Source organism: Paenibacillus kribbensis, from assembly GCF_001705305.1.
Lineage (GTDB): Bacteria > Bacillota > Bacilli > Paenibacillales > Paenibacillaceae > Paenibacillus > Paenibacillus kribbensis_B.
In genome coordinates, this window is the sequence record NZ_MCBP01000001.1 from 346029 (window position 1) to 403699 (window position 57671).

Consider the following 57671-nt stretch of genomic DNA (forward strand, 5'->3'; position numbering starts at 1 on the left):
TTCCCTTCGTCAAGCCGGCAATAATCCGGTTACGCTGCGGAAACATTCCCGGATGAGACCTCGTGCCTGGTGGGTACTCCGATACGATCAAGCCTCTGCTTGCCATCTCTGCAAATAAAGACGCATTTTGAGGCGGATAAATTTGATCAATCGCTGTTCCGAGCACACCAATTGTGTTTCCTCCCTGGCGCAGAGCTGTTTCATGGCAAATACTGTCGATCCCTCTTGCCAATCCACTAACCACCGTAATCCCAGCACGACACAATCCCTCCGTTAGTATCTCCGCTGCTCTGCGTCCATACGCAGTGGGGACGCGGGTTCCTACCATGGCTACAGCGCATGTATGCAAAAGTGATTTATCCCCTTTTGTATACATTACCCAAGGAGGATCAACTGTTTCCTTCATTAATAGGGGATAATCCTCGTCTACATAAGTTATCGTTCCAATATCACCGGATTGAGCTCGCTGATATCGTTCATGGACCCATTCTTCGTTGTAACACTGTGCCGCTAGGCGAGCCTGAGCAGAACTTAATCCGATCTCCATCCATTTCTGCTCACTAAAATGCAGCAGCTCGTACAGTCGATAATCACTCGACCAAATACGCTGAATGGTCTTCCTTCCGATTCCCTCTAATTCATGTAAACCTAACAAAAGCCATCTTTCTTCCAAACTGCGCTTCCCCCATTCACGGGAAGAGTAAACCCTCCCTTATTTTGTGGCACATTGCATTATTTTGCAAGCGTTTCCCTGACAAGCCTGTCTCAACGCAAAAAAAGCAACCTTTTCATCCCCTGGTTACAGAAGATAAAAAGGTTGCTTACCTTTCTTTCATTATACACTAGAAGGCAGCAAATTTCGATTTAATTTACAGCCTGCATATTAATGAAGAAACACGACTTAATGTGTCGTACACAAATTCAGAATCCCGCGTTCCTCCAGCACACTAACCAGCGTCGATCCCATTTCGGAAGGAGTCGGTGCTACCTTGATCCCGCAGGCTTCAAGCGTAGCAATTTTCTCCTTAGCTGTCCCTTTTCCACCGGAAATAATGGCGCCTGCGTGCCCCATTCGTTTGCCTGCAGGTGCAGTTACACCGCCGATAAAACCAACCACCGGCTTGGTCATATGATCCCGAATCCACTCGGCAGCTTCCTCCTCGGCTGTACCACCGATTTCCCCGATCATAATAACAGCGTGAGTTTTTGGGTCCTCATTAAAGCGCCGCAAAATATCAATGAATTCCGAGCCTTTAACAGGATCACCGCCAATACCGACCGCAGAAGATTGTCCTATCCCCCGGGTTGTCAGCTGATGCACTGCCTCATAGGTCAACGTACCACTACGTGACACAACACCTACATGGCCTGGCAGATGAATGTAACCAGGCATGATACCGATTTTACACTCACCCGGTGTAATAACACCCGGACAGTTCGGACCGATCAGAACAGTCTTTTTACCTTCCATAAAACGTTTGACCTTGATCATATCCAGCACCGGAATACCCTCGGTAATACAAATTACGAGGTCTAACTCCGCATCCACGGCTTCCAAAATGGAATCCGCTGCAAAAGCCGGCGGCACGTAAATCACGCTTGCAGTTGCACCAGTAGCTTCCTTTGCTTCACTCACCGTGTTAAACACTGGCAGCTTAACCTGTTGTCCGTTCTCCAGCGTAATTTCCACCTCGGTGCCGCCTTTGCCCGGAGAGGTGCCTCCTACCATCTGTGTGCCATAGTCAAGCGCACCCTTGGCGTGAAACAACGCCGTTTTTCCCGTAATCCCCTGTGTAATCACCTTTGTATGCTTATCGACCAAAATACTCACGATCTTCACATCCCCTATCGTTTATTCGGCATATCGGAATGCAAACAGGCTATTGAACAAGTTCAACGATTTTTTGGGCACCATCCGCCATGGAATCGGCAGCCACGATATTTAACCCGGATTCCGCTAAAATCTGTTTGCCCAACTCGACATTCGTCCCTTCGAGACGGACAACAAGCGGACGAGTCAGCCCCAACTGCTTGGCAGCCTCCACAACGCCGTTCGCAATGATGTCACACTGCATAATTCCGCCGAAAATGTTCACGAAAATACCTTTTACCTTCGGATCGGCCAAAATGATTTTAAACGCTTCGGTCACCTTTTCCGTCGTCGCACCGCCCCCTACGTCCAGGAAGTTGGCCGGATCGCCACCGTAATATTTGATAATATCCATTGTTGCCATCGCCAAGCCTGCACCATTGACCATACAGCCAATATTTCCGTCGAGGGCAATATAGCTCAGATCGTATTTGGATGCCTCAATTTCCTTCTCGTCCTCTTCATCCAAATCACGCAATTCCAAAATATCTTTGTGGCGGAACAACGCATTAGAATCAAAATTCAGTTTCGCATCCAGCGCCAGTACATTTCCATCACCTGTAACGACTAGGGGATTAATTTCTGCAATCGAACAGTCCTTGTCCACAAAAGCCTCGTACAACGCCAGCATAAATTTGACCGCTTTGTTTACCTGCTCATTAGGAATGTTAATGTCATAAGCCAGCTTGCGAGCCTGATACACCTGAAGCCCAATCGCCGGATCAACGACCGCTTTAAAAATCTTCTCTGGAGTGGCCGCAGCTACCTCTTCGATTTCCGTACCGCCTTCTTCCGAGGCCATGATCACGATACGTCCGGTTGCACGATCTACAACAACGCCGACATAATATTCTTTACGAATATCGCAGCCTTCCTCTATCAAAAGTCGTTTGACTTCTTTACCTTCAGGTCCGGTCTGATGCGTCACCAGCACCTTTCCCAAAATTTCAGAGGCATAAGTTCTCACCTCTTCCAAGCCTTTGGCTACCTTCACGCCACCCGCTTTACCGCGTCCACCAGCATGAATTTGTGCTTTTACCACCGTAACAGCGCTTCCAAGCGATTCTGCCGCAGCAACGGCTTCCTCCACCGTATAGGCAACCTTACCGTTCGGTACAGCCACTCCGTACTGCTTTAATACTTCTTTACCCTGATATTCATGGATATTCATTCTGGAATCCTCCTATCAACATGACTGCAACAAGGGCGGTTCACAAGGAAATCTATACTAAACCTACATCATTGTAACATGTTTTTAAAACGCTTTCCTTATAATTTAACCTCATGAATTACAGTATTTTGATATCATTATCATTCCCAAAATCGAATGCTTGGATATTAATGGGTATTTATTTTTGACACATTTTAATACAACGGTACGCAAAAAAGCACCTCTCAAAATGGAGTTACAATCCACGGGACTGACCCCACCAAAAGAGGCACTTTATTTCATCAGGCATTCTTTTTTTCAGCTAAGAACGACTTAGGCAATCAGATTGTAACGTAACTGAAAGTGCCTATTATGATTTTTCAATCTTCACATTCGCTTGATGGACACGATCCAGCAGATCATTGAACTGCAGCAGAAGCGAACCAAATTGATCGTGGGTCATACTCGTTTTTTCCTGAATACATCCTGGTACAGATAGAGCTTTTTCTCGCAATGCACTTCCCTCTGTCGTCAGAGAAATCAGCACTTTGCGCTCATCCTGAGTCGAACGCTTGCGATCAATCAATCCGGCATTTTGCAATCTCTTTAATAGCGGAGTCAGTGTACCGGAATCCAAGTACAACGCTTCACCCAATTCCTTCACTGTACATTCTTCACGCTCCCAGAGCACGATTAGCACCAGGTATTGTGAATACGTCACACCAAGCTTTTCCAGATAAGGCTGGTACAGCTTCGTAATCTCTCTCGAACACGCATATATGGCAAAACATAACTGGTTATCAAGTTTTAATGCTGCACCTTCGTTATGACTATGGTCCATGTTGTCAGATCACCTACTTTCGTCACTATTTTAGCACATTATATAGCAAAATACATGCTAATTGCACAAAATACTTTACAAGCAATAATTATTTTGTTAAATTAAATTGTGTAAAATATAAATTGAACGAGAGGCAGTGATTGAATTATGATGACCATTCAACAAAAAATGTATGAAACAACAGTAAAAGCGGTTGGTGGACGTAACGGTTATATCGAGTCTTCCTCCCCTGAGCTTCGTTTAAATATTGATACGCCAAAAGAAATGGGTGGCGCAGGTGGTGCAGGAACGAATCCTGAGCAATTGTTCGCTGCAGGATATTCCGCCTGCTTTGACAGTGCTTTAAATATGGTTGCCCGTATGCAACGTGTTAAGCACGAAGGTACTGAAGTAACAGCCACCGTCCAATTAGGTAAAGTGGAAGACGGCGGCTTCGGAATTGGAGTAAATCTGGACGTACTGGTAAAAGGTGTAGATCATGAGACAGCAGTAAAACTGGTGGAAGGTGCACATGAGCAATGTCCATACTCCCGCGCTACCCGCGGAAATATTGAAGTGAAGCTGAACGTCCTGTAAAACTAGTGTACCTTCCAACAACTAACATGGTAGATGATGCATAATCGTATATACGAAAGTGATATACTCATAGTATAATCACATTGTCATAATCTTTTTTTCTTCTCCAGAACTTTGCGTCTGGAGCTTTTTTTTGCCCTTATTTTTCCCCAATCTGACCTGCAGAGTGTTTATATAAAAAAATAATCGCAATAGCCGCTTTTATTTCATATTAGCCCTCGAGAAGATTGGCGCTAGATCTGTCCATATTGCGATATTGAATAGCTTCAGCAACATGCGAAGCCTTGATTTTTTCTGACTCATTTAAGTCTGCAATCGTGCGAGACAGTTTGAGAATTCGATCATATGCGCGCATGCTTAAACCAAGTGTATCCATCGTCTGATTGAGCAACTCAGCCGCGCTTTGTTCCAATACCGCATATTTACGCAGCATCTGCCCGGACAACTCACTATTCCATGAAAAGGGAAGCTTGCCGTATCTATGGATTTGTATCGCTTGTGCAGCCAGCACCTGCCTTCGCATTTCAGCCGACGACAGTGATTCTTTTTCCTCCCGCCAATCCTTTGGCTGCGATACTTCAAGCTGGAGATCAATCCGATCCAGCAGCGGACCGGAAATACGCGAACGGTAGCGGGCTACCGCCGCAGGTGAACAGGTACAGCGCTGATGTTCCATGTCACTTCCGAAAAAGCCACAGTGACATGGATTTAAGGAGGCAGCAAGTAAAAAATGCGCCGGAAATTTAAAAACAGCACGTGAACGGCTGATTGTAACATTGCGGTCCTCCAACGGCTGACGCAGCACCTCCAGCACATGGCGGCTAAACTCAGGCAGCTCATCCAGAAATAAAATTCCCCGGTGGGCAAGGCTGATTTCTCCCGGCTTGGGTATACCTCCCCCTCCTACCAACCCAGCAGCAGAAATCGTATGATGAGGAGAACGGAATGGTCGAATGTTCATCAGATGGGGGGATGACTCCTTCCATTTCCCGGCGGCACTGTATATTTTGGTAACTTCTAGTGCCTCCTTTTCGGTCAAGGGTGGCAGGATGGAAGGCAACCTGCGGATAAGCATCGTTTTTCCGGCACCTGGTGGTCCCATAAGAAGGATATTATGCATTCCAGCCGCGGCAATAACCAACGCACGTTTGGCATGTAGCTGGCCAAGCACATCGCTATAATCCTCCATACTGCTGATAATCTCTTTTTCCTCACGCAGCGGTACATGCTCTGCCTGAGTTAAATGGTCATAGGAATGAATTATGACCTGTTGTCTAGCTGTATTAGAGACAGAATCTATCATCTGATTTGCGACTTCGTTCATGGACTGATCGTAAGCTGGAAGAGGTACAGGATTAGAACTTAGATCGGTCGGTTGCCCCCCACCAGTGTATTGTGCATGATCTTTAACCGGAATGAGATCTGTCAGATGACGAATAGCGTAAATACGTATATTCGTGATCAGACGGGCCTCCCTTGCATTTTCCTCAGGAAGCAGCACCGAATGGAACCCTTCTCGCTTTGCCAGATCCACCATGGACAGCACCCCGTTCACTGGACGAATGCTACCATCCAGCGCCAGCTCGCCAATAAATAACGTCCGTTCCCCCACTGGTAAAATAACCTGTCCACTGGTTGTCAGCAATCCCAGAGCGATAGCAAGGTCAAAAGATGAGCCCTCCTTACGCAAATCAGCAGGGGCTAAATTAATCGTTACACGCTGGGAAGGATATTTGAAGCCACAGTTCTTGATTGCTGCTCGCACGCGCTCCACGGCTTCCCGAATCGCTGAATCAGGCAATCCGATAATTGCAGTCTGAGGCAGGCCATTGGACAAATCCGTCTCCACCTCAATCAGGACACCATCTATTCCATACAGACAAGCTCCGTGTAATTTTCCATACATAACAAAAAAGCACCTCTCCTCATACTGAAATGTCTCCCAACAGGGATCATTGCATATATGAAAAAAGGTGCTTCCAAATTTTCATAAGCCTTAATTAAGATTATCTGACCACAGATTATTTGTCAAACAAGGTCAGCTTATCAGCTGCCGATGTACGTGGCCTTGGTTCAGGAATGACCTCAGGATAGCCTGCATATATCATCCCAATTACCTTTTCACCCGGTTGAATTCCCAGGGGTTCACGGAATTTAGGCGAGTACAAAAACGGTTTTGTCACCCAAAACGTTCCGATTCCCTTACTCCATGCAGCAAGCATAAAGTTTTGCACAAGAGCGCTGACTGCTGCAAAATCCTCATCCCAAACCGCCTGACGCGGATCTTCTTCCAGTACAACTAAAAGCTGAATGGGGTTGTGCAAAATACTGCTCTCAAACTTGTTATCCTTGCCCACATCAGCTGCGATGGCTTTTGCAAGCTTTTTCCGTCCTTCACCAGCAAACAACAAAAAACGCCACGGTTCACGCATTTTATGATTAGGGGCCCATACAGCGACGTCCAGCAGTTCTTTGATCGTGTCCACCGGAATGACATCAGCTTTGAATTTTTTAATTGTGCGGCGTTCCTGAATTACATCTATGACATGTTCACTAAAGGTTTGCTTTGTCACGTATATCCTCCTTCATAGTTACAGCTTTCAGATGTCCATTATATGATGAAAATGATAACCATTATCAATAAAATATACCTTTAGCTTTCCTTCCTGTCAACCTGTACATATAGAAATTCAGTTCACTTGCTTCCCTTCCAAAAGGTTCTGGCTCTTTTTAAAACGCATCGATGAAATGGTCTGTAACAACAGCCGCTTCATCGGTTAATCGTACAGCGAGCATATCAAAACGGATTGGAGCATCTCCAATCCCGTTCATATGCAAATATACGGAGGCTGTTTGGCGAACCTGGGCTATTTTACGCGCGGTGACCGATTCTGCTGGCGTTCCATACTTGGAGCTGCTTCGACTACGCACTTCAATAAACACGAATGTGTCCTCCTGCTTGGCAATCAAATCCAGTTCACCGCTGCGGCAACGCCAATTACGCGCTATGATTTGATAACCCAGATCCTCCAAAAATAAAGCCGCCGCCTGTTCGCCCATCGTCCCTTTAGCTTTCCGTCGATCCTTGCCTCCGGTCCTCATTTCATTTCCCATCACCTGTCATCCATCGGAGCAAGCCTATCCATTTGATAAATATAGGTAAGCACCTCTGCTACCAAATGATAGAGCTCCGCAGGAATTTGCTCGTCCAAATCCAGCTTGGACAATACCTCAACCAGCGCGGCATCCTCCTGTACAGGAACACCATGCTCTTTGGCCTTTTCTAAAATGCTATCCGCAACGCGGCCGCTCCCCTTGGCAACGACAATCGGGGCTTCGTTCTCACCGGGCGTATATTTGAGGGCGACTGCCTTCTTCCTGGAAGGAGAGGGAGCTTCCAACGGCTCTTTCATATTTTAAGATCGACTCCTTTATACGGCTGAGGTACATAGCTTTGTACCTCGGAAGAAACGGTGCTGTCCGGTTCAGTCCTAATCGGCATAGACTCGGTACGAAGCGATAGAAGCTGGTATCCTAATGACTCCAGCGCCGTATTTAGGGATTCACGTCCGCTGGTTAATAGCGAAGCGGCCCACTCCTGATCATTATGGAGCTTGAGACTCACAATCCGGTCTACGACTTGTACATCCACTAACGTCGGCCCAAGCCCCTTCATGTCCAAATCAAACCAAAGACGACAATTGGATGAATCCAGCTCCCCCCGTTTGCCGCGACGAGACTGAATCTGGATCGTAGCTGTTTCACGACCGTCCGGTCCGACAAACGGAATAAACATGTGTACTTGTGCAAAAGGAGCCGTCCGATCGGTATTTAGCAGCAACTGCTGACCCGTCAGGTGCTGTACGACCTGCTGGGCCGCCTCTTTCAAAGCGGGCGGCAGGTCATCGCTGCTCATCAGCTGGAGCAGCGCCCCTTTTACGGTGTCTGCATCTGCTGACACCGTGCCGCCTGCCGCAGCTGCTAACCCCGGCAGCGGCTGCGGCGCTCCCTCCGGCGGCTTCGAAGCTGCCGCCGCCCCTTGCGCGGGATGCGCAGCCGCGCGGTGTACCTGCTGCTCGTGCTCTGCACCGAGCAGCTTTAGCACGCGGCCCACCCACGCATCCTCCGTGGGGGTGAGCTGCGTGCTGGACGCTACAGACGCCGCTGGCTGCGAAGCAGCGGTGTCTGTAGCCCGCGGAGCGCTCGCGGCCAGCTGCGACGCTTCCGCCGCGGGCTGCTCCGGCGCAGCCGTGCCCAGCGCGGGAGGCACGGCTGCGCGCAGCTCTTGCAGCAGCGTGCGCAGCCGCTGGAGCGGTGCCTCCGGCGCAGCCGCGTTGCCCGCCGCGAATTGCGGCACAGGGCCACCAGCTAGCTGTGCAGCTGCGCGTTCAGCTGTAGCAGCAGTTGCCGCTGGCCTCGCACCGGCAGGCTCTGTCGTTGCCGCCGCTGAAGCGCCATCAGCATCCTTAAGCTGCGTGCTTGCCGTGGCAGCTTGCTGCGACTGCTCCACTTTGGCACGGGAGCCGCTTAATGCGTCAGCGCCCGATTCAGGCGCATTTGCGCCAGCGTTCGAAGCGACTGTCGCTCCACGCCCCTTAGCTGCCTCGGCATCTTCTGGAGCAGTCCCTGGCGCCCCAGTTGCAGCCCTGGTCGGAGCATCCGGCTCTGTAGCCAAAGCATTCGCTTCATTCCCCGCAGCAGCAACAAGGTTGGCTGCTTGAGTCCCTTTCAGCATTTCCTTGCCTCCTGCTGCTTGTCCAGCCTCTGTCTGCTTTGCAGCAGCAGAGGCATCCTTGGACAATACAGGCGCCTGGTCTTCCGGTGCATCTACTGCCCCTGTGGTGGAAGCACCTGCTGAGGCTGGGTTAGGTGATACTCGGTCAGCTTCCTTAACGGCTGTTGCTTCTCCCATTGTCTGAGCTGTAGAAGCTGCTCCTTGTCCTAGCTGCTTTAATACCGTTTCGAGCTCCTGCTCCAGCGATGAGAGCAGATCATTTAAAAGAGGACCAAACATCGCTTGCCGCAAGCCGTTAATGCTTTCAGCCGTCAATGGAAGTCCCCGCTGAAAAGCAACGGCCGCCGCCTGTACAAACGTTCCTATTTCTACATTGCCAGATTGCTTTGCCAAGGCATTTTGCAAAGAAGAGGCATTTTCCGATGTCAACGGCACACCATTTTTTTGCATGGCCTGGATAAGCGCTCTGTTCTGAGCTGTATCCGGCAGTCCCACCGATTCCAATACATCTGCGAGAGCTACGGTTTGCTGAGGTGCATTAGCTGCATCGTTCAAAGGCTTAAGTACCGTCATACCACTGGGCGAAGCCGGTTGTACCTGAAATGTTGTAGTCTGTCCAGGCTGAAGAGGGGTTTCCAGCTTTGCCCTGACTTGAGAGCCTTGTATTTGTAGCACAGCCTCACCGCCGTCCTCAGACACCTTTAATACGACGCCCCTTACGACTTGGCCTGGCTGCATATCGAGCTTTTTGACCTCTCCCGCCTTCACATCACCAAGTAATCCACGAAATACTGATCCGATGTTCATATCGCCCCTCCTCTCCTTCATCCCTCTATCAAAAGGGCCTATTTTATTGGGTATACATTATATCGGCATAGTCCCGTTTCATAATAAGGCTTTACAGATCAAACAGCGTCGGCTGCTCTGTCAGCAAATTGCCCAAAAAACTGCGTCTATGCATCTCTGTAGGTCCTAGCGCCAAAATCTGTTCCCTATGCAGCTTGGTAGCGTAGCCTTTATGTATACCGATTCCGTATTCAGGATACTTTGCATCCCATTCGCCTTTGCACAGCCGATCACGGGTAACCTTCGCGATGATAGAAGCGGCCGCAATAGATTGGCTGTTCGCATCTCCCTTAATGATGGACAGCTGGGGAATAGGTACATCCACCTTCTCAGCATCCACAAGCAAATAATCAGGAGATACAGACAGAGCCTCAATCGCCTGCTTCATGGCCAAACGAGCTGCCTGTTTAATATTGATCTCATCAATCGTCCGCGCATCTACATAGCCTACTCCTACTGCAATGGCCTTCTCCATAATCAGTTCGTAGTATGCTTCTCTCTTCTTGTCCGTCAGTTTTTTGGAATCATCCACGCCCTCCAGCAACTCACCTACTGGTAAAATAACGGCCGCAGCCACGACATCCCCGAACAAACAGCCTCGGCCTACCTCGTCAATACCAGCGATTCGCTCACAGGATTGCTCCCAGCACTTTTTTTCATAGTGCAGCATATCCTTCACCACTACCTCTTTGTCTTCCATACTCAATACCTGCCCATCTATATGTAGTTTTACACTTCATTCATGCCACATACCAAAAAACCTTCCACCTCTCCGGAGAGATGGGGAAGGTTCTTCCTTGCCACAATTTGCTATGTTCTGTCTTGGGCACCCGACCACAATCAGTAAGGAGCTTCCAAACTGAAACGTCCCAGCTTCCCTGCACGCAACTCACGCAAAATAATTTTTGACGCCTTTTCGAGATCTACACGTCCGCCACTAACAATACAGCCACGTTTACGTCCGATAGCCTCCATAACGCTGACAACATCATCAGGATTTTCTATATCCTCAGGACGTTCGGTAAGCTCAAAACGCTCTGCCATGGTATCCCAATAATATTGGACAAAATATTTTGTCGCGAAAAAGGCAATATCCTCTACATTCAGAATTTCTTCCTTGATCGCTCCTGTAACTGCCAGACGATAGCCGACGTTCTGATCCTCAAATTTAGGCCACAAAATGCCCGGTGTATCCAGCAACTCAATTTCTCCGGTCTTGATCCACTGCTGTGCCTTCGTTACCCCCGGACGATCACCCGTAGCTGCAATATTACGTCCTGCCATTCGGTTGATCAGTGTCGATTTGCCGACATTCGGAATACCGACAATCAAAGCACGTATAGGACGCGGATTCATTCCTTTGGAAATCTGCCGATCTATTTTTTCCTTAAGCAACAGCTTGGCCTGGACCGGAATTTCCTTCATCCCTGTCCCTGTCGTAGCATCCACCTGAAAGGCGATATGCCCCTGCTCCTTAAAATAGGCAATCCACTGCTGCGATACTATCGGGTCCGCCAAATCTGCCTTATTCAAAATAATCATTCGCGGCTTTCCCTGCAGAATATCATCAATCATTGGATTTCGGCTTGAAAGCGGCAATCGAGCATCAATCAGCTCAATTACCAAATCAATCAGCTTTAATTTTGCTTCAATTTGGCGGCGCGCTCTGGTCATATGACCAGGAAACCATTGAATCGTCACCGTCATCACCTCATTGATCGTAATCCTGCCTAGGATGCTGGCTAAAATTACGGCAGCTATGCTGCATATTAGTTATTTTAGTGGTTAATCCACTGCATATCCTTCGCTGGCCAGAAAATAACGTCAGCCCGGCCCACGACTTCCTTCAAATCAATATAACCAATCATCCGGCTGTCTGTGCTATTGGAACGGTTATCGCCCATAACAAAAATATGCCCTTCTGGAACTTTTCCATCCTTAAACTTCTCATTTGGAAAATTGGTAAATTTGTTGTAAAGCTCGCCATTTTGATGCGCTTCTGCCAAAGGAGCCTTGAGATAAGGTTCCTGAATCGGCTTACCATTCACTGTAATCGTGTCACCTTCTACCTTGACCGTATCACCCGCAACGGCAATGACGCGCTTGATGAAGTCTCTTCCTTCTTCCGGGACATGGAACACAATCACTTCACCTGGTTTAGGGTCACGAAAATCATATAAAATCTCATTTACAATGACGCGTTCTCCGGTATGAAAGTTAGGTTGCATCGACGGTCCATCCACAATAAACGGCTTAAAGAGAAGCCAACGGATTAAAAAGACAAGCACTAACGCAATAATGATGGCCTTTAGCCACTCAAAAATCTCATTTTTTGGTTTACGCTTGGACTTATCATCCTGATCGGTTGGCTGCTGCACAGCTCCTTGTCCTACTTCTTGCTCCATAGCTCACTGTCCTCTCTTTACGGTCAATAATCCACAGTTCCCTATGTACGTAGAAAAAACGAAAGGAGCTTGTAACCAAGCCCCTTTCGTTATTCGTTGTATTAACGACGAATTTCTTTAATTCTCGCTGCTTTACCGCGCAGTTCACGAAGATAATAAAGCTTCGCACGACGCACTTTACCACGGCGAGCCACGTCGATTTTATCGATTTTTGGGGAATGAAGCGGGAAAGTTCTTTCCACACCTACACCGTAAGAAATTTTACGAACTGTAAAAGTCTCACTGATTCCACCACCACGGCGCTTAATTACTACACCTTCAAACAACTGGATACGCTCACGAGTTCCCTCGATAACTTTCACGTGCACTTTCAAAGTGTCACCAGGACGAAAGTTAGGAAGATCTTTACGCAGTTGTTCTTCAGTGATCGCTTGGACGATATTCATCTATGACTCCCTCCTTCCGTACAGGTGTTCATGTTTCTTCTGGAAACACATCCGTTTCCTTCATCATCCACAGAGGACCACCGTATTACACACAACAGAATTATTGTATCATGGAGGTTACCGCATTGCAACAACAAAAAGGGATTTGACCAAACATTTATTTAATTTGACTTCATTATAGAACAGGTCACTACCTGCTTTCAAATCCACTTATGACTAAAGCGCTTTAACGCTTGTTCCCTGAACAGTCCGGTTTGCAATGCTGTTCAATCCACGCGCGCTCCTTGCCTGTCAGTTCAGCCTTCTCCAGCAGGTCAGGTCGGCGTTCCATCGTACGACGCAATGCCTCCTGTCGTCTCCAGGCATCAATATTAACGTGATGCCCCGATAGCAGCACATCAGGTACTTTCCAGCCCCTAAACTCAGCAGGCCGGGTATAATGCGGGTACTCTAACAGCCCCGTGCTAAATGAGTCTGTAATTGCGCTTGTTTCATTGCCCAGCACTCCCGGCAGCAACCGTGTCACACTATCAATAACAACCATTGCTGGCAGCTCTCCACCAGTCAGTACATAATCGCCGATAGAAAGCTCATCCGTCACCAAATGCTCGCGAATCCGCTCATCATAGCCCTCATAATGTCCGCATATAAAAATAAGATGGTCCTCTTGGGCCAGCTCCTCCGCTTTTTTTTGCGTAAAGGTCTCACCTTGTGGACACATCAAAATGATACGCGGAGCTTTCAAATCAGCGTTTCCTTCAATTTTTTCATGATGAACGACTCCATCGGCAACCTCTAATATAGGAAGCTCTGATTCATCCAACAACGCTTCCACCGCGGCAAAAATAGGGTCGGGCTTTAATACCATGCCGCCCCCACCGCCATAGGGCATATCATCTACCTGTCCATGCTTGTTACCGGCATACTGGCGAAAATTAACCGCTTGCAGTGAAACTATTCCCTTATCCCTTGCTTTCCCCAGAATACTTGCATTAAATACGCCATCAAACATTTCAGGAAACAGGGTCAGCACATCCACCCGCATTATAGCAGTCCTTCCATCAACCGTACCGTAGCCCGCTTTTCACGCACGTTTACATTCAAAATAACACTCTCTATAAATGGCAATAGCAGTTCCTTGCCATCAGGCATTTTGACTACCCATACATCATTGGCTCCCGGAGTCAAAATTTCTTTGACCACACCAAGCTTTTTTCCGTCTTCTGTAATGACTTCCAGGCCGATAACTTCGTGAAAATAGAATTCATTTTCTTCTAGCTCGCCTAGACGTTCAGCAGATACCTTCAACAAAGTACCTTTGTATTTCTCAACATCATTGATATTGTGATATTCCTTAAATTTGACGATGACCATATTTTTGTGAAAACGCGCTGTCTCGACAGTTACGGGAACCGGTGCTTTACCGTCCGCCGGAACAATCAATAGCTCGCTGTCTTTGGCAAAACGATCCTCTAGAAAATCAGTTGTCGTTAATATTTTAAGCTCGCCACGAATTCCATGGGTATTCACAATTTTCCCGACATTAAACAATTGCTGCATCGTGTTCCTCCTGCACGTAATCGGTCCGCTCCATATCATCTTCATCATGTACGAAAAAGGGTTAGGACATACATCCTAACCCACTTTCGTATATCTTTAAGATATGATGTCTACGGTAACCCGTTTATCCATCTTAACGGCTGCTGATGCAACCACAGTGCGAAGCGCCTTGGCGATACGACCCTGCTTGCCAATGACTTTACCTACATCCTCAGGATGCACACTAAGCTCATATACAACAAGCCGATCCTTCTCCAAGGTCTTCACGGTTACATCATCCGGATGATCGACTAAAGCCTTAGCAATGATTATCACTAATTCTTCCATGGTTGACCCTCCGTATCAGCACCTTATTTCTGTGTTTTAAGCTCATGAAACTTTTTCATCACGCCCGCTTTGCTAAGCAAGTTGCGAACAGTGTCGGATGCTTGTGCACCATCTTGCAACCATTTCAGCGCTTTATCTTCATCAATTTTTACAACCGCTGGTACTGTAATAGGGTTGTAGTAACCGATTTCTTCGATAAAACGACCGTCACGCGGGGAACGAGAATCAGATACCACGACGCGATAGAAAGGAGCTTTATGTGCACCCATACGTTTCAGACGAATACGAACTGCCACGAAAATTCACCTCCTTCAAAAAGTAGACTGTATATGTTATCCATCATTCCAACGGCCCCAGAGCCTTAACGGAAAGGAAACTTCAAGCCCTTACCCATACCTTTCAACTGCTTCAGAGCCTTGTTTTTGCCGCCTTTAGGCCCCATCATATCTGAGAACTGCTTCATCATACGACGCATTTCGTCAAATTGTTTAATCAGACGATTTACCTCAGCCAGTGATGTTCCACTGCCTACAGCAATCCGTTTGCGCCGACTATGATTAATCATGTCCGGGTTCTGCTTTTCCTGTGTGGTCATTGAATGCACGATAGCCTCAATACGGCCCATCTGCTTATCATCCACTTTGATATCTTTCATTTGCTTCATATTGCCCATGCCGGGAATCATATCAAGAATCTGGTCAATCGGGCCAAGCTTTTTAACCTGATCCATCTGCTCCAGAAAGTCTTCGAAAGTAAACTCGGCATTGCGCATTTTCCGTTCCATTTCCTTCGCCTTGTCAGCGTCGATATTGGACTGCGCTTTTTCAATCAGGGACAGCATATCGCCCATACCCAAAATTCGTGAAGCCATCCGTTCCGGATGAAAAGGCTCCATTGCATCCAGCTTTTCACCCAGTGTAGCAAACTTGATCGGGCATCCTGTCACAGCCTTAACTGACAAGGCCGCACCACCGCGGGTGTCGCCATCCAACTTCGTCAGTACAACCCCCGTTAGCTCCAGGCTACTGTTAAAGTGCTCTGCAACGTTAACCGCGTCCTGCCCCGTCATGCTATCTACAACCAGCAGAACTTCGTCCGGCTTGACGTTAGCATGAATCTGGCGCAGCTCTTCCATGAGCTCTTCATCAACGTGAAGACGACCAGCAGTATCTATAATAACGTAATCGTTACCGTTATCCTTGGCATGCTGCAAACCCTGCTTTGCAATCTCCACCGGGCTTGTCTGATCTCCGAGGGTAAATACAGGTGCATTAATCTGTTCGCCGAGAATCTGGAGCTGCTTGATTGCGGCCGGTCTATAGATATCACCAGCTACGAGCAACGGACGATGATTTTGCTTTTGCAGCAGCTTCGCCAGTTTGCCAGACGTCGTCGTCTTACCTGCACCCTGGAGACCCACCATCATGATGACTGTAGGCGGCTTGTTGGCCTTGGCAAGCTTGGCCTGGCTGCCACCCATCAACTCGGTCAGTTCCTTGTTCACGATGTCGATAATGACCATACCTGGCGTAAAGCTGTCCATTACTTCCTTACCAACGGACTTTTCTTTCACCTTGGCAATAAAGTCCTTTACAACCTTGAAGTTAACGTCCGCCTCAAGCAAAGCCAATCGTACTTCACGCATCGCCTGAGCTACATCATCCTCAGACACTTTCCCTTTGCCGCGCAGTTTACTGAATACATTTTGCAAGCGAGTCGATAATCCTTCAAATGCCATACTTTCGCACCTCCTTGTCTACCAGGGCTGTTTATTACTCATTTATATGACCTACAATTCCTGCAGGCGATTTACAATTTGATGAACATGCTGCAGAGTGCCTTCATGGGGCTCGCCCATCTTACCGAATGCCTCCTGCAACGCCATATTTAGCTCTTTCAGATCTTGGCTTCTGCGTTCATGCTTGCTCAGCAATCCAAGCTTTTCCTCATACATTTCCAGTACCTGTTCAGCACGTTTAATATGTTCATACACTGCCTGACGGCTAATTTCAAATTCCGAAGCAATTTCTCCCAGAGAAAAATCATCATGGAAGTAATATTTCAGAAACATCTGTTGCTTCTCCGTAAGCAGAGGTTCATAGAAGTCAAACAGTCGGTTAATTCGGTTTGTCTTTTCCAGCCGATTCTCCTGACTCATCACTAATACCTCCATTACCTCTATCGTCAAGGAAAAACACTTTACAGTTCTTTTCAACGTTCCTTATCATACATAAAAGAAAAGAAGATGTCAAGCGTTATCCCTTGTCATACAAAAAAAAAGCCGATCCACAACCCTTTAACAGAATTACCGATCGACTTTTTCTCCCTGTTTCTTAAACCCTGACTGGAGTAAGATACAGCAGAACAGCCAGAAAATGAAGTATACTGCCTGCCAAAACAAACAGATGCCAGACCGCATGATGATACGGAAATGCCCGCCACACATAGAATATCGTGCCCAATGTGTACATCAGACCACCTACGAACAATAACGTCATCCCTCCGGCGGGAACTACCGCCACCAGAGGGTTCCAGGCAATGATGATGAGCCAGCCCATCACAATGTAAAACAGGGTAGACATGAACAGAAAACGTTTGGTGAAGAACGCCTTGAACAGCACACCGACCAAAGCGATTCCCCAAACCACTCCAAACAGCGTCCAGCCCAAAGTCCCTCGCAGTGCAACGAGCATAAACGGGGTGTAGCTGCCCGCAATGAACAGGTAAATGCAAGAATGATCGAATATTTCGAACAAATCCTTCAATTTCCCTTCACGGAGGCTATGAAGCAACGTGGAATTGGTGTACAACAGCAGCATGGTTATCCCGTAAATCGTAAAGCTGACGACATGCCAAGCAGTCCCTTTTAGGCTGGCAAAAACAATGAGCAGCACAAGCGCCGCCACACTTAAAACGACTCCAATTCCATGTGTAATCGCGTTGGCTACTTCCTCCCGTCGGGAATAAGTATAGGTGTTCGCCATCGGTTCTTCACCAGGCTTTCTGTAAAATATTTTATACACAAAAATATATATCCGGCATCGACAGACCCGTTGCTCTCATTATATATCTCCATCATCTCGAGCAGCAACAGGACCAGTCCAAGCCCCAACCCTGATAAGCTAGACGATTACAAGGCGTCATCCAAACTTCCAGGCCATCCTGCACGACCTAAATCAGCATTACTCTTCCTCGCCAGCAGCAGTTACTTCACCAGCCTCTTCCTGAATCAAGCCCGCAAACAACGCATGGACGAATTGCTCAGAATCAAACGGTTGAAGATCATCCACTTTTTCACCTAAGCCCACCAGTTTAACAGGCAAATTCAGCTCTTGGCGGATTGCCACAACAATTCCACCCTTCGCTGTACCATCCAACTTCGTCAGCACCAGCCCGGTTACGCCGCTTTTCTCTCCAAACAGCTTGGCCTGGTTCAGTGCATTTTGTCCGGTCGTAGCATCAAGTACCAACAGCACTTCATGAGGAGCGTCCGGGATTTCACGCTGGATAACACGGAAAATTTTGTTTAGCTCCTCCATCAGATTGCTTTTATTCTGGAGACGTCCTGCAGTATCACACAGCAAAACATCTACCTGACGCTGCTTGGCAGCCTGTACAGCATCATACATAACCGCAGCCGGATCGGAACCGGATTGCTGCTTAATGACTTCGACACCTGCCCGTTGCCCCCATACCTCCAGCTGTTCAATCGCACCGGCACGGAACGTATCTCCGGCAGCCAGCAGCACTTTTTTACCCTCTTGTTTAAAACGGTGAGCCAGCTTGCCGATCGTTGTTGTTTTGCCGACACCGTTGACCCCGACGAATAGAATGACTGTAATGCCGTTAGAGCTCATTTGGAGCTGACTGTTGTCATTGCCCCGCAGCAGCTCGGATAGCTTTTCCGACAATACAGGCTGAAGCTCGGATGCATCCTCGATTTTACGTTTTTTCACTTCTACCCGCAGGTCTTCTATGAGGGTCATCACCGTGTTGACACCTACGTCCGCTCCGATCAGAATTTCTTCCAGTTCCTCATAAAACTCCTCATCAATCTTTTTGCGACGAATCATCAAATCCGTCACTTTTTCAACAAAGCCTTTTCTTGTTTTTTCAAGACCGTCCTTGAACTGTTTGGTGACGGATTCCGTTTTGCTTGCAATGCTTTCCTTTAATTTTCTAAAGAAACTCATAGGTTCCCTCCGTTGATTTGAAAGTATGTTATTGGATATCAGGCAATCTCGGCTTCATCACTGTCCAGCTTGACAGATACGAGCTTGGAAACCCCGCCTTCCTCCATCGTAACCCCGTACAGCACGTCGGCTTCTTCCATTGTACCCTTGCGGTGAGTAACTACAATAAACTGTGTCTGCTCTGAGAATTCCCGTAAATACTGTGCAAAACGCACTACGTTGGCTTCATCCAATGCAGCCTCTACTTCATCCAGCACACAGAATGGAACAGGTTTAACATGTAAAATGGCAAACAGCAGCGCCATCGCCGTTAACGCCCGCTCACCGCCCGACAGCAGCTGCAAGTTTTGCAATTTTTTGCCCGGTGGCTGAGCTACAATGTCAATTCCCGTCTCCAGTAGACGTTCCGGGTCAAGCAGAACCAGATCGGCACGTCCGCCTCCGAACAGCTTGGAGAAAACCGTACCAAATTCGCGCCGGATGGCATCGAACGTGAATTTGAAGCGTTTGGACATTTCATCATCCATTTCACGGATAACCTGATAGAGCGTGGTTTTGGCCTCCACCAAATCAGACTTTTGCTCATCGAGAAACGTATAACGCTCATGCACACGCTGATATTCCTCAATCGCACCCAGATTGACCTCGCCCAGCCCGGAAATACCGCGTTTGAGCCTTTGCACTTCAGCCTGTGTGCCTTCAATATCTTCCGGTACCGGATAGCGCTGCTTGGCCAGCTCATAGCTGAGTTCATAATCATCACTTAATTTTTTGAGCACGTTTTCCAGCTCTACATCAAGCCGATTCACTCCAATTTCCGTTTGACGAAGCTGCTCTTCAACCGCTTTAAGCTGGATTCGTTGCTCTTTTGTCTCGTTCTCAGCCAATTCCAGCTTTTTGGACAAGCTGCTGCGTGCAGCCCGCTTGAACTCCAGCTGCTGGGAGGCTTCTTCCTTTTTCAAACGGTATTGATTGAGATTTTCAATTTGCTTTACGCTCTCCTGCTCATTGGTCAGCAGATCAGCTTCGATGGAAGCCAGCAAGGTCTTATTCTGTCTCGAATCCTTGCCAAGAGTATCATAATCTCCACGCAATCTGCGCAGCTGCTCTTCCAATGAAAAACGCTCCTGATCCAGCTTACCTTCTCTAACTTTGAGATTGGTAAGTTCCCCTTGCAGCTGCTCTTTGGCAGATTCGTTGGCTTTACGAGCAAATTCGGCAGCGTGGATGGCTTGATGGGTTTTCTTCTCTTCCTCTTCCAGCGCAGCCAACTTGGCCAACGCTTCTTCACGTGCAGTTTCCAACTCTTTTATCTCCTGGTCGAAGCCCTTTTTCTCCTGACTAGACGCAGCCACCTGTTCCAGCACATGACGCAGTTCATGCTCCAGCTGCTTGAGCTCCATTGCGGTCTGCTGCTCTTCGCCGCGCTTCACATCTCCGGCCTGACGCAGCTCCTCCAAACGGATCTGTGTCTCCTCCAGATGGCGTTTGGTATCTACGGCGCTTTGACGCAACCTCTCAATTTGCTGCTCCGTATCTAAGATGTCTTGATCCAACTGATCCAGCTGACGTTTGCGTCCAAGCAGATTGGCATTTTTCTTAAACTGGCTACCACCCGTCATGGAACCACCTGCATTGACGACGTCACCTTCCAGCGTCACAACACGATATCTATATTGGCAACGGGCGGCAATACGGTTCGCATCTTCCAGCGTACGAGCTATAATCACATTCCCCAAGAGGCTGCCTACAATTCCGGCATACCGCTCATCATACTGAACAAGATCCGCACCGATTCCGACAAAGCCCTCAGCACTTTCCGCAATTTGGCGCTCCCCCGCACCGATTTGGCGCGGTCGAATGACATCCATAGGCAAAAAAGTCGCTCTACCCAATTGACGTTGCTTCAAAAAACTGATCGCCTGTCTGGATACCGATTCATTTTCCATGACGATATGCTGTACGGAAGCTCCCAAAGCAGTTTCCATTGCCTGCTCCAAATGCTCAGGCACCCGAATCAGCTCCGCCACCGCTCCGTGTACACCATGCAAGGTCTCTTTGCGCGCAGCCTTCAAAACTTCCTTGACACCCAGCATAAAGCCGTCAAAGTCATCCTGCATTTCCTTCATCGTATCTCGGCGTGAAATTTGAGCCTCACGTTTTTGTTCCCATTTACGAATGGTGCCTTGACTTTCTTCCAGCAGCTTTTGCAGTGCCTGGTACTTTTCACTTCCCTGAATATATCCACTGCGCAGACTACTGATTTCCTGTCCCAGCTTCTGAATGGCAGCTTCCAATCCCTTTTTGCGTTGATCCAGCTCGACTTTTTGTGCTTCCCATTTACCGGATTCGTCACTTACGCGGTTCACCCGTCGCTCCAGCGCTTCCTTCTGCTGATCGGTATAACGGATTTCGTTGCGAGCCTGTGCCATCTGATTCATCAGTTCCAACAGGTTGCCTTTAAGGCTTTCCTCCTGTTCCTGGCTGATACCGCCTGTGACACCAATCAGCTTGGCCTCTTCATCAGATAGCCTCGCACGCAGCTCTTCAAGCTCTACAATTAACGCAGACAGCTTTTCATTCAGCTGATCCAGTTCATTTCTGCGGTCAGAATGCCTTGCCTCGCTCGTGCTGAGTGATAGAATAAGCTGTTCCCGGTTAGCCTGCAGATTGCGTGTACGCTCTTTCAGCAATTCACCGTAGCCTTCGCTCTTTTCTGTAGCCTCACTGTACTGCAGCAAATCACTTTGCAGGCGCTCGACTTGCTCCTCAAGCTGACGCAATTCATTACGCTCACTCTCCAGCATCGCATCGTGGCGGGATACCACCGTAGACAGCTGAAGCTGCTCCTGTTGCAGCAAAGCCAGCTTGGAAGTCGCATCGCTCCACGAAGTATGAATTTGTTCAATTTGATGGACGTACATCGAAATCTCTTTTGATTTCAGCTCACTACGCAGCTCTTTATAATGAATCGCCTTTTCCGATTGCTCCTTAAGCGGACCGATTTGATCCTCCAGCTCGCTGACCAAATCGTGAATACGCAGCAAATTTTGCTCCGTGTCATCCAGCTTGCGAACCGCCTCTTTTTTACGCGATTTATATTTTACGATACCCGATGCTTCCTCAAAAATACCTCGACGGTCCTCAGATCGGGTACTCAAAATTTCTTCAATACGCCCTTGCCCGATGATCGAGTAAGCCTCTTTACCAATCCCTGTATCCATAAACAGCTCGGTAATATCCCGTAGTCTGCATGACTGTCGGTTAATGAAATATTCACTATCACCACTTCGATGCACACGGCGAGTTACCGTGACTTCGCCAAAATCCAGAGGCAACGCCTGATCTTCATTATCCAGCGTAAGCGATACTTCACCATAATTAACAGCCTTGCGAGCATCACTACCAGCAAAAATAATATCCTCCATTTTGCCGCCACGCAGTGATTTGGCGCTCTGTTCGCCCAACACCCAGCGAATGCCATCGGAAATATTGCTTTTTCCACTTCCGTTGGGTCCGACGACTGCCGTAATGCCGCGAACAAATTCCATTTCCGTTTTATCTGCAAACGATTTGAAGCCCGCCAGCTCAATGCGCTTTAAAAACATGCTCAATCTCACCTCTAACATTTCAAATATGCTTGTACAACACCGATTACCTGATGGGCATGAATTATCCCTATTGTAGCACAAGACTACTTTGGATAAAGCGCACTCTCAACGTTCAACGCACTGCAGCCAAGCCACGAAAAAAGAGCAAAACGCAGTCCATTCGCCTTTGCGGGCCGGGACTCCCCCGCGGACTGCCCTTTGCTCTTACTTTGTGTCCCCTGCTTGCGTAACCCGTCCGGGCCGCACAGGTACCGATTAAGATTCAGCCAGTTTCAAACGGTTTAAAGCTACTGCCGCCGCTTGCTGCTCAGCTTCTTTTTTGGAGCGTCCTGTACCTGCTCCCAGCCGTTCGCTGTCCATATATACCTCGGCTACAAACTCGCGCTCATGGGCAGGTCCGCGCTCCTCCACAATCCTGTATTCAAGCATCCCCATGTTATGATGCTGCGTCAGTTCCTGAAGCTCTGTTTTAAAATCACTCATCTGGAGCTTGCCATTTAACACAATTTGAGGAAAAATATAACGTTCCAGAAACGACCGGACGGCCTCCAGACCCTGATCCAAATAAAGCGCGCCTACGAACGCCTCGAACACGTCAGCGAGCAAAGCCGGACGAGTACGTCCACCCGTTAGCTCTTCACCTTTTCCAAGCAGTACATATTGCCCGAACTCAAGCCCGACAGCAAACTTCACCAGAGAAGGCTCGCAGACAATAGCTGCACGCAGCTTGGTCAGTTCACCTTCGGGTCGGTTAGGGTATTGATTGTACAATTGCTCGGATACAGTCAGCTCCAGCACAGCGTCACCTAAAAATTCAAGGCGCTCATTGTCTGCATGCTGACTGAACCGATGTTCGTTTACGTAGGAAGCGTGCGTAAAGGCCTGCTTCAGAAGCTGCCGATTGTTGAATTGAATATGAAGTTTCTGCTGTAATTGCTTCAAGTCTCCACTCAACGAACTGACCCCTTACGCTTCATATTTTTTTAGAATAACCGTAGCATTGTGACCGCCAAACCCAAAGGAATTGGACATCACCACATTCAGTTCCGCTTTTCTTGGCTTGTTAGGCACATAATCAAGATCACATTCCGGGTCTTGATTATCCAGATTAATCGTAGGCGGAATCGTCTGATGCTGAAGGGCAAGACCACAGATTACGGCTTCAACGCCGCCCGCTGCACCCAAAAGATGCCCTGTCATTGACTTGGTTGAGCTGATTGCTACCTTATAAGCATGCTCTCCAAGCGTTTTCTTGACTGCTTCCGTTTCCGATTTATCACCCACCGGAGTCGACGTACCGTGAGCATTGATATAATCAATCTCTTCCGGCTTCAATCCAGCATCGCGGATCGCCATTCTGATACAGCGCGCCGCACCCTCTGGATCAGGCTCCGTCATATGATGGGCATCGCCGGACAGACCGTAGCCAATCACTTCGCCGTAAATACGTGCACCACGCTCCAAAGCATGATCCAGAGATTCCAGAATCAGAACACCAGAGCCTTCGCCCATCACGAATCCGTCTCTTTCCGTATCAAAAGGACGGCTTGCCTTTTCAGGTTCATCGTTACGTGTGGACATCGCCCGCATGGAACAAAATCCAGCCATACCGATCGGGCGAATCGTCGCCTCAGCACCGCCACAGATCATGACGTCAGCATCACCACGCTGAATCATACGGTAGGAATCACCGATGGCATGACTGCCTGTGGCACAAGCCGTTACTGGCGATGTATTGGGTCCTTTGGCACCGAGTGAAATGGACACTTGGCCAGAGCCCATATTGGCAATCATCATCGGGATAAAGAAAGGGCTTACGCGTTTAGGTCCCTTTTCAATTAATGTATGATGCTGATCCTCCCATGTACCCAATCCGCCAATACCGGAACCTACAGATACACCTACACGCTCGGCTTCCGCATTCTCTCCGATAACAAGTCCGCTATCCTTAAGCGCCAGTTTACTGGCTGCAACCGCGAACTGTACAAAGCGGTCCATTTTGCGTGCGTCCTTGCGTTCAATGTAATCCTCCGGATTAAAATCCTTAACGGAAGCGGCTATTTTCGTAGTGTACTCAGTTGTATCGAAAGCTTCGATTGCGCTGATGCCGGATTTTCCAGCCATCAGATTATCCCACAGTGTGTTCAAATCCTGTCCCAGCGAAGTGATTACACCCATTCCTGTTATGACAACTCGTTGTTTCAAAGATAATCACCTCTATGTCTACTGCAAATTGTATTTTAAGATCGCACGCTTTGTGCGCAGAAATAATATAGAATCAACTAAAGTTAGTAATGCCGCATTATCTTCAGCTTTTACTAAGTTAGGTCAAGCTCAAAACACACGGCAATTCCGTCTTTAGTTCAATCTGTATAATTAGGAGAAAGTCCCGCCTGTAACAGAACGGGACTTTGTTGACATGAATTAGGTATGAGATTGTATGTACTTTACAACTTCACCTACAGTTGTAATTTTCTCTGCATCTTCATCAGAGATTTCCATATCAAACTCATCTTCCAATTCCATAACCAATTCAACTACATCGAGAGAATCAGCGCCTAAATCATCTTTAAAAGATGCTTCAAGTGTAACTTCGGCTTCGTCGGCTCCCAAACGGTCAACGACAATGCGTTTTACGCGCTCCAATACGTCGGACATCCGGCTCACCTCCTCCTTAGGTATTATACGAAAATTACAATTAAAATGCCATAGAAGAGAGTTTTCATTCATTACTCTTCATCGGGGCATGCGGATCGGCAACACATAACTACATGTACATGCCGCCATCCACATGCAAAGTCTGGCCCGTCATGTATGAGGAAGCGTCCGAGGCCAAGAACAGCACCACGTTCGCAATTTCCTCAGGCCGTCCGAGACGGGCCAGCGGAATACTGCCAAGCATACTATCACGCAAATCGTCAGCCAGCACCTGCGTCATCTCCGTATCAATAAATCCGGGAGCTACACAGTTCACTGTAATGCCTCTCGAAGCAAGCTCTCTGGCAGAGGATTTGGTAAGACCAATCACACCTGCTTTAGCAGCTACATAGTTTGCTTGACCTGCATTGCCAAGTACACCGACAACAGAAGAGATATTGATAATTCGACCGGAACGCTGCTTCATCATAGGCCGTGTAGCTGCCTTAAGGCAATTAAACACACCTTTCAGATTCGTTTCGATCACCTGGTCGAACTCTTCTTCCTTCATGCGCATGATTAAATTATCTCTTGTTATTCCGGCATTATTCACCAAGATGTCAATCTTGCCCCAAGCGTCGATGACATCCTTGATTAAACGATCCGCCTCGTCAGCGCGCCCGACATTGGCCTGGACCGTAATAGCCTCCACGCCTTTGGCTCGAATCTGATCTGCAACCTCAGCCGCAGCCGCTTCGCTGCCAGCATAGTTTACCGCCACATTAGCGCCTGCTTCAGCCAGCACCAGCGCGATACTACGGCCAATTCCACGCGACGCTCCCGTAACCAGCGCCGTTTTTCCACTTAATGGCTTAGACATCATAGTACCTCCTTGCAAGTATATAGGCAATCACTAAACCTTTTAGCGGGCCTCCAAGGCCTCTGTTACAGAAGCAAACGACTCCAGGCTGCTTATATTATACAGCTTAACCGTTTTGTCGATCTTTTTAACCAATCCAGTTAAAACACTTCCCGGCCCAAACTCAATAAAGGTGTCAACACCCTGTTCCAGCAGCCATGCCACGCTGTCCTCCCACAGTACCGGGGAATAGACCTGCTCCACCAGCAGCTGGCGAATTTCGTTACCCTCATGCACAGGTTTTGCCGTTACATTAGCCACAACCGGAATTTGAGCTTCGGAGAAAGCTACAGCCTCCAGCTTGCCGGAAAGCTTGGTCGCCGCTTCCTTCATCAATGAAGAGTGGAAAGGACCGCTAACCTCCAAAGCAATAGCACGCTTGCCGCCTGCTTCCTTGACACGTTCAGCGACCGCAGCTACACCTTCCTTCGTGCCAGATACAACAATTTGTCCTGGGCAGTTGAGGTTGGCCAGTTCGACCAGTTGACCAGCCTCCGTAATATCACGGCATAGTGCTGCCAGCGCTTCACGGTCAGCCCCCAGTACAGCAGCCATCCCGCCTTGTCCATCAGGTATGGCCTGTTCCATGAACTCGCCACGTGCACGAACGATTTCAACCGCATCCTCGAATGCGAGGACACCGGCAGCAACAAGCGCGCTGTATTCCCCAAGACTGTGTCCAGCCACATAATCAGGACGAATCCCTTTTTCCTTGAAAACTTCATATAATGCAATGCTTGCTGTTAACAGCGCAGGCTGTGTATTCGATGTCTGTTTCAAAGCTGTGTCTGGCCCTTCAAAAATCAGTGTGCTTAGCGCGAAGCCCAACCGCTCGTCTGCTCGATTGAACACTTCTTGTGCAGCTGGAATTGCTTCATAAGCATCTTTAGCCATTCCTACAGCCTGTGAACCCTGACCGGGAAATATAAATGCCGTTTTGCCCATCTTGTATACACCTCTCTGTATCCAATGCTTGTCCTGTAAAATACCTGACAAATTCAATATTGTATCAAATCCGCCGACTTCTTACCAGACAAGAACCGACGCACCCCAGGTTAAACCGCCGCCGAAGCCCACCATTAATACCCGGTCGCCTTCCTTCATACGGCCTTCCTCAGCTGCTTCTACAAGAGCCAGAGGGATTGATGCTGCCGATGTATTTGCGTATTTATTAACATTAATGACTACCTTTTCTTCTGGTAAATCCAAACGCTGCATTGCCGATTGGATGATGCGAATATTGGCTTGATGCGGAACGAACAGATCGATGTCATCTTTGGTCAATCCTGCTTTTTCCAATACATCAACCGTAGCCGTCCCCATCACACGGACCGCAAACTTGAACACTTCGCGTCCGTTCATGTAGATATAGTGCTGTTTGTTTTCCAGTGTATCCGCACTCGCAGGCAAACGCGAACCGCCAGCTGCCAGGTTCAGCAAGCTGCCTCCTGCACCTTCGGCACCGAGATCAAAGGATTGAAATCCTCTTCCTTCAGGTACTTCGCCAATCACTACAGCTCCTGCACCGTCTCCGAAAAGAACACAGGTATTGCGGTCAGTATAATCTGTAATCCGGGAAAGACAGTCCGCCCCTATGATCAACGCATTATTATAAATCCCTGTCTTAATGAAGCTCGTTGCCGTCGCCAGCCCATACACAAAACCCGAGCATGCTGCCGACAAATCGAAAGCTGCCGCTCCTTTTGCTCCCAACTTGTCCTGAAGAATACAGGCAGTTGACGGAAATGCCATATCCGGTGTGACCGTAGCTACAATGATCAGATCCAAATCTTCTGCCGTCATGCCGGCAGATTTCAAAGCCTTAATCGCTGCTTCATAAGCCAAATCAGATGTAGCCTGCTCCGGGGCCGCAATATGGCGCTCCTGAATCCCTGTACGACTTACAATCCATTCGTCACTTGTTTCTACCATTGCTTCCAAATCTTTATTGGTCAGAATTTTCTCAGGAACGTATTTCCCTGTTCCGATAACACCAACCGGCCGTAATTTATTCATATCGTCACTCACTTCCTGCTAATTTCCTTGGATATACTTTCCACCAAGCGGTTTTGCAAGGCCGTGCGGGCCTGTCTTACCGCATTTTTGACGGCAACGCCGTCAGACGAGCCGTGACTTTTCAAGACGAGTCCGCTCAGCCCCAGCAAGGGAGCTCCGCCATGCTCCTTATAGTCCAGCTTATCCTTTAGACCGCGAAGTTCGGGCATAATCAATGCCGCCGCCAGCTTGGTCTTTAAAGACTTGGTGAACTGCTCTTTCAGGAGAGAAAATATCGCTCCGGCCGTACCCTCCAGTGATTTTAACATGATGTTTCCGGCAAATCCGTCGCACACCAGTACATCACAATTTCCGGTTAACACATCTCTGGATTCCACATTACCCACAAAATGGACAGGCAACTGCTCAATGAGAGGAAATGCCAGTTTCGTCAATTCATTGCCCTTCCCGGCTTCGGTCCCGACATTCAGCAGACCTACCCTTGGAGAAGCCATACCGTGAACTTTCTGACGATACAGGCTCCCCATCAATGCATATTGGGCGAGATGCTCGGGCTTGGCATCCATATTGGCTCCCAAGTCCAGTGCCAACACACCCTGATCATCAATCGTCGGTATCATCGGGGCAAGAGCCGGACGCTCAATCCCTTCCATTCTTCCAACCACCAGCAACCCTGTGGTCATTAGCGCACCGGTATTGCCTGCAGATATCATGGCATCCGCTTCGCCTTCTCTGACCATTCGACCAGCTACGACCATTGAGGCATCCTTTTTGCGCCGTACTGCCTTTACAGGCTCATCCTGTGCATCGATCATTTCAGATGCATGACGAATGCTGAGGTTCGCAGGCAGCGCTCTGCCGTTCAGAACCGATTCAATCCGGTCACGGTCACCAACCAGCGTAATGTCTGTATCCTTCCATTCCGCCGCCGCAGATAGCGCACCCTCTACTGTCGCCTCAGGAGCATTGTCTCCCCCCATGGCATCAATGGCGATCCGCATGCTGACTTCCTCCTTCGCTATACTCTTCCTCCGTGGAGCGATAAATGACAAAGTTTCCTTGGAACACCATTTCTTCTCCTACGTAGGCAAATACCTCCACTTTGGCCTTCCCTTTTTGCTCAGGATTTGAGCGTACATATGCTTTGGCAATGCACTTCTCCCCCAAATGAACCGGGCGGACAAAGCGAATATCCGCCGAAGCGGTCAGTGCTATCTCATCATTAATCACGGCGACGGCCAATGAATTGGCTTGAGCAAAAACATAATGTCCCCGTGCAATGCCGGTGCGTGAAAAGATGTGCTCCTCTTTGATTTCAAAGATGGAAATACCGCTTCGGTCCAATTGGAGATCAACGATATCCCCGATCACTTCATGCAATGGCAAGGAACGAACCTGATCGTAGGAGCGCTCAGCCATCAGCTTTAGCCGCTCCCGCAATTCCGGGATTCCGAGTTCCATTCGGTCCAGCCGAATCGTCTGGATGCTTACCTTCAGTTGTCTCGTCAATTCCTGATCCGTTACGAACGGATTATCATCAATCAATTGAGTCAGCCGCTGCTGTCTCTGTCTTTTCGGCAAACGTTCGATGTCAGTGACGCCTCCTTTCCCTGCAATAAACTGCCGTTCAGCCGACGGTTCGGGTTACTTCACGTTCTAACGGCAAAAGCTTCGAGCCAGTTTGTTATCTCTTGTATGTATAAAGGAACCCCTTCGGCCCTTCTTTCTTAGAACCTGGTACTAAAACAGTATATAGCATGCTGACACAAAAAGAAAGCATGCAAATAAAAAAAGTGACGCCTCACTGGAGTGAAGCGTCACTTTCCCTGCGAAGATTCCAAAGAATCCACTTATCGGACATTATTGAGAGATAATCTCTCTAGCTTTGTACGTTCCGCAAACTTTGCACACATGGTGAGCAAGTTTCAATTCGCCGCATTCGGAGCATTTCACCATACCTGGTACTGCCAGTTTAAAGTGAGTACGACGTTTGTCGCGACGAGTTTTGGATGTTCTCCGTTGAGGTACTGCCATTATTCCCACCTCCTTAACCAAATCGACCCCGCAAAAGCGGGTATGACTTCTTATCTCATTCAAGACTGAAGGTAACTAGCGGAAGCAGTTACTTTACAGCCGGTGAATCAAGCCTGCAACATCCGTGCACGGGTTCTGTAACTCTCCAGCACAAGCGGATGATGATTTTTTCAGAATTGAACTCAATTCTCATTTAAAAAAATCCTTAAGCCCTGCCAGACGCGGATCAATCTTGTCCGTACTGCCATCATCACTGTCATCGGAGCCGATGCTCCAGTTTTGTCCGGCCGCTGGTGCGATCCCCTGACAATTCTCACTGCACACAGGCGCAAACGGCACGTTCAGTACAAACAGTTCTTTGCAATACGGTGCAATGTCGAAGGAATCCTCCGTCACTGCGATAAATTCGCCATCTTCATCCTCCTCTTCACTACCTGAAGAGGTTTGCTTGAACCGTTCACGGAATTCAATCTTCAAATCCTCGTGCATCGGGCTCAAACAGCGTGAACACAGCATGTCCAGACCTGCGGTCAGCGTACCTTCCACGCTCATCAAGCCTTGACCCAGACTAACGGCGACCAGATCGGTCTCCAGCGGGGAAACGGCCGTAACATCAGCACGATCATCCACCAATTCACTCACATTAAGAGATTCACGGATAGGAAAAGGACCGTCACTTGTTGCTACTTTGCGAAAAAATAGTTGCATCACTATCACTCCAAACAAACAAAAATTATTATACCGACTGATCGAGTCGTTTGTCAACACCTTTCACTTTACACCACATACAAACCCATTGGTCTTCCAATGGTATAGCACGTTTTATGAGGAAGCGAAAATACGTTGCACGGATCATGTACCTGAGCGTATTCGTACCTCCGCCACTCTTCGTGTACAATAATGCGAGTATAAAGCTTTTTCAGCTATAAAGAAAGGAGCCGACATACCGCCTTGAAAACACTCGGAGTTATTGTAGAGTATAACCCGCTGCACAACGGACATGTTCATCACTGGAAGGAGTCTCTTCGCATCACTGGCGCAGAGCGCACGGTGGCTGTGATGAGCGGTCCTTTCCTCCAGCGGGGGGAACCCGCGATTACGGATAAATGGTCCCGCACCGAAATGGCACTCGCCATGGGCGTGGACCTGGTTGTGGAGCTGCCTGTGGCCTATGCCATTCAGCCCGCAGAATGGTTTGCCCACGGGACGGTCGCCCTGCTCCGCGCCACGGGCGTCGTCGACGCGCTCTGCTTCGGCAGCGAGAGCGGAGACATCGCGCCGCTGCGCGCGCTGGCCCGCGTGCTGACGGCAGAGCCGGCCGAGCTGAAGGCCGGCATCGCGCAGCGCCTGCGCAGCGGCGCGAGCTATCCCGCCGCCTACGCGGGAGCCGCAGCCGCGCTCGCGGCCGAAGGGGCGGACGGCGCTGCGCTGGCCGCCCTCATGCAGCAGCCCAACAATACGCTCGGGCTGCATTACTTGATTGCGCTGGAACGGCTGGGCAGCACAATCAAGCCCTTCACCGTAGCCCGCACCGGATCGGGCTACCATGAAGCCGTGGCGCCCGCGGACGGAGTCATCGCCAGCGCTACGGCCATCCGCCGTCTCCTGCTGGACGGCGGGCCGGAGGCCGCGTCGCCGTATGTACCAGCGGCGACACTGGAGATTTTGCGGCGCGAGTGGCAAGCCGGACGCGCGCCGCTGCAATGGGAAGCGTTCAGCCAGCCGCTGCTGAACGCCCTGATCACGCGCAGCCCGCAGCAGCTGGCGGAGCTGCACGAGGTCACCGAAGGGCTGGAGCATCGCCTGCGGCAATCGCTGTACACGCTGTCCCAGCCTTCGGTGGAAGCATTACTCGCTGCCGTCAAGACAAGGCGATATACTCGTACGAAGCTTCAGCGTATGCTTGCACATATTTTGCTGAATCATGCCAAAACCGATATGACTCCCGCTGAGCTGGCGAAAGGCCCCGGTTATATCCGTGTGCTCGGCTTTAATGCGGCTGGACGCGAGCTGCTGGCCCGGATGAAGCAGACAGCTACTCTTCCTGTATGGGTCAAGCCGTCTGTAGGCTCACATCCCCATCTGGACTGGGATACGGCCGCTGCCGCCATACACGCAACCGGGATGCCGCGTCCCGCCATCCGCGATATGTATGCCGATTACTTGCGACCGCCGATTATGGTTTAATGGGCAGCTTTTCCATATAATTCAGCGCATCGTCAAGCGTACGCACCGGAATGAGCTTCATCCGGGTTCCGATTTGCTCAGCTTTGGCCTTGGCTTCTTTATAATTATCCGCCGGGACAAAAAACAATTCTGCTCCCTGACGGTCAGCGGCGACAATTTTATATTTTGCACCACCGATCGCTCCCACCTGACCGTCCTTATCAATAGTTCCCGTACCAGCTACACGATATCCCTTGCTCAGATCACCGGGCGTCAACTGATTATAAATTTCCATCGTAAACATTAAACCTGCCGAAGGTCCACCAACATCTGTGGATGTAAAATGAATCGTTTTACGTCCATCCTTCGGCTCTACCTTTTGCACCGTGGCAATGCTGACACCAAAGCCGGGACGTTGTTTGCCCGTCTCGCTGTCCGTGATGGTCGTTAACGGAGCCTGCACCGTCAGCAAGGTGCCATTGCGCTTGAGCTTTACCTGGACTTTGGTCCCCGCCTTCTCATTTTCCAAGGCAATCCGAATAGAGCGATTATCCGTTACCCTCGTGCCGTTCAACTCCAATATTTTATCTCCGGGCTCAAACACGCTGTTTGATCGGGGCACCTTAAACACATACACATAATCCGGCACAATCCGGTATGGGATATGGGCGTGGCTGTAGGCAGCCTCCATGGCGGAAGATTGGGAATCCCCCATATACCATACCTGCTCTGCTGTGTATTCGTCCTCACTTCTTCCATGCAGACGATCCTCCTTGCGCTGAATCTCCGAATTGCTATCCAGCTTGGACATGCCCAGCATGACAAGATTGGCATAACGTGCCGATACTGTCGTCATCATAAAGGTGCCACGTTCGTTGCGATCACCTTCCCGGACTGTAACCATCGGTTTGATTTCGTTTGCCCCACCTGGCCCATAGATCAGATAAGGGGTTGGCATATAGACCAGCACATAGACCATTGCGGTCAGCATCAAAATATAGCCGATTGAAAAAAAAGCACTTTTGCGGCTGATTCGCTTCATCGCTTCTCCCCCTTTCAGCCCGACTTTCCTATACTACGCCAATCAATCCTGCGCACCTGCTTGTTCTCAAGCCTTTCGAATAAGCATACATTGTTTACGACAAGACAAAGTATATGAACAACCCATACCGACAACATCGTGAATAGTACGCTGACGATAGCATCCGACTTTCTTAGTATATGGATGAGAGGTGAACCCTTTGACACAAAAGGAAGCCCATACCGCCCCTTACTGGACAACCCTGCTGCTTGGCTTCGGAGCCATCCTGCTTGTATTGGCTGTTGTTACCTCACCAGAAGAGGTATTTCAAGCCTCTGCCCAAGGACTTAAGCTATGGTGGAGTATTATTTTCCCGGCTATGCTCCCTTTTTTGATGTTATCCGAAATGCTCATCGCCTTCGGTCTCGTCCATGGGCTGGGTGTCCTGCTGGAGCCGTTCATGCGCTTCTGGTTCCGGCTGCCTGGACGAAGCGGCTGGGTGCTGGCCCTCGGCCTGACCGCTGGCTTCCCGGCTGCTGCGGAGGCGGTGCGCCAATGGGCGCAGCAAGAGGACATGACCGAGCCCCAGCTCAGGCGGCTGACCGCCATCGCTCACTTCTGCAATCCGATCACCATCCTGCTCGTCATCGGAACAGGATTGCTGCACAATGCTACTGTAGGCGGGATGTTACTGGCTATTCACTGGATCTCCGGGCTGCTGGCAGGCTGGATTACAGCCAGACTGCCTGCTACGTCAAAGGAATTGCAAAAACGGGAAACGCCAGCTGCCCTTCGGCGCACTTCTGTTTCCCGTACTTCCGCCCCCCTGATCCAATCCGCATGGGATGCTACACGCTCTGCCAGAGAGCGGGACGGCCGCAGCTTCGGAAAGCTGCTGGGCGAAACCGTGTCTCATGCTGTACAGACGCTTATGGTAACAGGTGGATTTATTATTTTCTTTTCCGTACTGATTCGACTCATATCCATATACTTAGGCCAAGGAGCATATTCATTTGTATGGCCTGCCTGGATGGAAATCCATCTGGGTTCCTATGAAATCAGCCGCTTGTCTTACGATCTCCGCACCCAAACGGCGCTAATCAGCGCCGTGCTGGGCTGGGGCGGTCTATGCGGCTGGCTCCAAATTACCGCAGTCACCAAACCGTCCGACAAAGGCATCACCTTCACCTTGTCGCGAGTGCTTCATGGACTTATCGCCTTTGGGCTTACGCTGGTGGCATGGACACCTCTTACTCGCATCTCCAACAATACAATTCCAGCTTACATCAGTGGCAGTTCGGCTTCTTCCTTTGCAGAAGGCGGATATGACAGGGTCGCACACTCCGTCATGACGGAATCCACCAATCTTCTCACACAATTGGAAGGTGCATCCATGTATCCCTGGCAGCTGACCGTGCTGTCCGTCACCCTCTTGATTACGATTGTGCTTATATTACTGGTCATTTCCTTTATGACTTCATGGTGGAGCCGCCACGCTTCGCGTTGACCTTGGAACGCAGCGCGTCCTCGACCTCAGGAGCTACCAAATCTACGACCTTGCCGTCAAAATGGGCAATTTCCTTCACCATACTGGAACTCAGATATGAATAGGCTGGATTCGTCATCATAAAGATCGTTTCCGCATCCGGGTTCAGCTTATGATTCGTAGAGGCTAATTGCAACTCGTATTCAAAATCAGTCACCGACCGTATTCCTCTAACAATAACCTGAGCCCCTTTTTGACGTACATAATTGGCTGTCAGATCACGGAAGCTGTCCACCTCAATATTTGGAATATCACGGGTTACGGTCCGCAATAGCTCCATTCGCTCCTCCAGCGAGAATAGCGGATTTTTACTAATATTGTTAAGAACCGCGACAATCAGTATATCAAACTGTCTGGCTGCTCTTTGAATGATATCCTGATGCCCCATCGTCACGGGATCAAAGGTTCCCGGATATACGGCAATACGTGGTTTGTGCTCAATCATGATGGTCCTCCCCGTCTGATTCGGTGATGCCGGATTTAGTCACTCCGGCTTCTGTATGCTCTTCGGCGTCCGACAAAGCATCGGCTGCAAATTGATAGATGGATAGCGCTGTTTCACCATAGACTGCTTTTTTGACCTGCTCGAACGGCCCGAAGCTTTCCGGGTATTCATGTCCGGATTCATACTCCAGCACGATGATTGCCTCTGAACGAAGCAAGTCCAATTCAGCCATACGGCTCATCAATTCATCTCCGTGTTTGAGACGATAGGGCGGGTCCAGAAAAACAGCATCAAAAAGAGCTCCACGTTTTGCGAGCGCCTTGAGCGCTCTTCCGGCATCGTTACGGAACACTTCAGCCTGTCCTTCCAATCCGGTTTTTCGTAAATTTTCTTTAATGACCTCAATGCTTTTCGATTCCATATCAATAAAAACCGCCTTGTCCATCCCCCGGCTAAGCGCCTCTATGCCCAGGCCACCACTGCCAGCGAACAGATCAAGTGCGACTCCCCCATCAAAATAAGGACCTATCATGCTAAATAGCGCTTCCTTGACCTTATCCGTGGTCGGCCGCGTCCCTGTGCCGGGAACTGCCTTTAACGGCCTTCCTTTGGCACTACCCGATACCACTCTCACGCTGAAACTCACCTATTTTCTATATGTGTTCATAACCATATAAGATTATGACGTTATCGTACCACATGCACCGCCGTTTGAAAAACGTAGGATCGTGCAGGTATAAAAAATCCTTCCCTGGGCATCCTTAGGATATCGGCATTCAACCAATGTCGTAGACAACCGCGGAGAAGACTTACGTTTCCCCATAAGCTCTTCGTCCGGTTTCTCCTCTCCCATTCGGGCGCTTCTTTCATGGAGCGCCTGATTTTTTTGCATAAAAAGAAGCTGCCGAATAGCAGCTTTATGTATCATTTCATTTCTTCTATTCTCGGATCTTGCTCATTTAAGCAGCTCCTCGGGTGTATCGCCCTGATAAACATACACATAGCTCGCTACCGATACAGCAAATGCTGCAAACATAGACAAGGATGTCGCTAAACCATATACTATTTTTCTCACCATTCCTCTCACCTCCTTCCCCGAATCAATGTCAGGCTTTGGACCATAAAAGCAACAGCCACTACAGAAGAACCGATTACAAAATTAGTACATACAAGTATGGAGGATAACAGTCGCAGGAGAGGGTAAAACCGAGCTGGAATACGCGACTGCTTTTCAATTCTGGATGGGGCAAAACATAAAACAAGCATAAGAGCTATTCCGGTAAACAGGTTTGTCCACCAGCTGTCCAAAGAGATGCAGGATATGGATGTAAAAGCGACAGAGGTCGCCACCACACATGCCATTCCTGTTTTCAAATGAATGCCTCCTGATATTTGGCGCAACAGGGCAAAAGCGATGAGAATCGTTGCAGCTTCTGCCATCCGCCCCGTGAATAGAGAAGCGAATAGAGTCAGAATAATAATCATGGATGCATTTATAATGAGAGCAAGTGCATATTGAAGCACCGGAACGGAGGCCGGATGGTCCGGCACCGTGCCTTTGATCTGGTTAGCAAGCTTGGAAGCCATCGTTTCAATCATCCTGGTATCCTTTCCGATCGCATAATAGATGAAGAAGCCAGAAACCAGTGCAAAAAACATCATATTTAACCATACCTCGTTATAGTACAGCACAATAGAAGTTGAAATGAGAGACAGGATAATCAGCGTGATGACAATACCGTATTCCTCTTTAAATTTAAGCTTTTTGAAACTAGGCGAGAAGCCGATCCTTTTTCGATACAACATAAATGAGATGAGCAGCCCGGCAATTGCGCTTATCGATTGCAGCAGATAGCCCTTCAAGGAACCATCCTGCAGCTCAGAAATCGGCAAACTGCCGAACAGCATCTTTAGAAACACCGACTGAATAACAGCATACGCAAAATAGCCTGTTACTGTCATCATGCCTGACCACACAATCGGGATTTTCACCACGGTAGCGAGTAAAAAAATAAAAAGCAGCATATTGATGACAGGCACCAAATACGAGAGGGACCATCCCTCTCGTAGCAAATAGCTTTGTATGTTCATAATCAGATTTACACAAATGGCCTGCCACAGATAAGGGGTCAATCTGACTTGAAAAACACTAAGAATCAGTGCAAAAACAGCCACTCCCTCAAGCGTTGAAAAAAGCAAAAAGCTGATCGGCTTCACAAGCATGCACGCATCTCCTTTACAATTCCAACAAACCTCATCGGTATATTTAAAAACTTGGCTGTACCTCGAATATAAAGGGCTGGGAACTACTTTTCAAGAGATCTTTTCAAGGATTCCATAAATTTCTTCAAGCACTTCAACGAAATGTTATCAGATGTAATCTTCAAGTAAGCTTAAGCAACGCTTTCCTTGACCGAATCTCCCTGTGAACGTATAGGCTTCATACGTGATATGAGCTTTTTCCCAAAGCGGATACCGGGCTGTTCAATCCACGAATAGGTGAGCCAGGACAGTCCAGTGGTGAACAGCAACGTCATCGTAAACATTATAATGAGGTTGACCATCGGGGCAAAGGGGAATTTGATCTGAATGATCAGACTCAGAACCAGCATATGCGTTAAATACATGCTGTAGCTGAGACGACCAATCCATGACCATACCCGATTAAGCAGCCACATCGGCTGCCAATGATACAAGGCATACGCTCCCAGCAGCAGCCCGGCACCTATGAGGTAATCCGTCATACCTCCAAAAAACGCAAATAGTACAGATCCAAGCAGCAAGCCCCCACTGACCCGGTCTATGCTTTTCCAATGCCGCTCGTGCTTCCAGATCAAAAACAACAATATTCCGAGCCCAAAGACAGGCAATTGATTCGGAAACCATAAATACAGATAATGCCCCCATAAGGAATGGTCACTAATCCATGGATATTGGGCAAACCACGTATTTAGCCCGTAGCTTAGCACAAGCACAATCATGACAAACCAGGCAGCATGGCGGACTGATCGGATCAGCTTAAATAATAAGGGGACAAACAGATAAAACATAAATTCCACCGCTATAGACCATTCCACACCGATAATGCTGTTGATCCAATATGGGTTCAGGCCATTCAAAAACAGGACATGCGCTGCAATATTGGCGACCGTGACCCCCTCCTGATCCCCAAGCCAAAATCGAGGACCTGTCCCGTTCACCATTAAATAGATCACGAGCATTACGTAATATAAAGGAGCAATTCGAAAAAAACGACGTATCAGATAAGCCGAAATACCTTCCCTCCTGTCCCCCGAACGTCTGCTCAGAGACAGAAACAGCGTAAAAGCGCTGGCCAGATAAAATAAAGCGACTCCTTTCGCCCCCATACTCAAGCCTTTTTGTATCCATTCGTTGATTCCGTCCACGTGCTGGCTGACATGCACCAGCAAAACCCCAATAATGGCCACCGCTCTCAGCGTATCTACAAATTGCAACTTGTCATGTTCCACTTCACCCTTGGCTTCGAGCATCGTATCCCTCCATAACGATTCTTTTCGATACATTTTGTATCTATAATACACAAAACGTATCATCAAAGTAAATAACTCCGTATATAAAAAAACATCCCCAGCCGCACGACCCGCGGCCAAAAGATGTTCAAATTGTTAATCTATAGTTAGCTGTTCCCTATTCCCTTGCAGGACCGTTATATCCAAAACGTAAGGGAGATGATGACCAGTAGTATAAACAATACCAAAATTGCAGTTGTGGAAGTCCATGCTCCACCGCCGTATCCTCCAACGTGACCCATGTGTCATTTCCTCCTTTAATATAAGGTACATAATACGATATGCAGCATACATCAATGAGCATGGGCCAATTGGCAGTCATTTTATTTGTTTAAATGAAAAGGAACCGTCGTTACAATCACGTCTTTGTAATTGATCAGATAAGCTCTCATCAGCAAACTGGTCTGATTGTGCAGAATATTTTCCCACCAGTGCTTGGTAATGAATTGCGGAATAAGGACGGTAATATGATCCTCGTCTGCTTTTTTCCATTCCACTGTATCAATAAACTTGCGGAGCGGATTAATAATGCTGCGATAACGGGATCGCAGGACCACCAATCGAATACCTACATCCCACTCTTCCCATTTCTGTTCCATTTTACGAATCGCTTCATCATCCATACCGACATATACTGCAACCACATTGTCCGATAAGGTCTTGGCATAACTGATGGTATTCATGACGACCCGAGTAATGCCCGCCACCGGAATAATAATTGTATTGCCTTTGACCATCGGTTTATCCTTTGTAATGTCAATACGCAGCTGCTCAGCTGTATTTTCATAATGTCTACTGATCTTCGTGAAGAAATACAAAACCAGAGGCAGGAAAATAAATACTACCCACACCTGACTAAACTTGGTAAAGATAAAGATAAGCGTAATCGACAGCGTGGTCAGCATACCGATCGTGTTAATGGCAAGCTTGACGACCCAGCCGGACGGCTTGAGCCGAATCCAGCGAATCATCATCCCTAGCTGCGAAAGTGTGAACGGGATAAATACCCCTACAGCATACAGCGGAATCAGATTTCCGGTATTTCCACCAAATACAATGACCAGCAATGCTGAGAAAATACTTAAAAACAGAATACCATTCGAGTATCCGAGCCGATCTCCACGAACCATGAACATATGCGGCATGTATTTATCCTTAGCCAGCATAAAAGCGAGCAATGGAAAAGCAGAATAGGCTGTATTCGCCGCCAAAAACAAGATGAGCGCCGTCACACCCTGAATGATGTAATACATGACACCGCGTCCGAAAGTGGCATTCGCAATTTGTGAGATAACTGTTTCATGCGGATTCGGACGAACACCGTACCAATAAGCCAGCAAACTGATCCCGATAAACATGCACCCGAGAATCAAGCCCATCATCATCAATGTGGTTGCCGCATTTTTGGCAGCAGGCTTGCGAAAATTCGGAATGGCATTCGAGACAGCTTCTACCCCGGTTAACGCCGAACAGCCCGAGCTAAACGCCTTCAGTAAGAGAAACAGGCTGACATTGGATACTGTAGCTCCAAATTGCGGGGCTGCAGCATGGGCTCCCCCTGCCAGGTAATGAATAATACCGCTAATAATCAGAACAAAAATGGCAACAACAAATAAGTAAATCGGTACAGCCAGCACTGAGGCAGATTCCGTCACCCCGCGCAAGTTCATAATGGTCAAAAAGATAATCATGGTCAGAGCAATCGCAATTCGATGATCGTGTAATGATGGAAATGCCGATGTGATGGCATCTGTCCCTGCTGACGAGCTGACCGCAACCGTAAGAATGTAGTCGACCAGCAAGGAACCGCCTGCAATCAGACTCGGGGCCTTGCCCAAATTATCTTGAGCGACGATATAGGCACCACCGCCACCGGGATAGGAAAAAATAGTTTGCCGATAGGACAGAATCAGAATGACCAGCAATCCCAGTACTGCGATGGATATAGGTATGGAATACCATAGGGCAGCAAATCCCGCTGTAATCAAAACCAGCAAAATTTGCTCGGTGCCGTAAGCTACTGAAGACAATGCATCTGAGGACAGAATGGCCAGAGCCTTGAGCTTGTTTAGCTTCTCCTCTTCAAGGGCCGTCGACTTTCGAGGGCGACCAATTAATAATCGTTTGACTTTACTCAGCATTTCGTTAACTCCTTCTTGGATGGGGGTTTTGCAGAAGAACTGTGGATCGTATGTTTATTATGTCACCTGCACATCAGATTGATGAAACAAATGAACTATTATTTTATACCCCCTCATCCTGAAAAAAACAATAAGGAATGCTTCGTATAATGAGCATTCCCGAGTAAGAAAGAGTATTTCGATAAAATACCCTTAAGTATACAGTAATTTGAACCTTTCCGGCGTAATTCCCTCAGCACGGCGAAAAGTTGCCACAAAATGACTGGCATCCCGGAACCCGACCCGCTCCGAAACTTCCTTAACCGTCAAATGCGGGTATTCTGTCATCATTTCTTTAGCCTTGCGCAGCCGAATCACAATCAGGTATGCATAGGATGTCACGCCAAAAGCCTGCTTGAACAATGTATTTAAATGACGGGCGCTTACATTCATCATGACCGCCATATCAGATAATCCCACGTCCGGACTGGCGTAATTTTGTTCCATAAACGCCAGAACAGGCGCCAAACGCTCCACATTATGCGAAAGAGAAGGCATCGAGCTGTATTGCCCATATTTACGCAACAGCGTCAAAAAGCGGTACATATTGGCCGAAGCATCTAATCCGGATAAATCACGTTCGCTAACCAGGGAATGAAGGATACCTTCTCCAAAGGTATGCAGCTCGCTCTCCTTGTCCCAATGATACCCGCGCGTATGCTTCAATCCGAGAGCAGTCAGTACAGCAGCGGCAATGGGGCCATCAAATGTGATGTATAACGTTCGCCATACCTTTGTCGCCCGTCTGTACGCATGGGATTCGCCTGGCAGCAGCAACACCCCGGACTGCTCACCCAGACGGAAAGTTCCCCCTTTAAATGTAAATATCCCTTCACCGGACACCGTCTGAATCCAGTGAAAGCATGGATATCCCTCTGGACGGGACACATCCTCCTGTCTGCTGTTGAATCCGATGCTCTCAATAAAAAGCGGCAAAGAGTGCTCACGCGTAGTCAGAAAAAATCGCAAATGATGGGGAGTCAAAATCATAAAAACACCTCCGGCGTATGCGGGTATGTATTTCTCTTGTAGATCCATATTGTTATATCGAAGTTCATTTTATTATATTTAAAAGCCGTTATTTGTATTATAAGATAGAATTATTCTTATATATAGAGGTGATTGGCATGATAAGCGGCAAACTTCCTAAAGTATTTTATGGTGGAGATTACAATCCCGAGCAATGGGATGAGGCCACACATCAGGAGGATTTACGGATGTTCAGGCTGGCAGGGATTGATATCGCCACAGTCAACGTATTTTCATGGGCCAAAATTCAGTCGGACGAAATCACATATCATTTTGAATGGCTGGATCAATTGATTGACAGCCTTCATGAAAGCGGTATCTTCGTTTGTCTTGCTACCAGCACTGCAGCACACCCCGCCTGGATGGCTACCCGTTATCCGGACATTCTTCGGGTCGATGCTGACGGACGCAAGCGGAAATTCGGCGGCCGCCACAACTCCTGTCCGAACAGTCCAACCTATCGTAAATACGCGGAGCATATGGCTGACCGATTGGCCGAACGCTACAAAAACCATCCCGCCATCCTCGTGTGGCACGTATCCAATGAATACGGCGGTGATTGCTATTGCGACAACTGCGCCGCCGCATTCCGGGTGTGGCTCAAGCAAAAATATGGGACGCTGGGAGAACTGAACCGGGTGTGGAACACCTCCTTCTGGGGCCACACCTTCTATGATTGGGATGAGATTGTACCCCCGAATAATCTGAGCGAGCATTGGGGAGAAAATCACTCCACCTTTCAAGGTATTTCCCTTGATTATGCACGCTTTAATTCGGATAGTATGCTCGATTGCTATCTACTGGAATATAACGCGATTAAAAAGCATATTCCCCATGCTGTGGTAACGACCAATCTGATGGGCTTTTTCAAGCAACTGGACTATTTCAAATGGGCTAAGCACATGGATATTGTGTCTTGGGACAGCTATCCGCAGGCTAATACCCCTGTAAGCTATACCGCGATGGCACACGATCTGATGCGCGGTCTGAAGGATGGGCAGCCCTTTATGCTCATGGAGCAAACACCGAGCCAGCAAAATTGGCAGGCATATAATTCGCTCAAGCGGCCCGGCATTATGCGGCTTTGGAGTTACCAAGCGGTAGCGCATGGCGCGGACACGGTCATGTTCTTCCAGCTTCGCCGCTCGATCGGTGCTTGTGAGAAATTTCACGGAGCTGTGATTGAGCATGCCGGGCATGAAAACACACGTGTATTCCGCGAGGTGGCACAACTTGGTAGCGAGCTTGGAGCATTAGGTGACAGGTTCCTTGACGCGACCGTCGATGCCAAAGCAGCTATTTTGTTTGATTGGGATAATTGGTGGGCATTGGAAAAGTCAAGCGGGCCCTCGGTTGCATTGAATTACGTCGATCAGGTGCACAAGTATTATGCAGCCCTTTTCCGGCGCAGCGTGCAGGTAGACCTGATTTCCGTAGAAACGGATTTCCAGAAATATGATCTCATTATCGCGCCTGTACTCTACATGGTCAAGCCGGGCACCGCTGAGAAGCTGGAACAATTTACGGAGCGCGGCGGCACGTTCGTTACCACCTTTTTCAGCGGCATCGTCAATGAAAACGATCTGGTCACAACCGGAGGATATCCGGGCAAGCTGCGTAAGCTGCTCGGGATCTGGGTAGAAGAAATTGACGCGCTTTTGCCGGAATCACACAATCGCATCATCATGAAAGAAAAGGTCGGTGCATTGCAGGGAGAATATCAATGCGGCATGCTCTGTGACCTGCTGCACAGCGAAGGTGCCGAGGTGCTGGCCGAATATGGCGATGATTTCTACCAAGGTATGCCGGTGCTGACACGCAATCGCTTGGGTCAAGGTGAGGCATGGTATGTCGCCTCAGACCCTGAGGAATCTTTCCTTGATGGCCTGCTGGGTTACATTTGTGAGGAAAAAGGGATTGCATCCCTGCTGCGCGCTCCTGCGGGCGTAGAAGCTACTGTACGCTCCAAAGATGGAAAATCGTACTTGTTCATCCTGAACCATAACGCACAGGTACAACATGTTCATCTGGGTGATCAAAAAGGGAAAGAGCTGATTAGCGGCGAATTTCTGGAAGGAGATATCTCCATTGCAGGCTACGGCTTTCAAGTGCTGGAGCTATCATTCTAGGGATCAAAGGAGTTCAACATGAAACGACTGCTATGGATTGGCAGCTTGTCTTATTTTTTGATCGGTCTGGCACATGTGGTTGTAGGTTCCCTGCTGCCTGTGCTGCTGGATCACTACGGCAGGAACTATACGGAGGGCGGAAGCCTGATTTTCGCCCAATTTTCCGGCTTTCTGGCTGGCGTCCTGCTGTCGCCTTGGCTTGCACGGAATTTCGGCAAACGCCGAAGTCTGGTATTTGCTCTACTCCTGCTGTGTACGGCGGAAGTACTGTATTCGCTGCTGCCGCCTTGGGGATGGCTATACGCCGTCGGAGCAGCAGCCGGCTTTGGCTTTGGCATGGTAGAAGCGCTCATCGGCACTATTGTTATTAGCGGTATTACCCAAGGAACAGGTGCGGCCATGAGCCGACTGGAAGTCTTCTTTGGAATCGGTGCGCTGGCTATGCCCGCTATCGCCAGCCAGTTCATTGCTCTCGGTTGGTGGAGATTGGCTTTTCCCATTATCTCCATGTTCGCAGCCATTGCGGTCGTAGCTTGGCTACGGGGGTCCTTCGGCACGCTGGACACGGTATTGGACGAACAGGAACACCGAGGGAACAACCATCCACATTCCTCTAATTCACCGAAGGTGAAGGCATCTAAAGCTAGCCCTATAGGGAATTGGAGGCTGCTGGCGCTGTTCGTTGTCTTTTTCTTCATCTACGTAGGGACAGAGATGAGCCTGGCTAATTTCCTGCCCTCCATGTTCATTGAGCGCCTGGGACTCACGCAAGCCGAAGCAGCACTCAGTGTCACCTGCTTTTGGCTGGCAATGGCCTTCGGGCGGCTATTCACAGGCTACATTGCCGATCGGTACGGCTACGGTGTCTTTGTCGCCCTGAGCTCGCTGGCAGCAACCCTGCTGCTGTGCGTGTTCCCGCTGATCAAGGGCACTGGTGGCGCCTTTGTCCTTATTGCGCTGCTGGGGCTCGGCATGTCCGGCATATTTTCCATCGCACTCGTTTTTGCCAGCAAAATGATGCCAGGTACAGAAGAATCCACCACCAGCCTGCTTATCGGTGCAGGCGGAGTCGGAGGAGCCCTGCTGCCCTTATGGCTTGGAAACAGCATGGATCGCGGCGGAGCAGTCGCTTCGGCATGGTTGCTGGCAGGCTTTGCCTGTATCCTGTGCCTGCTTGGCGGCATTCTGTACGCCCTATACGTGCGCAAAAAGCGGCTTCAAACCGCTTCATCCTGATACATGCCTCTCCCGGCGCCTTCGACTGTTTCTTGGAATAATCCAAGGCTACAGCGAAGGCGCCATTTTACTTACTAGACGAATGCACCTCATACAAAGGCCTATTTTTAACCAAAGATAGTTCATTGCCTATGAAACACAGGACAGATATCCATGCCTCCCCTAGATGAATGGAGTAGTATACAACAAACCATATGGAGGTGTTTGTATTGGGTCGTCCTGAATTAAAACGAAAAAAAGGTCGTAAAAAAGATGTTTTCATCCGTTCCTGGTTTGATAAACTTGAAAAAAAGTTCGATGAAAAGCCCCCAAAGAAAAAAGTCCGCCCAAAACGAAAATCTTTGGGCAAGAATATTATTGTCAAAAAACAACTTGTCCATGTGAATATTGCTCCTGACGCTATAGAGACAAGAGGGGGCTCTGCCGCAGATGGAGTGGCACAGTTCGGTTATATTTACAACCTAGGACCTCGACTCATTCCGATTGAAGGGGATGTCATATTTGATACGAACGGTATACTTACGCCTGGAATTACTCATGTCCCCGGGACTACGCAGATTGCTGTTACTGACGCAGGGACCTATGAGCTTCACTTTTCTGTGTCGGGTGTAGAGCCTAATCAATTTGCCATCTATATTAATGGCAATCTGGCTGGAGGAACCCTATACGGTTCAGGAGCCGGCACGCAGCAGAACACAGGGCAAGCCATCCTCGATCTGGCATGTGGGGATGTGCTTACTCTGCGGAATCATAGCTCCGCCACTCCAGTTACCCTCCAAACACTGGCTGGAGGAACTCAAACCAGCGTAAACGCTTCTGTCATCATCAGAAAATTGAAATAGGCTTGAGCTTATGCATAGCCTCAGCCTACAAAAATGGGTTTATCCCACACTCGTTCGAGCGAGGATAAACCCTTAATAGCTTAAAAAGCCATAATAATACCTTTATCATTGGCATACATCGAACTGATCCCTCTGGTGGACACAATATGAATATCTTTGAATTGATAACGATTCTTCAATGCAGTCATCAATTTTTCCGCCAGACCGGGATTATTGCAGTGAGTAATGACGATGCTTTCCCCTTCGGTATCCCGACCACTTTTTTCTATGGTATCCGCCAACTTTTCGATGATTTGATTCTGACCGCGCGCTTGTGTAAATAAGGCGATATTCCCGTCACCGTCGGAACCCAAAATAGGCCTGATATGCAAAAATGAAAGAATCTTACCTGTAATTTTATTCATTCGTCCGTTTTTCACCAAATTATCCAGGTTTTCCAGCACAAAGTAAGTCTTCATCTTTGTGATAAAGGTTTCCAGGGAAGATATAATCTCGCTTTTATGATATCCCTCGTCGATCAGCTTGCGAAGCTTTAGAGCCAACAAAACTTGTCCAGCCGATGCGCTTTTTGAATCGAATACATGGACATCCGCCCCGTGTTCTTCCTCCGCCATATCTTTTCCTACCAATGCACTGGCATACGAACTGGACAGGTTGCTGGATAATGTAATGGCAAAAGAAGTACGCGTGTCTTGAAAGGCATCCTTGTAAAGCAAAGGGGAAGGTGATGCAGATCCAATCTTGGTTGTACAGGCTTTCATTTCTTCCATGAACTGAGGCAAGTCCAGCGTGTCATCATCAATGAAGCATTTCTCTCCCAATGTCATGTTTAATGGAATCGTAGTAATCTGCAACTGCTCTTTAAGTTCTGTCGTCAAGTCGCAGCAACTGTCTGCTATTATTTTATACCTCATTCTGTACACCCTCATCTTATGTTATTTTCCAGCGGAAGCTGAATTCATAATGCTCATGGAAAGCTCAATCAACCGTATAAATTCCTTCACATCGTCCTCGCCCAAACCGGCTACAAGCGCTTCAAAATAGCCTTCTATTCTCTCTTGCTTTTGTTTAATCAGGGATTCACCTTCTGGTGTAAGCCTGACACACATCCGTCGTCTGTCCTGCTCCGACATCTCCATAGTGACATACCCTTTTTTTCTCAAGCCCGTAAGCGCTGCCGTTATTCTTGATCTGGATACATGCAGATGGTCGCTGAGTATGGAAGGATTAATTTCATCCTCTCGATGCTGAACTAAATATTGAAGCACATGGTTTTCCCCCTGGACAAGCTCCGTCAGGCTGCTGAATAATTCCATGTCATAAATCCGATTAACGGATTCTCTCAACTGGTCCCTTAGTTCATAATCTTTCATAGTAAACCTCCGCAAAACATATAATACATACAGTTAACTATTAATACTATGTACTATAATGAATTACCAATGATAATAACAATGAATTATTTGTGAATAAATTCCGACGTTGAAACCATTGCTAATTAACGGGAGATTGTACTGCGAAACGATTTAACCTTCCATAATGCATACGTAATCAGCTTATATACAAGAAAAGGCCAACCAGTAGATACTGGTTGACCTCCTCATTTGAAGACTGTCGTACATTTCTTAACGGTAAGAACAGCCTTTCAATGTGATACTATAGTTTCGTTACAGCACCGATTTAACAGTGTCTTGGACTTGCTTCAACAGTCCTTTATAGCCGTCTTCATCAAGGTAGCCGATACTTCCCAGCAGCAAGTGACCGACGGATTCAATTCCAACGAAATCAAAAATACCCGTATCTGAAGTAATCTTCAGACCTGCGGTCATCCCGATCTTATCGTAAATTTCGTTCGGTGTACCATGTGTATTTACAATAAAACCTTTTTTACCTGTAAGAAGCTTATGAATCCCTTCCGGACCAGACGTATATGCAAAGCCATAGGCAAATACACGATCAACGTAGCCTTTCAGGATAGCAGGAAGACCTGTCCACCAAATAGGAGAAATAAATGTAATCGTATCGGATTGTGTGATGTATTCCTGCTCTACCTTGATATCGGCGGGAGTTTGTCCGGCTCTCATAGCGGCAGTATCCTCAGGTTTTAAAACAGGTTGAAAATCAAGTGCGTATAAATCGCGTACAATGACTTCATCGCCCTTTTCCTTCAAAGCATTTACGACTGTTTCCAGAATAGCGTGGTTAAGGCTTTCAGCGTTAGAGTGAGCATAGACGATAAGATGTTTCATTTCAATTACCTCCAGATGTTTTATAGTTATTTTGACTTAAATATAGATATCTATACATTTATCCAAAAAAAAATTTATAATCTGTTTTTTACATGTTCCAGCAGATATTCCAGCTGTTCTTTTTCTTCGTCTTTGAGACCACCGTATATGGTTTCTTTTAATTTATTGGAGATCGCTTCAAATACAGGCTCCAGCTCTTTCCCCTTATCGGTAAGATAAATCAGGGTTACTCTGCTATCCTCCCCTTCTTTTTTTCTCTCGACATATCCCAGCTTCACTAGCTTGTCGACCAAAACCGTGACTGTGGGCTGCTGGCGAGAAATTTTTTGCGTCAATTCCTTGATGGAAAGCCCGTCCTTTTGATAGAGGAACATTAATATTCCACCATGGGAAGGAACAATCCCTTCAACTCCATAGGATTCGAGCTCAGACACAATCAATTTGTTGATCGAGTCTCTGACCGTTCCTATCAGTGCAGCTGCATTATTTTTTAACATACCTGCATTATTACATAGACATCTATATATATCAAGTGCTTAGAAGAACATGTGGAAGGAAAAAAGAGTCCCCTACAGCTTTAGCCGAGAGAGCAGTTCCCTTAATATTCAATGGGGTTGTCCTATCTCTAGTTTCTCAAATTTCTTAGATTTCTTAGAAAAAAATGCGAATAAAAAGGGCAGTCCCAGGTGTTTTTCGATGATTTCCTGAGACTACCCTTATAGCATATAACAATAATTGCAGCTTTTATTTAAAGAATTTTCTTAAACATCTCGATAACTTGCTCTTTGCTAGGTATGAACGGATTGCCAGGAGCACAAGCATCCTTCATTGAGTTCTCGGCAAGCAGATCCAAATCCACTTCATTGACACCCAGTTCAGAAAGCTTGGAAGGAATCCCAACTTCCTTCGACAGGTCTTTGATTCTTTGGATGACATAATCTGCGCATTCCTTATCCGTTTTCCCCTTATCTTCAAAACCGATGACCTTAGCGATGGCACGAAACTTCTCTGGTACATGCTTGGCATTCTCCTCCTCCACAATCGGCAGCAGCATGGCATTGCAAACACCATGAGGCAAATCGTATACGCCGCCAAGCTGATGCGCCATAGCATGAACATAACCCAATCCGGCATTATTAAATGCAAGCCCTCCCAGGAAGATAGCGTATACCATTTGCTCACGTGCTTCTATATCATGACCGTTGCTCACCGTACGAGCCAAATGATTAAAAATAATCCCTACTGCTGCCAACGCGGTCGCATCCGTAACAGGATAGGAACCTGGAGTAACCAAAGCTTCGATCGCATGGGTCAAAGCATCTAGCCCTGTAGCTGCCGTTAACGCGGCGGGTTTGTCTACCATCAGTTCAGGGTCGTTGACCGAAATCGTAGCTACACTATTCTTGTCAACCATAACCATTTTGACCTTGCGCTCTTCGTCTGTAATGACATAATTGATCGTGATTTCAGCGGATGTTCCTGCCGTGGTATTAATAGCGACAATAGGCAGCGATTTATGCTTGGATTTATGAACACCCTCATACTCGGTTATATGTCCCCCATTGGTAGCAATAATGCCGATTCCCTTAGCCGTATCCTGTGGTGATCCTCCACCAATGGAAATTAAAAAGTCACAGCCGTTTTCTTGCAGAAACTGAACGCCATCATGTACATTTTTACAGGTCGGATTAGGTTTGACCTCATCGTATACTGCATAGTCCAGTCCAATATCATCCAGCAAGGATGTGACCTTGCCTGCAATACCACTCTTCATCAAAAACTTATCCGTCACGACCAGTGCTTTGTTTAAATTCAGTTCCTTTATATACGGTCCAGCTTCATGCAAACAGCCTTTTCCCATCAGATTGATAGACGGTACAAAAAATACATGTGCGCTCATAAAAATCGGCCTCCTAAAGGATTCACTTCTTGATACCTCATTAAATACGGAACCATCCTAAAAAAGTGAAACATTTCACGTATATTATTTTATCTTTATTTTGTTTTGACGTCAACAATAAAACAAAGATATTTTATTGTTTTATTTTTGTTTATTTTGTTTTTTTGAAAAAAAGACCTGCTATCCTTCGTTTTTTAAAGCGCTACTTAATAAGCCTCGACTGACGCGGGCAATTCGGTTCCTTTGACGAGTATCCTGCAGAATCGCCCCAATATTTGGTACACAACTAATCGGAGGCAGCCTCGTACAACTTAGATGAACACATTAACAACGAGGTGATGACAGCATGACAATCAACAAAGGAGTATTGCTGGCTCTGCTGGCGGTATCGGTGCTCCAAGCAAGCCCATCTTATGCGAAGTCGGTACCGCTAACTCCGGTGACGACCGTTTATGTGGATGACCATCCGCTTCAGCTTGTCGCCCAGCCGCTGCTGCTAGACGGGACAACACTCGTCCCCATGCGCCAGTTGTTTGAGGCGCAAGGAGCCAAGCTTTCCTGGGACGGATTCAGCAAAACCGTAACAGCAACCAAAAACGACACGGTGCTGACCTACCGCATCGGGGAGCACGCTGCCACCCTAAACGGCAATACGCTGTCCCTGAATGTTCCCGGACAGATTGTTGAGGGCAACACGATGATTCCACTGCGTTTTGTGAGCGAAGCACTTGGGAGCACAGTGAAATGGGATGCCCTGACCCGGACGATCCGGATTGTCTCAAGGAACGATTTTTTCACAACGGTTCTTTCCAAGGTCAACCTGCGCAGCGAACCGGACTCATCGGGAGCTTCCCCTTCCCTGCGGCTTATTCCAGCCGGCGAAAAGGTTCATGTCATCCGCGAGGTCAATGCCCTCTGGCTGGAAGTGCGCACTAAAGACAACCTGACCGGATACATATCGGCAAAACCAAAATACAGCGATTATACCAGCCCATCCCTGGCGGAACGGCAGGGAGATGAACTGATTGCCTACGGGGAGAAATTCCTCGGTGTCCCTTATGAATTCGGCGCAGCAACCGGCCAGACATCGACCTTTGATTGTTCTTCTTTTGTGGGGGAAGTGTTCCGGCATACGCTCTCCATCGACCTCCCCCGTGTCTCTTACGATCAGGCTAAAGAAGGCCGGAAGGTCGGCCTAAACGAGCTGCGCAAAGGCGACCTGCTGTTCTTCAGCCCACGCGGGCTGGAGATCGGCCATGTGGCTATCTATGCAGGGAACAACAAATTGCTGCATACATTCTCCAAAGAACGCGGCGTGCATTTTGACACGCTTGACGATAAATGGCAGAAACGTTTCGTAACAGCGCGCAGGCTGTTTTAGGACGAGCCGGATAACTAATAACAGCAGGCTATTCCATGGCCCGTAAAGTCAGGCAGCTCCCGCCATGGTGCTCCTGATGGTGCCACCCAGAGCACCACATTCATGATCTTCTGATTGCCTTTTGCCGGACGCTTCCCTTGCGGTTTGCGTTCAGGCGGCAAAAGGTCTTGAATTTTCCCCATCCGAGCTGCCTATATAGGTTTAATAGATTGTGCAAAAAACATGAATATGTCTGCTATAATTAGACCAAAAAAATGACTTAATCCAAAAGTACTGCTGCAAAATAGCCTCTCAAATACAACTAAGGAGGTATTATACTGCAATGGATACTAGGCTACGGTGGAGTACAAAATCTGGATGAGTTGCTGGTTGTTTTTAAAAAATGAGTAGAGTCTATTGAATATATAGACAGGAAGAATAGTTATGCAATTCGATACAAAAAGGCTTATCATTCGTGATATTTGTAGATCTGATTGGGAAAGTATACATATGTACACGTCATTGCCTGAAGTTACCAGACACACAGCATGGGGATCGAATACAGTAGAAGATACCAAGGCGTATATAGAACAGGTTCTTGCTTCTCAACAGGAACAGCCACGACAAGATTACGAACTTGCAGTTTGTCTGAAAAACGATGGAACCCTGATCGGCGGTATTGGTATTCATGTCAAAAATACGAACGCAGAAATGGGATATGTTTTAAATCCAGTTTACCAAGGGAATGGTTATGCAACAGATTGGAATGCGGCGTAAAGGTCTAATGCGGGAACACTGGTACTATAAAGACAAATTTCATGATTCATATTTGTACTCTATTCTTATTGAAGAATATGCGAGGATATAAATGCATTCTCATATTTTGTACTATGTTATCAGTAGAATATAATTAGTTAGAAAGCAGAAAACCCTTACCACAAGTTGGAAAGGGTTGATATCATTATGTAGTTTATGTGGGTTGTGTGCTTATAATAAGTTTGATTTTGTTTTATCAAGTCCAAGTAACAACAAAGTAATATAATTACGATGACTAAGATCAAAACTTTCGTTTTTCTTAACCATTTCCAACAAATTCCTGTACTCGTTTCTTTGGAATTCGCTGACTTGATCTTTGCAAGACTCAAAAAGAGATATTCCCTGAATAAATAGACTACTATTATTAAGTAGGATGGTTGCCTCCAGCATTTTTAAAATATTATCTGCTACATCTCTAATCTGTCCGTTACGCAACAAATAAATAGCAAGCTGATAGTGAAAATTCAAACGCCAGCCAGTATAGATATTTTCTTCTTGGTGCTCTGGCTTTAACATTCTGTTAGATAATTTAGCGAGCGTATCTTCTATTGCAAATCCATACTTATTTGCTGCTTCTGTTATAACTACTAGACCAGGTAGAACCTCATGCGGATGATCGAATAAATATTGGGTATAATCTTCTAAATTATGGGCATACCCCATGAGCATATCCAATGTGTAAGAATTGGCTACAGCAAACGTTTTATAATTCTCCACATCAATCTTTCCTTGTTCATCCAAATCTTCGAACCAACTTAAATCAGCGTATCCTTTAATATATTTTTTAGATTCTTCATACAAACCTTGCTTCTCACAAGCAGTTGCCTTCATCAGATACCCCTGACCCCAATACACAACAAGGCTTCGTTCTGTATTTAACGGGACATGTTCCTGTTTCCTTACTTTTTTTTGTACTTCTTCATGATAGACTATCTTAATCAATCCGCATAATTCGTCTGCATATTGCCCCAATCTATCCCAGTCACGTAAAGTGAAGTAAACTCTTCCCAACTGTAATAATCCATCCAACTGATAATTCACAGGTAAACGATTACGAAAAGGTGCAAATCGGGTTACCGCATCTCTATTCTTTTCTAAATCCTTCCCCAATGCTGCCCGAAACAACCGATATTGACTAACTGCCAAACGCTCGGAATGCTGATATCTTTCATGCTCCACTACACATTCATAAAATACAAGTGCTTCCTGAATATTCCCTTTGAAATGCAACTCCTCTGCAATTTCGAACACCAGAGAGAGATAATTCAAATCCTCCATCATACGAGATAGTACTTGCTCTATACAATCCTTTTTACCAAGCTCAGTGCAGCGCAATAAAAAGGGTTTTACACGGCTACGATGCGGTTTACCTGACAAAAAACATTCATCTACATATAACTCATAAAAGCAACCCTCTGGGTTTCCTAATGTAACATTAATTCGATCTAAATGCTGAACCGATAATGGTCGACTCGGATATTCACTAAGCAACGAACTGAGATGACTGGAGGTGATAGCTGATGCTTTCGCAAAATTTGACAAGTTATAGCCTCTTTTTTGCATACACTTCCGAATTTCTGTACGGATTGCAATTGCATATTCCATAAACCTTCCTCCTAGCATCGGAATACACCAAACAACGAAATTGACCTATATTTTATGGATACTGTTTTTTTTACATAGCACTCCGATTATACAACTAATTTAGAATAAATATCAATAATATCCAAACTGAATTCGCCTTTCACATTTTTAATATAGAGCAGAAATTATGGTAATTCATAGTATTCTAAAAAAAATCAACAAATTAGTAAACTGAGCATCATGGTAATAGTTCAATTTGTCCCTTTACTAATCCCTGTAAATAATACAAAGAAGGTGAATCTATTGGACAACAATAAGAAGCATCCTGTAACACCCTTTGGATGGGCGATCAAGCAAAAGCTTGTAGAAAGGCAAATGGATCAGCAGACGTTTTGTGAGTTGTATCAAATTCCGCCTTCCCGGCTGTCCAATCTCATTCATGGTACAAGAAAGGCCAAACGACACAGGAGACTGGTATCCCAATACCTTGGCATTCAGGAAGAAACATAGACGCTTATGTACATACAAGGAGGAATCTTTGAACATGCGACATTTCCACAAGCATCAACCTGAACGTTGTGTGCTCTGTCATTCTACGGATTCGATCATTATTTCCAAAGGAGCATACCTGTGTGCCCATTGTTATCTCAAAAGCACGTACAAGTCCCCCACCGAGGTAGAGAGCTACCATCGTGCCAAAGTCGCTTTTCTAGTAAAGCTGTACATTGAGCATCACAAATAAAATTTCTTTTCGCACCCCTAATGTATACCACCTCCAAATATCATCATGCTAATGACCCTTCAAGTTAACGTATGCTATAATGTGGAAAGTATGGATGGATACATGTACAGGAGGACTAGAGCAGGATGATTGGGAAATTTCTCATTTTTTCTCTACTATGGAGTTTACTTGGCAACCCGTTTCTCGCGCTGCTTGTACTGCTGATTGTGATCTATATATTGGATCGCAGCTTTGTGGGTGTACTGCCCAGCATCAGCAAGCCATGGAAAAGAAGACGCAACGCGGCACGGCTGCGTCAGCAGATTGCGCTAAATACCAATGATGTAGCTGCCAAGTTCGAGTTGGCTCGAATTTGGATCGAAAGCAAGAGATATCATCAGGCTTTGGAGCTTCTACTGGAAATTCAATCCCGTTATGAAGATTCCGCCGATTACTGGAATGCACGGGGAACGGCTGAAGTGCACACGGGCCATCTGCAAGATGGGGAACACCATTTACTGAAAGCACTGGACATTAACCCGCGGGTGCAATACGGTGAACCCTATTTGCACTTAGCCGCAGCTTTCAAGGAACACGACGTAAATAAGTCGCTGCACTATCTGCAGCAATTTCAGGAAATTCAGTCCTCTTCCAGCGAAGGCTATTATCTGACAGGCTTGATGTACCGAATGCTGGGACGCAAGGATGAGGCCACGGCAGCCTTTAACCAGTCGATTGCCGTCTATCGTTCGCTGCCCAAATACCGTAAACGAAGTGAGCGCAAGTGGGCTGTACGCAGCTTATTTCGTAAATTAATAGGCTAGACGGATCTATATTTTACCTTAACGACCTTTCTCTTCTTTTGGGAAAGGTCGTTTTTACGTTTCATCCACACAGCTCCTCCACACATTTCATCCATCGACCTGAATCGAATCATTTTGATCCTCCTGATCAGCGTTTTATTTTGTAACCTGCTATTGACATGCCACAAATCAGGTCATATAATCCGCTTATAAACCTTAGAGTTTATAAATAAACTCAAAAGTACAGAAAGGACGATCATCTTGTTGAAATTTACGCTCTACATATCTGTCATATTCATTCTTTTGTTTTCCTCAGCTTGCTCATCTACAGGATTGAGCCAGAATGAAGCAGCAGAACAACAAAAGCAAAAGGTGGAAGCAATGGTTGTTAAAAAAGAGCCGCTGTCTGCTTCTTTTAACCTTTCAGGCACGCTGCAGCCGTACGACGAAACCATCGTATCCTTTGAGCTATCCGGCTTGATACGCGATACTCTTTTAGATGTGGGAGATTCCGTATCCAAAGGCCAGGTAATGACGAAGCTCGATTCATCCAGCTATCAGCTACAGCTGGAGCAGGCCGATACGGCCATTCTCGAAGCCCGGGCAGGCATCAAAAATGCGACAGCAGCCATTTCAAGTGCAGATGCCTCTATCCAATCTGCTGGTGCCCAAAAGGCGGCGGCCCAGGCCGGAGTCAACAAAGTAAATAAGGGCGCCCGCGAGCAGGAAAGGGCACAGGTCCGTACCAAAGTGCAAAGAGCGCAGTCCGCTTTGACTAAAGCACAAGCCACCGCTGAACGCACCAAGCTTTTATATGATCAGGGAGCTGCGACCAAAAACGATTATGAAAATACGCAGCTCGCTTTAACCAACGCCTCCAAGGATCTGGAGGATGCGCAAGAAGCCCTCTCCTTAATACAGGAGGGAGCCACATTAGAAGATCGACAATCGGCGGAATCCAGCTTGCGACAGGCCCAAGCCGGGAAAGAATCGGCCATCGCCGCAAAAGAACAGGCAGAAGCCTCCAAGGATAACTCTTCCGCAGCGTACGAGCAGGCGCTCATCGCGAAAAAGCAGGCTGAGCTTGCTCTTTCCAAAACGTCCTTAAAAGCACCGATTTCCGGCGTTATTCTGGAGAAAAAGGTAAACGCCGGGCAATTGGCAAGCGCCGGACAGCCGGTGTATCGCATCGGACAAATTGATCAGCTGAAGGTGCTGCTTCCCGTTCCAGATTATGAAATAAAGAACTGGCAGCCAGGGCAGACCGTGCGGGTTCAGCTGTACAATGAAAGCAGAGAAGGAACCGTCAGCCAAATTTATCCGGCTACCAACTCCAATACAGGCAGCATCAATGTGGAAGTGATCATTCCCAACTCCAAGCATGATTGGGCTCCGGGACAAGTCGTCAAGGCGGACCGGCAGCTCTCCCAGAGCGAGCAGATCATGCTTCCGGCCAAGGCGGTGGTTAATAACGGCACGGATACATTTGTATATAAAGTAGTGGGCAACAAGGCAGTAAAAACGGTCGTGAACGTCGGTCAGATGTCCGACAACAAGCTTGAAATTACCAAGGGCCTCCGTGTCGGAGAGCGTGTGGTTACAACCGGAGTAAACCTGATTTATGATGGGCTAGCCCTTCAGGTCACGGAGGGAACAAGCAAATGATTGAGTATTTTATCCGGAAGAAAAAACTGATCCTCTTTATTTTTGCGATGGCGATTGTAGCGGGATTTTATAGTGCCTCTCAGCTTCCCCGGCAGGAAATGCCGGATATCATTCAGAAAACCGCCATCGTTACAACACTCTACCCGGGAGCTGCTCCTGAAAAGGTAGAACAGACGGTTACAAAGCCCCTGGAGCAAAAAATGAAGGAGCTCAATCATATTAAAAAAATCTCCTCGACCTCCGAAAATGGGCTTTCGACCAT

The 57671-nt window shown here is 47.6% G+C and carries 61 protein-coding genes (2 of these 61 cut by a window edge); 13 read left to right on the forward strand and 48 right to left on the reverse strand.

Going from position 1 to position 57671, the window contains the following annotated elements; genetic code table 11:
* The 4 genes from dprA to BAZ21_RS01570 form a co-directional block, all read right to left on the reverse strand.
* Positions 1-673, reverse strand: the 5' portion of a protein-coding gene (gene dprA / locus BAZ21_RS01555) for a DNA-processing protein DprA (protein WP_068496412.1). Its footprint begins 446 nt before the window's first position; the window shows 673 of its 1119 coding nt (coding positions 1-673); its start codon is at positions 671-673; the stop codon falls past the left edge of the window.
* A gap of 228 nt (positions 674-901) precedes the next feature.
* Complete coding sequence (gene sucD / locus BAZ21_RS01560; protein ID WP_007430012.1) at positions 902-1831, reverse strand: succinate--CoA ligase subunit alpha; 930 nt, start codon at positions 1829-1831, stop codon at positions 902-904.
* 49 nt (positions 1832-1880) lie between these two features.
* Positions 1881-3041 carry an ADP-forming succinate--CoA ligase subunit beta gene (gene sucC / locus BAZ21_RS01565; protein WP_007430011.1) on the reverse strand — a complete coding sequence of 387 codons (1161 nt, stop codon included), beginning with the start codon at positions 3039-3041 and terminating at the stop codon, positions 1881-1883.
* 349 nt (positions 3042-3390) lie between these two features.
* Positions 3391-3861 (reverse strand): MarR family winged helix-turn-helix transcriptional regulator, encoded by a 471-nt coding sequence (locus tag BAZ21_RS01570; protein WP_068496413.1) that lies wholly within the window; start codon positions 3859-3861, stop codon positions 3391-3393.
* A 147-nt stretch (positions 3862-4008) separates the two neighbouring features.
* On the opposite strand from BAZ21_RS01570, the gene BAZ21_RS01575 reads away from it, so the two are divergent.
* Positions 4009-4437, forward strand: a complete 429-nt coding sequence (locus tag BAZ21_RS01575) for an organic hydroperoxide resistance protein (RefSeq protein ID WP_068496415.1) — start codon at positions 4009-4011, stop codon at positions 4435-4437.
* A gap of 211 nt (positions 4438-4648) precedes the next feature.
* Here the strand turns inward: BAZ21_RS01575 and BAZ21_RS01580 are convergent, their stop codons facing one another.
* The 28 genes from BAZ21_RS01580 to BAZ21_RS01715 form a co-directional block, all read right to left on the reverse strand.
* Entirely contained in the window at positions 4649-6343 is a 1695-nt protein-coding gene (locus BAZ21_RS01580; protein ID WP_068496418.1) for a YifB family Mg chelatase-like AAA ATPase, read from the reverse strand.
* A gap of 115 nt (positions 6344-6458) precedes the next feature.
* Entirely contained in the window at positions 6459-7010 is a 552-nt protein-coding gene (locus tag BAZ21_RS01585; protein WP_068496420.1) for a nitroreductase family protein, read from the reverse strand.
* Between the two features lie 157 nt (positions 7011-7167).
* Complete coding sequence (locus BAZ21_RS01590; protein ID WP_068496422.1) at positions 7168-7551, reverse strand: YraN family protein; 384 nt, start codon at positions 7549-7551, stop codon at positions 7168-7170.
* Complete coding sequence (locus BAZ21_RS01595) at positions 7551-7850, reverse strand: EscU/YscU/HrcU family type III secretion system export apparatus switch protein (protein ID WP_068496424.1); 300 nt, start codon at positions 7848-7850, stop codon at positions 7551-7553. The genes BAZ21_RS01590 and BAZ21_RS01595 overlap by 1 nt, the downstream gene beginning before the upstream one ends.
* On the reverse strand, positions 7847-9979 hold the full coding sequence (locus tag BAZ21_RS01600; RefSeq protein WP_068496426.1) for a DNA ligase: 2133 nt from the start codon (positions 9977-9979) through the stop codon (positions 7847-7849). Before BAZ21_RS01600 ends, BAZ21_RS01595 begins: the two co-directional genes overlap by 4 nt.
* Positions 9980-10070: 91 nt before the next feature.
* Positions 10071-10718 carry a ribonuclease HII gene (locus tag BAZ21_RS01605; RefSeq protein ID WP_084011485.1) on the reverse strand — a complete coding sequence of 216 codons (648 nt, stop codon included), beginning with the start codon at positions 10716-10718 and terminating at the stop codon, positions 10071-10073.
* Between the two features lie 140 nt (positions 10719-10858).
* Positions 10859-11719, reverse strand: a complete 861-nt coding sequence (gene ylqF, locus BAZ21_RS01610; RefSeq protein WP_068496429.1) for a ribosome biogenesis GTPase YlqF — start codon at positions 11717-11719, stop codon at positions 10859-10861.
* Between the two features lie 77 nt (positions 11720-11796).
* Positions 11797-12423 (reverse strand): signal peptidase I, encoded by a 627-nt coding sequence (gene lepB, locus BAZ21_RS01615; protein ID WP_068496431.1) that lies wholly within the window; start codon positions 12421-12423, stop codon positions 11797-11799.
* Between the two features lie 101 nt (positions 12424-12524).
* Entirely contained in the window at positions 12525-12869 is a 345-nt protein-coding gene (gene rplS, locus BAZ21_RS01620) for a 50S ribosomal protein L19 (RefSeq protein WP_010346403.1), read from the reverse strand.
* 226 nt (positions 12870-13095) lie between these two features.
* The gene (gene trmD / locus BAZ21_RS01625) at positions 13096-13914 is read right to left on the reverse strand and encodes a tRNA (guanosine(37)-N1)-methyltransferase TrmD (protein WP_068496433.1); all 819 of its coding nucleotides are present in this window, start codon (positions 13912-13914) and stop codon (positions 13096-13098) included.
* On the reverse strand, positions 13914-14429 hold the full coding sequence (rimM, locus tag BAZ21_RS01630; protein ID WP_068496435.1) for a ribosome maturation factor RimM: 516 nt from the start codon (positions 14427-14429) through the stop codon (positions 13914-13916). Before rimM ends, trmD begins: the two co-directional genes overlap by 1 nt.
* A gap of 96 nt (positions 14430-14525) precedes the next feature.
* Positions 14526-14756 carry a KH domain-containing protein gene (locus BAZ21_RS01635; RefSeq protein ID WP_007429995.1) on the reverse strand — a complete coding sequence of 77 codons (231 nt, stop codon included), beginning with the start codon at positions 14754-14756 and terminating at the stop codon, positions 14526-14528.
* 23 nt (positions 14757-14779) lie between these two features.
* Positions 14780-15052, reverse strand: a complete 273-nt coding sequence (rpsP, locus tag BAZ21_RS01640; RefSeq protein WP_007429994.1) for a 30S ribosomal protein S16 — start codon at positions 15050-15052, stop codon at positions 14780-14782.
* Positions 15053-15117: 65 nt separating this feature from the next.
* A complete protein-coding gene (gene ffh, locus BAZ21_RS01645; RefSeq protein WP_007429993.1) occupies positions 15118-16494 on the reverse strand; it encodes a signal recognition particle protein in 1377 nt (458 codons plus the stop codon).
* A 51-nt stretch (positions 16495-16545) separates the two neighbouring features.
* Positions 16546-16914 carry a putative DNA-binding protein gene (locus BAZ21_RS01650; RefSeq protein ID WP_068496437.1) on the reverse strand — a complete coding sequence of 123 codons (369 nt, stop codon included), beginning with the start codon at positions 16912-16914 and terminating at the stop codon, positions 16546-16548.
* Positions 16915-17089: 175 nt separating this feature from the next.
* Entirely contained in the window at positions 17090-17740 is a 651-nt protein-coding gene (gene trhA, locus BAZ21_RS01655; RefSeq protein WP_068496439.1) for a PAQR family membrane homeostasis protein TrhA, read from the reverse strand.
* 198 nt (positions 17741-17938) lie between these two features.
* Positions 17939-18949, reverse strand: a complete 1011-nt coding sequence (gene ftsY, locus BAZ21_RS01660; RefSeq protein ID WP_068496440.1) for a signal recognition particle-docking protein FtsY — start codon at positions 18947-18949, stop codon at positions 17939-17941.
* A gap of 38 nt (positions 18950-18987) precedes the next feature.
* Positions 18988-22557, reverse strand: a complete 3570-nt coding sequence (gene smc, locus BAZ21_RS01665) for a chromosome segregation protein SMC (protein ID WP_068496442.1) — start codon at positions 22555-22557, stop codon at positions 18988-18990.
* 258 nt (positions 22558-22815) lie between these two features.
* On the reverse strand, positions 22816-23514 hold the full coding sequence (gene rnc / locus BAZ21_RS01670; RefSeq protein ID WP_007429987.1) for a ribonuclease III: 699 nt from the start codon (positions 23512-23514) through the stop codon (positions 22816-22818).
* Positions 23515-23526: 12 nt separating this feature from the next.
* Positions 23527-24765, reverse strand: a complete 1239-nt coding sequence (fabF, locus tag BAZ21_RS01675; protein WP_084011486.1) for a beta-ketoacyl-ACP synthase II — start codon at positions 24763-24765, stop codon at positions 23527-23529.
* A gap of 219 nt (positions 24766-24984) precedes the next feature.
* Positions 24985-25218 carry an acyl carrier protein gene (locus BAZ21_RS01680; RefSeq protein ID WP_007429985.1) on the reverse strand — a complete coding sequence of 78 codons (234 nt, stop codon included), beginning with the start codon at positions 25216-25218 and terminating at the stop codon, positions 24985-24987.
* Between the two features lie 109 nt (positions 25219-25327).
* The gene (gene fabG, locus BAZ21_RS01685) at positions 25328-26077 is read right to left on the reverse strand and encodes a 3-oxoacyl-[acyl-carrier-protein] reductase (protein ID WP_068496447.1); all 750 of its coding nucleotides are present in this window, start codon (positions 26075-26077) and stop codon (positions 25328-25330) included.
* Positions 26078-26119: 42 nt separating this feature from the next.
* Positions 26120-27061 carry an ACP S-malonyltransferase gene (gene fabD, locus BAZ21_RS01690; RefSeq protein WP_068496448.1) on the reverse strand — a complete coding sequence of 314 codons (942 nt, stop codon included), beginning with the start codon at positions 27059-27061 and terminating at the stop codon, positions 26120-26122.
* A gap of 81 nt (positions 27062-27142) precedes the next feature.
* The gene (locus tag BAZ21_RS01695; protein ID WP_068496450.1) at positions 27143-28132 is read right to left on the reverse strand and encodes a beta-ketoacyl-ACP synthase III; all 990 of its coding nucleotides are present in this window, start codon (positions 28130-28132) and stop codon (positions 27143-27145) included.
* 8 nt (positions 28133-28140) lie between these two features.
* Positions 28141-29133 (reverse strand): phosphate acyltransferase PlsX, encoded by a 993-nt coding sequence (gene plsX, locus BAZ21_RS01700; protein WP_068496452.1) that lies wholly within the window; start codon positions 29131-29133, stop codon positions 28141-28143.
* The gene (fapR, locus tag BAZ21_RS01705) at positions 29117-29713 is read right to left on the reverse strand and encodes a transcription factor FapR (RefSeq protein WP_007429980.1); all 597 of its coding nucleotides are present in this window, start codon (positions 29711-29713) and stop codon (positions 29117-29119) included. Before fapR ends, plsX begins: the two co-directional genes overlap by 17 nt.
* A 279-nt stretch (positions 29714-29992) precedes the next feature.
* On the reverse strand, positions 29993-30166 hold the full coding sequence (gene rpmF, locus BAZ21_RS01710) for a 50S ribosomal protein L32 (protein ID WP_007429979.1): 174 nt from the start codon (positions 30164-30166) through the stop codon (positions 29993-29995).
* Between the two features lie 189 nt (positions 30167-30355).
* A complete protein-coding gene (locus BAZ21_RS01715; RefSeq protein ID WP_010346416.1) occupies positions 30356-30874 on the reverse strand; it encodes a YceD family protein in 519 nt (172 codons plus the stop codon).
* 243 nt (positions 30875-31117) lie between these two features.
* Here BAZ21_RS01715 and BAZ21_RS01720 point away from each other — a divergent pair, with 243 nt between their 5' ends.
* Entirely contained in the window at positions 31118-32353 is a 1236-nt protein-coding gene (locus BAZ21_RS01720) for a nucleotidyltransferase (protein ID WP_068496454.1), read from the forward strand.
* On the opposite strand, the gene BAZ21_RS01725 is transcribed toward BAZ21_RS01720, so the two are convergent.
* Positions 32343-33374, reverse strand: a complete 1032-nt coding sequence (locus BAZ21_RS01725) for a SepM family pheromone-processing serine protease (protein ID WP_068496456.1) — start codon at positions 33372-33374, stop codon at positions 32343-32345. The two genes, BAZ21_RS01720 and BAZ21_RS01725, sit on opposite strands and share 11 nt — an antisense overlap.
* 190 nt (positions 33375-33564) lie before the next feature.
* Here BAZ21_RS01725 and BAZ21_RS01730 point away from each other — a divergent pair, with 190 nt between their 5' ends.
* Positions 33565-34860 (forward strand): nucleoside recognition protein, encoded by a 1296-nt coding sequence (locus tag BAZ21_RS01730; RefSeq protein WP_256019303.1) that lies wholly within the window; start codon positions 33565-33567, stop codon positions 34858-34860.
* On the opposite strand, the gene coaD is transcribed toward BAZ21_RS01730, so the two are convergent.
* From coaD to BAZ21_RS01770, 8 genes are all read right to left on the reverse strand, one after another.
* Positions 34823-35344, reverse strand: a complete 522-nt coding sequence (gene coaD, locus BAZ21_RS01735; RefSeq protein ID WP_068496461.1) for a pantetheine-phosphate adenylyltransferase — start codon at positions 35342-35344, stop codon at positions 34823-34825. The genes BAZ21_RS01730 and coaD overlap by 38 nt on opposite strands.
* The gene (gene rsmD / locus BAZ21_RS01740; protein ID WP_068496462.1) at positions 35337-35978 is read right to left on the reverse strand and encodes a 16S rRNA (guanine(966)-N(2))-methyltransferase RsmD; all 642 of its coding nucleotides are present in this window, start codon (positions 35976-35978) and stop codon (positions 35337-35339) included. Before rsmD ends, coaD begins: the two co-directional genes overlap by 8 nt.
* Before the next feature lie 321 nt (positions 35979-36299).
* On the reverse strand, positions 36300-36422 hold the full coding sequence (locus BAZ21_RS27565) for a cyclic lactone autoinducer peptide (protein WP_007429969.1): 123 nt from the start codon (positions 36420-36422) through the stop codon (positions 36300-36302).
* A 5-nt stretch (positions 36423-36427) separates the two neighbouring features.
* Positions 36428-37567, reverse strand: a complete 1140-nt coding sequence (locus BAZ21_RS29450; protein ID WP_256019308.1) for an accessory gene regulator ArgB-like protein — start codon at positions 37565-37567, stop codon at positions 36428-36430.
* A gap of 170 nt (positions 37568-37737) precedes the next feature.
* Positions 37738-38856, reverse strand: coding sequence for an acyltransferase family protein (locus BAZ21_RS01760; protein WP_068496466.1), 1119 nt, complete (start codon positions 38854-38856; stop codon positions 37738-37740).
* Positions 38857-39032: 176 nt separating this feature from the next.
* A complete protein-coding gene (locus tag BAZ21_RS29340; RefSeq protein WP_218061411.1) occupies positions 39033-39137 on the reverse strand; it encodes a YjcZ family sporulation protein in 105 nt (34 codons plus the stop codon).
* Positions 39138-39218: 81 nt separating this feature from the next.
* Entirely contained in the window at positions 39219-41036 is a 1818-nt protein-coding gene (locus tag BAZ21_RS01765) for an APC family permease (RefSeq protein WP_068496469.1), read from the reverse strand.
* 192 nt (positions 41037-41228) lie between these two features.
* Positions 41229-42065 (reverse strand): AraC family transcriptional regulator, encoded by an 837-nt coding sequence (locus tag BAZ21_RS01770; RefSeq protein WP_068496471.1) that lies wholly within the window; start codon positions 42063-42065, stop codon positions 41229-41231.
* Between the two features lie 137 nt (positions 42066-42202).
* Here BAZ21_RS01770 and BAZ21_RS01775 point away from each other — a divergent pair, with 137 nt between their 5' ends.
* From BAZ21_RS01775 to BAZ21_RS01785, 3 genes are all read left to right on the forward strand, one after another.
* A complete protein-coding gene (locus BAZ21_RS01775) occupies positions 42203-44233 on the forward strand; it encodes a beta-galactosidase (RefSeq protein ID WP_068496474.1) in 2031 nt (676 codons plus the stop codon).
* A gap of 18 nt (positions 44234-44251) precedes the next feature.
* Positions 44252-45469, forward strand: a complete 1218-nt coding sequence (locus BAZ21_RS01780) for an MFS transporter (protein ID WP_068496476.1) — start codon at positions 44252-44254, stop codon at positions 45467-45469.
* Between the two features lie 209 nt (positions 45470-45678).
* Positions 45679-46311: a hypothetical protein gene (locus BAZ21_RS01785; RefSeq protein WP_068496478.1), complete on the forward strand. Its 633-nt coding sequence runs from the start codon at positions 45679-45681 to the stop codon at positions 46309-46311.
* A gap of 80 nt (positions 46312-46391) precedes the next feature.
* On the opposite strand, the gene BAZ21_RS01790 is transcribed toward BAZ21_RS01785, so the two are convergent.
* The 5 genes from BAZ21_RS01790 to BAZ21_RS01810 all read right to left on the reverse strand — a co-directional run bounded on the left by BAZ21_RS01790 (position 46392) and on the right by BAZ21_RS01810 (position 50460).
* A complete protein-coding gene (locus BAZ21_RS01790; protein ID WP_068496481.1) occupies positions 46392-47225 on the reverse strand; it encodes a DegV family protein in 834 nt (277 codons plus the stop codon).
* Between the two features lie 21 nt (positions 47226-47246).
* Positions 47247-47684 (reverse strand): MarR family winged helix-turn-helix transcriptional regulator, encoded by a 438-nt coding sequence (locus BAZ21_RS01795; RefSeq protein ID WP_068496483.1) that lies wholly within the window; start codon positions 47682-47684, stop codon positions 47247-47249.
* A 294-nt stretch (positions 47685-47978) separates the two neighbouring features.
* Positions 47979-48560 carry an NAD(P)H-dependent oxidoreductase gene (locus BAZ21_RS01800; RefSeq protein ID WP_068496485.1) on the reverse strand — a complete coding sequence of 194 codons (582 nt, stop codon included), beginning with the start codon at positions 48558-48560 and terminating at the stop codon, positions 47979-47981.
* Positions 48561-48634: 74 nt separating this feature from the next.
* Complete coding sequence (locus BAZ21_RS01805) at positions 48635-49057, reverse strand: MarR family winged helix-turn-helix transcriptional regulator (RefSeq protein ID WP_068496487.1); 423 nt, start codon at positions 49055-49057, stop codon at positions 48635-48637.
* Positions 49058-49308: 251 nt separating this feature from the next.
* Positions 49309-50460, reverse strand: coding sequence for an iron-containing alcohol dehydrogenase (locus tag BAZ21_RS01810; protein WP_068496489.1), 1152 nt, complete (start codon positions 50458-50460; stop codon positions 49309-49311).
* Positions 50461-50806: 346 nt separating this feature from the next.
* On the opposite strand from BAZ21_RS01810, the gene BAZ21_RS01815 reads away from it, so the two are divergent.
* Entirely contained in the window at positions 50807-51841 is a 1035-nt protein-coding gene (locus tag BAZ21_RS01815) for a C40 family peptidase (RefSeq protein ID WP_068496491.1), read from the forward strand.
* A gap of 14 nt (positions 51842-51855) precedes the next feature.
* Here the strand turns inward: BAZ21_RS01815 and BAZ21_RS27570 are convergent, their stop codons facing one another.
* A complete protein-coding gene (locus tag BAZ21_RS27570) occupies positions 51856-52023 on the reverse strand; it encodes a transposase (RefSeq protein ID WP_084011487.1) in 168 nt (55 codons plus the stop codon).
* A gap of 241 nt (positions 52024-52264) precedes the next feature.
* Here BAZ21_RS27570 and BAZ21_RS01820 point away from each other — a divergent pair, with 241 nt between their 5' ends.
* Complete coding sequence (locus BAZ21_RS01820; protein ID WP_373441503.1) at positions 52265-52597, forward strand: GNAT family N-acetyltransferase; 333 nt, start codon at positions 52265-52267, stop codon at positions 52595-52597.
* A gap of 210 nt (positions 52598-52807) precedes the next feature.
* Here the strand turns inward: BAZ21_RS01820 and BAZ21_RS01825 are convergent, their stop codons facing one another.
* Positions 52808-54241 (reverse strand): helix-turn-helix domain-containing protein, encoded by a 1434-nt coding sequence (locus tag BAZ21_RS01825; RefSeq protein ID WP_068496493.1) that lies wholly within the window; start codon positions 54239-54241, stop codon positions 52808-52810.
* Positions 54242-54523: 282 nt separating this feature from the next.
* Between BAZ21_RS01825 and BAZ21_RS01830 the strand changes: the two genes are divergently transcribed.
* The 5 genes from BAZ21_RS01830 to BAZ21_RS01850 all read left to right on the forward strand — a co-directional run.
* The gene (locus BAZ21_RS01830) at positions 54524-54730 is read left to right on the forward strand and encodes a hypothetical protein (RefSeq protein ID WP_068496495.1); all 207 of its coding nucleotides are present in this window, start codon (positions 54524-54526) and stop codon (positions 54728-54730) included.
* A gap of 28 nt (positions 54731-54758) precedes the next feature.
* Positions 54759-54962 (forward strand): hypothetical protein, encoded by a 204-nt coding sequence (locus BAZ21_RS01835; RefSeq protein ID WP_141694931.1) that lies wholly within the window; start codon positions 54759-54761, stop codon positions 54960-54962.
* A gap of 125 nt (positions 54963-55087) precedes the next feature.
* Complete coding sequence (locus BAZ21_RS01840) at positions 55088-55765, forward strand: tetratricopeptide repeat protein (protein WP_068496499.1); 678 nt, start codon at positions 55088-55090, stop codon at positions 55763-55765.
* Between the two features lie 240 nt (positions 55766-56005).
* A complete protein-coding gene (locus BAZ21_RS01845) occupies positions 56006-57409 on the forward strand; it encodes an efflux RND transporter periplasmic adaptor subunit (RefSeq protein ID WP_256019330.1) in 1404 nt (467 codons plus the stop codon).
* Positions 57406-57671 carry the 5' end (the start) of an efflux RND transporter permease subunit gene (locus BAZ21_RS01850; RefSeq protein WP_068496501.1) on the forward strand. Its footprint extends 2824 nt past the window's final position, so 266 of the gene's 3090 nt are visible here — the first part of the coding sequence; the start codon lies at positions 57406-57408; its stop codon lies beyond the right edge, outside the window. Before BAZ21_RS01845 ends, BAZ21_RS01850 begins: the two co-directional genes overlap by 4 nt.

Excerpts from the sequence above, each read along its gene's own strand:
- sucC (WP_007430011.1), bottom strand. The coding sequence starts at position 3,041 with ATGAATATCCATGAATATCAGGGTAAAGAAGTATTAAAGCAGTACGGA.
- lepB (WP_068496431.1), bottom strand. The coding sequence starts at position 12,423 with ATGGAGCAAGAAGTAGGACAAGGAGCTGTGCAGCAGCCAACCGATCAG.
- ftsY (WP_068496440.1), bottom strand. The coding sequence starts at position 18,949 with ATGAGTTTCTTTAGAAAATTAAAGGAAAGCATTGCAAGCAAAACGGAA.
- BAZ21_RS01570 (WP_068496413.1), bottom strand. The coding sequence starts at position 3,861 with ATGGACCATAGTCATAACGAAGGTGCAGCATTAAAACTTGATAACCAG.
- BAZ21_RS01770 (WP_068496471.1), bottom strand. The coding sequence starts at position 42,065 with ATGATTTTGACTCCCCATCATTTGCGATTTTTTCTGACTACGCGTGAG.
- ffh (WP_007429993.1), bottom strand. The coding sequence starts at position 16,494 with ATGGCATTTGAAGGATTATCGACTCGCTTGCAAAATGTATTCAGTAAA.
- BAZ21_RS01775 (WP_068496474.1), top strand. The coding sequence starts at position 42,203 with ATGATAAGCGGCAAACTTCCTAAAGTATTTTATGGTGGAGATTACAAT.
- BAZ21_RS01715 (WP_010346416.1), bottom strand. The coding sequence starts at position 30,874 with ATGCAACTATTTTTTCGCAAAGTAGCAACAAGTGACGGTCCTTTTCCT.
- BAZ21_RS01595 (WP_068496424.1), bottom strand. The coding sequence starts at position 7,850 with ATGAAAGAGCCGTTGGAAGCTCCCTCTCCTTCCAGGAAGAAGGCAGTC.
- rimM (WP_068496435.1), bottom strand. The coding sequence starts at position 14,429 with ATGCAGCAATTGTTTAATGTCGGGAAAATTGTGAATACCCATGGAATT.
- BAZ21_RS01760 (WP_068496466.1), bottom strand. The coding sequence starts at position 38,856 with ATGCTCGAAGCCAAGGGTGAAGTGGAACATGACAAGTTGCAATTTGTA.
- BAZ21_RS01725 (WP_068496456.1), bottom strand. The coding sequence starts at position 33,374 with ATGAAGCGAATCAGCCGCAAAAGTGCTTTTTTTTCAATCGGCTATATT.
- BAZ21_RS01800 (WP_068496485.1), bottom strand. The coding sequence starts at position 48,560 with ATGAAACATCTTATCGTCTATGCTCACTCTAACGCTGAAAGCCTTAAC.
- BAZ21_RS01695 (WP_068496450.1), bottom strand. The coding sequence starts at position 28,132 with ATGAATAAATTACGGCCGGTTGGTGTTATCGGAACAGGGAAATACGTT.
- BAZ21_RS01790 (WP_068496481.1), bottom strand. The coding sequence starts at position 47,225 with ATGAGGTATAAAATAATAGCAGACAGTTGCTGCGACTTGACGACAGAA.
- rplS (WP_010346403.1), bottom strand. The coding sequence starts at position 12,869 with ATGAATATCGTCCAAGCGATCACTGAAGAACAACTGCGTAAAGATCTT.
- BAZ21_RS01680 (WP_007429985.1), bottom strand. The coding sequence starts at position 25,218 with ATGTCCGACGTATTGGAGCGCGTAAAACGCATTGTCGTTGACCGTTTG.
- BAZ21_RS29450 (WP_256019308.1), bottom strand. The coding sequence starts at position 37,567 with ATGCTTGTGAAGCCGATCAGCTTTTTGCTTTTTTCAACGCTTGAGGGA.
- BAZ21_RS01825 (WP_068496493.1), bottom strand. The coding sequence starts at position 54,241 with ATGGAATATGCAATTGCAATCCGTACAGAAATTCGGAAGTGTATGCAA.
- BAZ21_RS01805 (WP_068496487.1), bottom strand. The coding sequence starts at position 49,057 with ATGTTAAAAAATAATGCAGCTGCACTGATAGGAACGGTCAGAGACTCG.
- BAZ21_RS01650 (WP_068496437.1), bottom strand. The coding sequence starts at position 16,914 with ATGAGTCAGGAGAATCGGCTGGAAAAGACAAACCGAATTAACCGACTG.
- BAZ21_RS01575 (WP_068496415.1), top strand. The coding sequence starts at position 4,009 with ATGATGACCATTCAACAAAAAATGTATGAAACAACAGTAAAAGCGGTT.
- BAZ21_RS01600 (WP_068496426.1), bottom strand. The coding sequence starts at position 9,979 with ATGAACATCGGATCAGTATTTCGTGGATTACTTGGTGATGTGAAGGCG.
- rpmF (WP_007429979.1), bottom strand. The coding sequence starts at position 30,166 with ATGGCAGTACCTCAACGGAGAACATCCAAAACTCGTCGCGACAAACGT.
- trhA (WP_068496439.1), bottom strand. The coding sequence starts at position 17,740 with ATGGCGAACACCTATACTTATTCCCGACGGGAGGAAGTAGCCAACGCG.
- plsX (WP_068496452.1), bottom strand. The coding sequence starts at position 29,133 with ATGCGGATCGCCATTGATGCCATGGGGGGAGACAATGCTCCTGAGGCG.
- smc (WP_068496442.1), bottom strand. The coding sequence starts at position 22,557 with ATGTTTTTAAAGCGCATTGAGCTGGCGGGCTTCAAATCGTTTGCAGAT.
- fabD (WP_068496448.1), bottom strand. The coding sequence starts at position 27,061 with ATGGGCAAAACGGCATTTATATTTCCCGGTCAGGGTTCACAGGCTGTA.
- BAZ21_RS01815 (WP_068496491.1), top strand. The coding sequence starts at position 50,807 with ATGACAATCAACAAAGGAGTATTGCTGGCTCTGCTGGCGGTATCGGTG.
- BAZ21_RS01590 (WP_068496422.1), bottom strand. The coding sequence starts at position 7,551 with ATGGGAAATGAAATGAGGACCGGAGGCAAGGATCGACGGAAAGCTAAA.
- BAZ21_RS01635 (WP_007429995.1), bottom strand. The coding sequence starts at position 14,756 with ATGGAAGAATTAGTGATAATCATTGCTAAGGCTTTAGTCGATCATCCG.
- BAZ21_RS01580 (WP_068496418.1), bottom strand. The coding sequence starts at position 6,343 with ATGTATGGAAAATTACACGGAGCTTGTCTGTATGGAATAGATGGTGTC.
- BAZ21_RS01820 (WP_373441503.1), top strand. The coding sequence starts at position 52,265 with ATGCAATTCGATACAAAAAGGCTTATCATTCGTGATATTTGTAGATCT.
- BAZ21_RS01780 (WP_068496476.1), top strand. The coding sequence starts at position 44,252 with ATGAAACGACTGCTATGGATTGGCAGCTTGTCTTATTTTTTGATCGGT.
- BAZ21_RS01765 (WP_068496469.1), bottom strand. The coding sequence starts at position 41,036 with ATGCTGAGTAAAGTCAAACGATTATTAATTGGTCGCCCTCGAAAGTCG.
- BAZ21_RS01810 (WP_068496489.1), bottom strand. The coding sequence starts at position 50,460 with ATGAGCGCACATGTATTTTTTGTACCGTCTATCAATCTGATGGGAAAA.
- BAZ21_RS01795 (WP_068496483.1), bottom strand. The coding sequence starts at position 47,684 with ATGAAAGATTATGAACTAAGGGACCAGTTGAGAGAATCCGTTAATCGG.
- BAZ21_RS27570 (WP_084011487.1), bottom strand. The coding sequence starts at position 52,023 with ATGGGGAAAATTCAAGACCTTTTGCCGCCTGAACGCAAACCGCAAGGG.
- coaD (WP_068496461.1), bottom strand. The coding sequence starts at position 35,344 with ATGATTGAGCACAAACCACGTATTGCCGTATATCCGGGAACCTTTGAT.
- BAZ21_RS01605 (WP_084011485.1), bottom strand. The coding sequence starts at position 10,718 with ATGGAAGACAAAGAGGTAGTGGTGAAGGATATGCTGCACTATGAAAAA.
- BAZ21_RS29340 (WP_218061411.1), bottom strand. The coding sequence starts at position 39,137 with ATGGGTCACGTTGGAGGATACGGCGGTGGAGCATGGACTTCCACAACT.
- fabG (WP_068496447.1), bottom strand. The coding sequence starts at position 26,077 with ATGTCTAAGCCATTAAGTGGAAAAACGGCGCTGGTTACGGGAGCGTCG.
- BAZ21_RS27565 (WP_007429969.1), bottom strand. The coding sequence starts at position 36,422 with ATGGTGAGAAAAATAGTATATGGTTTAGCGACATCCTTGTCTATGTTT.
- trmD (WP_068496433.1), bottom strand. The coding sequence starts at position 13,914 with ATGCGGGTGGATGTGCTGACCCTGTTTCCTGAAATGTTTGATGGCGTA.
- BAZ21_RS01840 (WP_068496499.1), top strand. The coding sequence starts at position 55,088 with ATGATTGGGAAATTTCTCATTTTTTCTCTACTATGGAGTTTACTTGGC.